The following is a 46,621-nucleotide window of genomic DNA, read 5'->3' as shown; positions in this document are numbered from 1 at the left end:
GCTGGGCCTATGCCGGAATCTCTCCCACAGAAACCACCGAAGAGCCGCAAATAGTTATGCGTGTCCATGGAATGCGAATGGTCGGTGCCGTCGGCGCCCGTGACCTCGATCCAGGAATCCTCGCTCGCTACGACCTCGCGGATCGTGTCGTTTTTCATGGCCTCCTGCATCATCAGCGCTACGTCGTGTGCGGTTGAGTGCATATCGCCAGCCCACTCATCAAAGTCCAGACCATGCGGGTTTTCAAAAAGCGTACCGGTGCAGCCGAGCTTCTTAGCGCGCTCGTTCATGGCCTTCACAAAGGTTGCCTCGGCGTCTTTGGTCTTAGGGTCGATCTTCTTGCCCACATATTCGGCGAGCACGATGGCGGCGTCGTTGCCCGAGGGAATCATCAGGCCGCGCAGTGCCTGCTTCACGGTGAGCTCGTCGCCTTCGAGTAGGCCGGCTGTTGAATTGCCCACGGTGGCTGCGGCGTTGCTCACCGTGGCCTTCTCGTCCATCTTGCAATTCTCGACGGTTAGGATTGCGGTCATGACCTTGGTGATCGAGGCAATCTTGACCTGCTCATCGGCGCCGCGGGCATAGTAGACGGTGCCGTCTTTGCCCATGACGAGGGCATTGGTCGCATCGATATCGGGCAGGTTTTCGGCCGTGATGCCGCGCGCATCGGCGGTTTTGCCGCAAACATTGTCGGTCGTGAGTACTTGGGCGCCGGCGACGGTGGGCACGCCAGCGGCAAGGGCGATAGCGCAGACAAAGCCGGCGGCAAGCTGGGCTGAGCGCTTTGCAAAAGAGGTGAGGGACTTCACGGATTTCGCTTTCGACGGGATGGTCTCTTCTGGAACTAGAGTATATCGTTTGCCGGCGTCGGCGATCATCGCGTGCGTGCGTGGCCCACATCCGCGCCCGAACGGGCACAAGGGTGCTTAAGGCCGACTTAATCACCCACGCTTGTTGTGTGTGGCATGCGCCCCCTCGGGCATAATGGAGCGCGAGAGGAGCACGCATGAACGAGCGCATTTTGGTAGTTGATGACGAAAAGGCCATCGCCGACTTGGTTGGTATCTACCTTACAAAAGAAGGCTTTGACGTACAGGTCGCCTATAGCGGGGCCGATGCTGCCAAGGCAATCTTGGAGCAGGAGTTCGATCTGGCGCTGCTGGATGTCATGCTGCCCGATATCGATGGGCTTGAGTTGCTGCGCACGATCCGTTCCAGCCATACCTATCCCGTGATCATGCTGACGGCGCGCGATGCCCAGCAAGACAAGATCGAGGGCCTTTCGCTTGGCGCGGACGATTACGTGGTTAAGCCGTTCCGCCCGCTGGAGCTCATCGCGCGCGTGCACGCTCAGCTTCGTCGCTACACCAGCTACGGTAGCCGTGCGCAGGCGGCCGAGTCGCCGACCATCCAGTTCGACGGCCTAGAGATCAACCGCGATGCCCGTTCCGTAACGGTGGACGGTGCGCCGGTTCGCCTCACGCCCATCGAGTATTCCATCTTGCTGTATCTGGTCGAGCATCGCGGCAGCGTGGTAGCCGTGGAGGATCTGTTCCGCGCGGTGTGGAACGAGGATTTTATGCCCGGCTCCAACAATACGGTGATGGTGCACATTCGCCACCTGCGCGAAAAGATCGGTGACGACGCTCAAAAGCCGCGCTTTATCAAAAACGTCTGGGGCGTCGGCTACATAATCGAATAACGCCTTTGATGGTGGGGAAGTGGATATGACAAAAGACGATAGGCAGGCATTCGAGGTGCCCGATCGACTCTTTGAATACGTGAGGTCGGTCGTCGACAACCGCGCGCTTGCAACGGTGCTGCTCTTTTTGCTGAGCCTGCTGCTGATTGGCATCGATAACATCGCTGGAATCTTGGCGGTGCTGCTTGTCGGCTTTTTGCTGATCGATCGATTTGAAATCGTACGCCGCTGCGTGGTGATTGGCGGTGCCGCGTGGGCCATGACGTTGGCGATTGGCGCCATGGCACTCGGCGGCATCGAAGGGCCGGTGCTGTTCGATGCCGGCTTTGTATTCAACATGCTTGGCTTTGTGCTGGCGCTTGCCGTGTGCGTGCTGTTCTTTTGCGGCCGCGCCCTGTACTGCCAGGGCTACGAGCAGGGCGAGCAGCATGCCGATTGTGTGCTGGCCGCTCGTATTCAAGATTGCCTGATCGATCACCCCGACACCTGGGACAACATCGACGGCGACTTCCTGGAGGTCGAGGGCGCACTCAACCGTGTGCGCGATCGCGAGCGCAAGGTGCAGCAGGCCTTGCGTGACGAGTCTCATCGCAAGGACGATCTGGTCACGTACTTGGCACATGACCTACGCACCCCGCTTGCCAGTGTGGTGGGCTATCTTTCGCTGCTGCAAGAGGCTCCCGAGCTGCCGGTTGAGCAACGTGCACACTTTACGGGCGTGGCGCTCGACAAGGCGCACCGGCTCGATGCGCTCATCGAAGAGTTCTTCGATATCACGCGCTTTGACTTCCACGATATCGTGCTCACGCGCGGCTATGTTGATCTGGGGTTGCTGCTGGCTCAGGTGGCTGACGAGTTCTATCCCATCCTCAACGAGCAGCATAAGGAAGCCCAGGTTGATATTCGCGAGGACCTGACGGTGCTCGTGGATGGCGACAAGATGGCCCGCGTGTTCAACAACATCATGAAAAATGCCGTCGCCTATAGCTATGAGGGCTCGACTATCATGATTGAGGCCAGGCGCCAAGACGATGGCGGCGTGCGCGTGCGCTTTATCAATCAGGGCGATCCTATCCCTGCGGCTAAGCTCAAGGTGATCTTTGAGAAGTTCTATCGCCTGGATGCGGCGCGTGCGACCAATCGCGGTGGTGCCGGTTTGGGCCTTGCTATTGCCAAGGAGATCATCGCGGCACACGGCGGTACCGTTGCATGTGAATCGACGCCCGAACACACGATATTCACCATCGAGCTGCCCGCCGCATAGCTAGCGTGCCCTTACAAACACTTGACAATGTGCTCACGTGCGTATGAGCCGCGATTCCTACTATCGATACTGCTGAATTGATATCGATATGGAGGTGTGCGGTATGACGGCTGCTGCGGCTGTGGAGCCCACGGAGCTTGAAGAACTCATGGAAGCGCAGGCCGAGGCCGCGCATGAGCGCGAGGTTGGGGATGCGACTCGCCCCACGGCAGAGGATCTTGCCGCCTCGCCGACGCGCATCGACGTCGAGGGCCTCGACCTGTTCTATGGCGACCACCATGCGCTCGAGGACGTGAATATCAAGATCCGCGATAAGCAGATCACCTCGTTCATCGGGCCTTCGGGCTGCGGAAAGTCTACGTTGCTGCGCTGCTTTAACCGCATGAACGACGGCATCAAGGATTGCCGCATCGAGGGCAAGATTGCGCTCGATGGTCAAGATATCCTGGGCGATTACGACATCTGCCGTTTGCGCCAGCGCGTGGGCATGGTGTTCCAGCGCCCCAACCCGTTTCCCATGAGCATTTATGACAACGTCGCGTACGGCCCCCGTGGCATGGGCGTGCGCAATCGTGCCGTGCTGGATGAGCTGGTCGAGGACTCCCTGCGTCGCGCTGCCCTGTGGGACGAGGTCAAGGACAAGCTCAAAGAGTCGGGCCTGGGTCTTTCGGGTGGACAGCAGCAGCGCCTGTGCATCGCCCGCGCACTTGCCGTGCAGCCCGACATTCTGCTGATGGACGAGCCGACTTCGGCACTCGACCCTGTGTCGACGTTGGTGGTGGAGCAGCTGGCCTGCGAGCTCAAGGAGATCTGCACGTTGGTGGTCGTTACGCACAATATGCAGCAGGCGGCGCGCATCTCCGACTCGGTCGCGTTTTTCTTGCTGGGCGAGCTGGTGGAGCACGCGCCCACCGCTCAGCTCTTCAAAAAACCGACCGATTCGCGCACAGCGGATTATTTGACGGGACGTTTTGGCTGATACCATCTCGTAAAGGTACCTTTAGGGTTAAGATGCGGTCATGCCGGCCGCAAAGGGGGTTCAACATGATCTACTACGTCGAGGACGATGACAACATCAGGGATTTGACGGTCTATGCGCTGCGCAAGCAGGGAATCGAGGCCGAGGGCTTTTCGTGCGACGGCGAGTTTAAGGCCGCCGTGGCGCGACGGGTACCCGATGCCGTCCTGCTCGACATCATGCTGCCCGATACCGATGGTTTGGCGATTATGCGTCGCCTGCGCGCCGACCGCCTGACGGCGACGGTGCCCATCATGATGCTTACCGCCAAGGACACCGAACTCGACAAGGTGATGGCGCTCGATGGCGGTGCCGACGATTACCTGACTAAGCCGTTTTCGCTCATGGAGCTTGCGAGCCGCTGCCGCGCACTGCTGCGTCGCGGCGGCATGGTCAAGCAGGCGAGCGATGTGCTCAGCGTGGGCGACATCGTGCTTTCGCCTAGCCATCGCGAGGTGACCGTTGCCGGCGAGCCGCTTAAGCTCACCCTGCGCGAGTTCGACCTGCTCGAGTACCTCATGCGCAAGCCCGGCGTGGTCTTTACCCGCGAGTCGTTGCTGCAGAGCGTGTGGGGCTGGGACTTCGACGGCGGTTCGCGCACCGTTGACGTGCACGTGCAGACGCTTCGCCAAAAACTGGGCGAGCATGCCAGCGCCATCGAGACCGTGCGCGGCGTGGGTTATCGCCTGGCCGAGCCTTCTGCCGGTGATGGTGCCGAAGGCGACGACACCGCGGCCACCGCATCGGAGGAGTAACCCGTGGTCTTCGCCCCCCAGGGAAAACATACGCTGTCGCACCGCGTTTTTGTGACGATCTTTGTCTGCGCCATGGCGGTTATCGTGGCGTTTACGGTGCTGGGTGCGTTCTTTGTGCAAAACACTTTGGCGGATGCCACGAGTGCCAATCTGGCGCAGGAAACTGAGCTCATTGCTGCCGCCCTCGACGAGCAGCAGGAGCCCATTCCGTTCTTGCGAAGCCTCGATCGCGAGGATCTTCGTATCACGCTGATCAATAAGGACGGATCTGTTGCCTACGACAACGAGGCGTCGCCTTCCACACTGCCCAACCATGGCGATCGCCCCGAGGTCATCGAGGCCTTTGAGAGCGGTTCGGGTTCCGCGGAGCGCGCAAGCTCTACACTCGACGAGATTATGCTGTATCGCGCCGTCACCCTTGATAACGGCCAGGTCGTCCGCTTGGCGCAGGCCCAGCCTGGTGTTGCGGCGATTTTGCTGTCGATGCTGGCGCCGATGCTGCTTATCGCAGCAGCGGGTGCAGTACTCTCGTTTTTTATGGCGCGCCGTGAGTCCCGTGCCATCATCGCGCCGTTGCAAGAGGTGGATTTGGATCACCCACGCCGTAGCTATGAGCACGCCTATGCCGAGATGGTCCCCATGCTTGAGCGTATCGAGTCGCAGCGCCAGGAACTCAAGCGCCAAATGGCGGTGCTAGCGGACAACGACCGTATGCGCCGCGAGTTCACGGCGAATATCACCCATGAGCTCAAGACGCCGCTTACGGCGATTTCGGGCTATGCCGAGCTCATCGCAAATGGCATGGTCGAGGGCGAGGACGACCTGCGCAACTTTGGCGGTCGCATCTATCGTGAGGCGGGCCGCTTGGCAGCGCTTGTCAACGACATCCTTACGCTGTCTAACTTGGACGAGGCCGAACGTGCAACTGAAGGCGAGGCAGTGCCCATTGGGTCCACGGAGCCTATTGAGCTCTCGCGTGCCATCTACACGGTTGAGCAGCGTCTTGAACAGGTCGCCCGTCAAGCGAATGTGACGATAAGTCATGAGACCAAGCCTGTGGTCATCGAAGGCGTGTCGCGCTTGATTGACGAGCTCATCTACAATCTGGCAAGCAACGCCATCCGCTACAATCGACCCGGCGGTACGGTTACGCTGCAGTGCGGCACCAACGACGAAGGCCATCCGTTCCTCGCGGTCGCCGACACGGGAATCGGTATCGCGCCTGAAGAACAGGGTAAGGTATTTGAGCGGTTCTATCGCGTGGACAAGAGTAGATCCAAGGCACGCGGCGGAACCGGCCTGGGGCTTGCCATTGTCAAGCATGCGGCCCTGTATCATCACGCCACGCTCGATCTGTCGAGCGAGTTGGGCGTGGGAACCACCATTACGGTGACGTTTCCCATACAGCAGGACGAGCCATTCGCATAGCGATACAACATAGATATTGATGTAGACGCCGCATTTGACTTTCGGGTGCGGCGTTGTTGTGCAATTTTACGATTGCTTCCGACATTTTTACAGGAGAGCCTGTTTCTTATGTATAGAGTTTGGTCTCGGTAAAAAGATGCGATAACATACGGACAGTTTTGTCAATCCGAACTGGGGAAATGAAAGGCAAGCTGCATGACCCTTCTCGAACTGTTCCAGCTGCTGAAGAAGCACCTCAAGCTGGTCATCACCCTTCCGGTGGTCTGCGCGATCGCCATGGGCATCGTGTCCTTCGTTGCGATGGACAACACCTATACCGCGACGACGAGCATGTACATTCTCGCCAAGACCGACGATAGCGGTCAGATGAGCTACAACGATCTCTCGGCGAGCCAGATGCTTTCCAACGATATCGCCACGCTGCTTGATAGCGATAGCGTTAAGAGCGGCGCCGCCAAAGAACTGGGCCTCACCGATCTGGATGACTACAAGGTGTCTGTTTCCTCCGAGACCACCACGCGTGTCATTACGCTTTCGGTTACCGGCACCGATGCCAAGGAGACGGCTAAGGTCGCAAAGGCCATAGCTAGCTCGGTGAGTACGGTCGCTCAGAACGTCGGCGCTGCCCAGAGCATCAACGTTATCGACGAGGCTAAGACCCCCGAAGCCCCCAGCGGTCCCAAGCGTATGCTGTACGTTGCTGTCGCGTTCCTCGCGGGCATCTTTATCGCAGTTGCCTATGTCGTTTTGGCAGACATGCTCAATACCCGCATCCGCGGTGCCGAAGAGGCAGAAGAGCTCCTGGGTATTCCCGTTGTTGGCCGAATTCCGGCTATGAAAGGTGGTAAATAGGCATGGCTAAGGCAAAGAACACCGATAAGCTCGTTGTACAGAATGCCGCCAAGACCCTTCTGGCCAATATCCGCTTTGCGAGCGTGGACGACCCCATTCGCACCATCACCGTTACCTCCTCGATTCCCAACGAGGGCAAGTCTACGGTTTCCATTAACCTTGCTCAGGCAATCGCCACGAGCGGCAAGTCCGTGCTCCTGGTCGAGGCCGATATGCGCCGCAGGTCCCTTTCCGATATGCTCGGCGTTCGTTCGCGCGGCGGACTCTATGCGGTCCTTTCCGAGCAGATCTCCATTGACCAGGCAATTGTCGAGACGGGTCAGAAGAACTTCTACTTCCTCGATGCCGAGCCGCATATTCCCAATCCTGCCGACATCATCGTCTCTCACCGCTTTTCCAAGTTGGTCAAGGCACTGTCTGCTAAGTTCCAGTACGTCATCTTCGATGCTCCCCCGGTTGGCACCTTCATCGATGCTGCCGAGATTGCCAGCCTGACCGACGGCGCGCTGTTCGTGGTGCGCGAGAACTTTACCAAGCGCGAAGAGGCGCTCAACGCCATCGGTCAGCTTAAGAAGTCCGAGAAGGTCAAGCTCATCGGTACCGTCATGAATTACTGCGAGACCGAGACCAGCGAGTACTACTATTCTTACTACACCAAGGACGGTAAGAAGGTTAAGAAGGGCTCCGACGGTCAGGGCACTTCCAAAAAGGGCATCTTCACCAACCGAGCAAACGTTTAGTTGATTAGGGCCGACCTATGCGTGACATTCATTGCCATATCTTGCCGGGTGTAGACGACGGCGCCGCCGATCTCGATGAGAGCTTGGCGATGCTCGAGGCTGCCAAGCGGGCCGGTGTAACCAGAATCGTTTGCACTCCTCACTGCCGTGATCCCTATTTTGATTACGACAAGATGTGGGATGCCTTTGAGCTGCTGCGCGATAACGCTGACGGTTTTCCGCTCCAGATGGGCTTCGAGGTCAACCATCGAAAGCTCGTTGAGCTTGGTATCGATGCCGCGGATCACTTGCATTTCGATGGGACCAACGAGTTTCTGCTCGAGCTTTCGACGCATGCCGATGCGTATGCGTTTAGAGAGTACGAGAACACGATTTACGATTTGCAGTGCCGTGGCTACCAGGTGATCATCGCTCATCCTGAGCGCTATCGTGCGGTTCAAAAGGATGTAAGCGTGGCGGAGCGCCTGGTCGATATGGGCTGCAAGCTGCAGGCTTCGGCGGACTTTATTGCCGGCGGTCGCTTTGGTCGCGAGAAAAAGCCGGCACAGCGCCTGTTCGATCAGAACCTGTACAGCTTCATCGCGAGCGATGCCCATAACGTGGGTCATTACGACTGCCTGGCGAAGGCTCGCGCGAAGTTTAGCGTGCGCGGAGCTCATTTTCGCTAAAATCTGTCCCTAACGTTCGCATTGAATGAAAGGGCAGCCATGGATATCCAACTTAAGACGGGATGCTTTGATGACGCGGCGTTGGTGCGCCGCGTCGTTTTTATGGACGAGCAGGGCTACGAGAATGAGTTTGACGCTATCGACGAGGATCCGAACTGCATTCATGTGACGCTCTATGTAGACGGTGAGCTTGCCGGTTGCTCGCGCGTGTTTCCCGAAGAACTCGAGCGCGCAGCTGACGCAGAGGCTCCGGTGTCGCCGGCGTGCGACTTGGACGAAGGCGTCGCGGCGGGGGAGACCTACATTATGGGGCGCGTGGCCGTGCTGCCGAGCATGCGCCGTCGCGGTTTGGCGAGCAAGATTGTCGAGGCCAGTGATACGTGCGCGCGTGATGCCGGCGCCAAGCTCATTAAGCTGCATGCGCAGGAATACGTGCTGCCGCTCTATGCCAAGGCGGGTTACACGCAGATTGCCCCGGTGGACTACGAAGACGAGGGCCAGCCCCATGCTTGGATGGCCAAGCGCGTAGATGGCAGATAGGGACGTTCCTTTCCTGCCGGCAGTCGGGGACACTCCTTGGCAATTGGCGCATCAGAGCGTTTGGACATACAGTTTTTCGATTCCGTATGTATATATGCGCGCTAATAGGTTATAAAATCTAAGTCTGAACATAGTAGGTCTGCGACACGGCTCGGGCAACCGGGCCGTTTTTGCGGGCAGGGGTAGCGCGAAAGGACTGCACATGCGTCAATTTAAGACCGAGAGCAAAAAACTGCTCGACCTCATGATCAACTCCATTTACACCAATAAGGAAATCTTCCTGCGCGAGCTTATCTCCAACGCGAGCGATGCCGTCGACAAGCTCAACTTTAAGAGCCTTCAGGATCCGAGTGTCAAGCTCGACCAGGGCGACCTGGCCATTCGTGTCTCCTTTGATAAGGATGCCCGTACCATCACAATTTCGGATAACGGTATCGGCATGACCGCCGAGGAGCTCGAGCGCAACCTGGGCACCATCGCCCATTCCGGCTCCGAGGAGTTTAAGACCGAGAACGCCGAGCAGCAGGGCTCCGATGTCGACATCATCGGCCAGTTTGGCGTGGGCTTCTACTCGGCCTTTATGGTCGCCAGCCACGTGAAGGTCGTCAGCCGCGCTTATGGCGAGGATACCGCCCACGTTTGGGAGTCCGACGGTCTTGAGGGCTACACCATCGAGGATGGCGAGCGTGCTGAGCACGGTACCGATGTCATTCTGACACTGCGTGAGAACGAGAAACTCGACGCCGACGGCGAGGCCGAGACCTACGATCGCTTCCTGACCGAGTGGGGCCTCAAGAGCCTGATTCAGCAGTACAGCAACTATGTGCGCTACCCGATTCAGATGATGGTGAGCAAGAGCCGCCAGAAGCCCAAGCCCGAGGACGCCGGCGACGACTACAAGCCCGAGTACGAGGACTACCAGGAGCTCGAGACCATCAACTCCATGACGCCGATCTGGAAAAAGCGCAGCTCCGACGTTGAGCAGAAGGATTACAACGAGTTCTACAAGTCCACGTTCCACGACTTTGACGATCCCGCGCGCACTATCAGTTTCCATGCCGAGGGTACGCTTGAGTACGATGCACTGCTGTTTGTGCCGGGTCGCGCCCCGTTCGATCTGTACAGCAAGGACTACGAGAAGGGCCTGGCGCTCTACAGCTCTAACGTGCTGATTATGGAGAAGTGCGACGACCTGCTGCCCGACTACTACAACTTTGTGCGCGGTGTCGTGGACTCTGCCGACGTGACGCTCAATATTTCGCGTGAGACGCTGCAGCAGAATCGTCAGCTCAAGGCCATTGCCAAGCGTGTCGAGAAGAAGATCACCGCCGATCTCGAGGACATGCGCGACAACGACCGCGAGGCATACGAGAAGTTCTTTGAAAACTTTGGTCGCGGTCTTAAGTACGGCATCTACTCGAGCTACGGCATGAAGGCCGACGAGCTCGCCGACCTGCTGCTGTTCTGGTCTGCCAAGGAGCAGAAGATGATCACCCTTGCCGAGTATGCCAAGGGCATGCCCGAGGGCCAGAAGGCAATCTACTATGCCGCCGGCGATTCGCGCGAGCGTCTGGCCAAGATGCCCGTCGTGAAGGGCGTGCTCGACCGCGGTTACGATGTACTGCTGCTGACGCAGGACGTGGATGAGTTCACCTTCCAGGCCATGCGTGAGTACGTGGCTGCCGATATGCCCAAGGTCTACGAGGATGACGCTGCTCGCGAGGCTGCTGAGAAGGCAGTTGCCGATGGCGCTGAGCCTGAGGTCGAGGATCGTCACCTGGAGCTTAAGAACGTCGCGACCGGCGATCTTGACTTGGCGACCGATGACGAGAAGAAGGAGGCCGAGGACGCCACCAAGGAGAACGAGGACCTCTTTAACGCCATGAAGGAGGCGCTCGGCGACAAGGTCGAGAAGGTTGCCGTCTCTGCGCGTCTGACTGACGCCCCCGCCTGCATCACCACCGAGGGCCCGCTTTCGCTCGAGATGGAGAAAGTGCTTCAGAAGGGCCCCGAGGGCGCGCCCGACGGCATGCCTAAGAGCCAGCGCGTGCTCGAGCTCAACGCCAAGCACCCGGTCTTCGCCAAGCTCGTCGCTGCCCAGAAGGCGGGCGACGCCGACAAGATCAAGCAGTACTCCGGCTTGCTCTACGACCAGGCCCTGCTCGTCGAGGGCATCCTCCCCGAGGACCCCGTAGCCTTCGCCGCGGCCATTTGTAATCTTATGTAACTTGGTTCCGCCGTTCTAACGAACGCCGTAGCTAGTTAGTAGAACGAGAGAGGAAAATCTCCCACATTGAGCCTGTATTTGGGCAAAAAGTGGGAGATTTTCCTCTCTCGATGTGTAGGTACGCATTTGGCACTTGGTTGCTTGCTAGTTTGTGCGGGTTGTGGTTTTGGGAGCTGCGGGAATTTAAGATACTGTACAACTGTACGTTAACTCATCTTCGTAGTATATTGCTACCCGCAAAACTCAGCACCATTGCGCCGTGACACGCTAAAGTGCCCCCGTACAATGGTTGTTAATAGCATGATTCGGCTAAACGACAGGATGGATGGTCCAAGCGTGAGTCTCGGCAGCAAACTATCCGATGCAAAGGTTTCCTTTGCAATCTTTAAACGCGACATCAAGCGATTGATCGTGAACCCCGTCGCCCTGGTGGTTACCCTGGGCGTGTGCGTCATTCCCTCGCTGTATGCCTGGTACAACATCGTTGCCAACTGGGATCCGTACGGAAATACCCAAGGCATTAAAATCGCCATCGCAAACAACGATCAGGGCACCCAGAACGACCTAGTGGGCGAGCTCAACGCAGGCGATAAGGTGGTCGACCAGCTCAAGAAGAACGACCAGCTTGGCTGGACCTTCGTCGACTCGGCGGCAGATGCCAAAGAGGGCGTCGAAAGCGGCGAATACTATGCTGCCATCGTGATTCCCAAGAACTTCTCTGACAATCTCGTCTCGATGCTCGACGGCAATTACCATCAGCCGAAGCTCACCTATTACGTCAACGAGAAAAAGAGCGCCATTGCGCCCAAGGTTACCGATACCGGTGCCAACACCATCGAGGAGCAGATAAACTCGGAATTTGTCTCTACGGTGGGCGAGACCGTTGCCGGCATTGCCAAGGATGCCGGAGTCGATCTAAAGGACAAGGCAACCCAGACGCAGGATTCGCTGGCAAGCTCGGTGTCCGAGGCATCCGATACCTTGGGCGAGGTACGTGATTCCATCGGCGACATGAACACCGCCATCGACAAGACGAGCAGCTCGATTGCTTCGGCCGATGCTGCGCTGGCGGGCCTGCAGGGGCAGGCGCCTTCGCTAACGCAGGCAATCGCTCAGGGTAATGATCTGCTGGGCGAAGCTCGCACCACGGCTGGCAAGTCCATCACCTCGCTCTCCAAGGCACTTTCGGAGGGCAGCCTTGCGCTAACCAAGACGTCGGCTTCCGCGAATGCTGCCATCGGCAAGTTGACGGGCACGGTCACATCTACGACCACCCGCATCGACAACTCGCTCGAGTCTCTCCAGGCAACGATCGATCACAACACCGCAGTTATCGGCCACCTGCAGATTCTTGCCGGCGATACCTCGACGGGATCGGATCAGATCGACGCACTGATCGCCTCGACGATCGATACGCTCAAGAAGCAGAACGACCAGCTGCAGAGTATCAAGAACAGTCTGTCCGCGCAGTCGAGCGCCATGGCAAATGATGCCGCGGCTGTCTCGGGTGCCAGCGACGCTATCAATAACGCAATTCAGACCGGGGCGACCAACCTTGGCCAGGCCCAGGCAGATCTGGGTCAAAACGCGCTGCCGAAGGCTTCGAGCGCGCTTGACTCCTTTGCCGCCGTTTCGGGCGATTTGACCGGCATTGTGTCGGGTATGACCCCCACGATAGCGAGCGCGCGCGGCACGCTGGCGCAGCTCGACGCCACGCTCAAGCAGGCAAAGACCACGCTGTCCCAAACCGACGCCTCCCTTGCCAAGGTTCAGGACAAGCTCGCGACCGCCGCCAATGACATCGCGGCGCTGCAGACCTCTGAGTCTATGGGCGAGTTAGCCGACCTCATGGACGTCGACGTCAATGACGTGGCAGATTTCATGGCATCTCCGGTTGAGCTGACATCCAAGTCAATCTATCCGGTCAAGAGCTTTGGCTCGGGCATCGCGCCCTTCTACACCAATCTGGCGCTGTGGGTAGGCGGCTATGTGCTCATCGCTATCTACAAACTCGAGGTCGACCGCGAGGGCATCGGTAGCTTTACGGCGCGTCAGGGCTACTTCGGCCGCTGGCTGCTGCTGGTGATCCTGGGCGCGTTCCAGGCCATTATCGTTACGGTAGGCGACCTGGTCATTGGCGTTCAGTGCGTCAATCCGCTGCTCTTTGTGCTGGGCGGCATCGCTATCTCGTTCACCTACGTCAACATCATCTATGCGCTGTCCACCACCTTTAAGCATATCGGTAAAGCCATTGGCGTCATCCTCGTCATTGTGCAGATCCCCGGCTCGTCGGGCATGTATCCCATCGAGATGATGCCAGGTTTCTTCCAATGGCTGCATCCGCTGCTGCCCTTCACCTATGGCATCAACCTGCTGCGCGAGACCGTCGGTGGCATGTATTCGTTCAACTACCTGTTCAACCTGTGCATCCTGGGCGTGTTCCTTATCATCGCGCTCTTTATCGGTCTGCAGCTGCGCCCGTTGCTGCTCAACCTCAACCTGCTCTTTGATAAGCAGCTTTCCACGACGGGCCTTATGATCTGCGAGTCCAACGACCTGCCGCGCCAGCGCTATTCGCTGCGCACGGCCATGCGCGTCATGCTCGATTCGGATTCGTACCGTCGCGAGCTGCTCGATCATGCCGTGGCGTTTGAGCATCGCTACCCGTACTACATCAAGGGCGGTTTTGCCGCCGTGGTAGGCGTCCAGGTCCTGCTCTTTGTGCTTTCGACGGTGCTCGATATCGACAATAACGGAAAGATCATCCTACTCGTTATCTGGATCATTTCGGTTATCGCCATCTGCGGCTGGCTCATCAACATCGAGTACATCCGTGCGAGCCTTAATACCCAGATGCGTATCTCGGCGCTTTCGGACGAGGATCTTCGCCGCGAGATGCGCGAGCACACGGCTGCCATCCCTGCTGCCCGTCGCATGTTTGGTCTCAACGCCAGCGAGCGGGGCACCAAGGACAGCGAACAGCCCACGAGCCGTCTGCCGCATATCGGTGCGCATCGTAAGGCTCAAGATGCCGACGGCGTTGACAACGTAAACGGAAACGACGGGGATACCACCCCGCTCGGCAAGCACTCCAAAGGAGGTGAGGCATAAATGAAGAACATCCTGCACCTGTTTAAGCGTGATGTCCAAAACGTGTCTCGCTCCGTGATCGGCATGGTCGTCGTGATGGGCCTGATCATCGTTCCGTGTCTCTATGCATGGTTTAACATCGCCGGCAGCTGGGATCCCTACGGCAATACCGGCAACCTTAAGATTGCAGTGGTCAACACCGACGAGGGTTACGAGAGCGATCTGATTCCCGTCGAGGTCAACGTGGGCGAAAACGTAACCGCCACTCTGCGCGGCAACGAGAACTTTGACTGGGTCGTTCTCAACGACCGCGATAAGGCGATTGAGGGCGTTAAGTCGGGCGCGTACTACGCTGCCGTCGTTATCCCTAAGACGTTTAGCGCCGACATGATGACGCTCTTTTCGACCGACGTGAAGCACGCCGATATCGAGTTCTACGAGAACCAGAAGGCCAACGCCATCGCGCAGATCGTGACCGAGAAAGGCTCGAGCGCCGTCCAGAGTCAGGTCAACGAGACCTTTACCGAAACCATTACGAGCATCGGTCTTAAAACCGTGTCCAGCCTGCTCGACTATATGAGCACCGACCAGGTGAGCAACTTTATCGCCAATCTGTCCTCTACGCTGGGCGATTCGGTCCAGGACCTGCAGGACATTCAGACCAGCGCAACGTCGCTGGCGGGCGTTTTGAGCTCCACGTCCGATTCGCTGACGTCGGCGGGCGGTATGCTCAAGCAGACGGGCACTGTTGATGAGTCGACGAAGCAGCTGATGGAGCACGCAAAGAACGGTGTGAGCGATTCCGAGGAAGCGCTCAAGGCAGCCAACGACGCCATCAACACCGCGATCGACGGAAGCGCGGGCTCATTCGACAACGTGTCTACCGAGCTTGCGAAGGCGTTTGACGCCGCGAACCAGCATGTCGACGTTACGGTGACCCAGCTCAACAAAGCCGCGTCGGCACTCGAATCGCGTGCCAACGATATCGATGACGTGGCTAACCAGCTTCGCAGTTTTGCCGAGCAGGTGAGTGACGAAAAGCTCCAGGACAGTCTTAAGTCTGTGGCGACATCGCTGGGCAGGATCGCGACGGAGTATCGCAACAACGCCAAGGACCTGAAGGCAACCGCAAAGTCCCTCTCGGACAGCATGGCAGAGGTTAACAAGTCGCGTGCCGAGGTCGATCAGGCAATCGCGGATGCCAAGGCTGGTATCTCGGGCGCCAAGACTGACTACGACTCTACGTTTTCGGTCAAGGCCAAAGAACTCAAGAAGACTATTTCGGGCGTTTTGGATTCGCTCAACGGTATCTCGGGCGATCTGGATAGTGCCGTAGACGGTCTGACCGACGCATCCGGTTCGCTGGCAAAGGGCCTCTCCAAGGCTGCAAAGCTGGTCAACAAAGCTTCCGATCAGCTGGGTGAGGCGTCGGACAAGATTAGCGCTTTCAAGGACGAGCTCGACGGTGCCCTTATGTCGGACGATCTGGCCACGATCAAGACGATGATCGGTAATGATCCCGAGGGTTTGGCCGTGTCGCTTTCCGGCCCCGTCGCGCTCGACCGCAAGCCGGTCTATCCGATCCGCAACTACGGTTCGGCCATGGCGCCGTTCTACACGATTCTGTCGCTGTGGGTCGGCTCGATCGTACTGGCGGCCATGATGAAGGTCTCGGTTGACGATGAGCTCATCAACGAGCTCATCCCCGTGCGCCTGCACGAGATCTACCTGGGTCGCTACCTGTTCTTTGGCGGTTTGGCCCTGCTGCAGGCGACGCTCGTGTGCGCGGGCGACATCCTGTTCTTTGGCATTCAGTGCGACAACCCACTGCAGTTTGTGCTGGCGGGCTGGGTTGCGAGTCTCGTGTTCTCCAATATCGTCTACACGCTTACGGTGTCGTTTGGCGATATCGGCAAGGCGCTCGCTGTCGTGCTGTTGGTCATGCAGGTCGGCGGTTCGGGCGGCACGTTCCCCATCGAGATGACCGGCCCTGTGTTCCAGGCGATCTATCCGTTCCTGCCGTTCACCCACGGCATCAACGCCATGCACGCTGCCATGGCCGGTGCCTACCATATGGAGTACTGGATTGAGCTGGGTATCTTGGCGAGCTATCTGATTCCGTCGCTGGCCCTGGGCGTCGTCTTCCGCCGCCCGGTCATCAAAGCCAACGACTGGATCATCGAAAAGCTGGAGTCGACCAAATTGATTTAATACAGCTACGTAAACGCCGCCGGAACATCGAGGTCTTCCAACCCGATGCTTTAGCGTAGTGAATTGCATGGGCTGCTTGATTGTTGCTACAGTAGCGGGGCGTGCCGGGGGTCCGGCGCGTCCCGTTTTTATTTGACCATGAGGCGGCACGCAGCCATACGCGTGCGGACACCACGCCCAGATTGAGTGTGAGGATGTTCCATGGCCCAATACGCTGCCAACGAAATCGAAAACTTGCCCGATAGCCCAGTAGCCCGTGAGGATTTGGGCGCGGGCGGTATTCCCCGGGGCGCCGGCGCACGCTCTCCGCTGTTCTGGAAGGTTCTGCTCCTTTCGGTGGCGGTCATCTGGGGCTACTCCTTTACCACTATGAAGGACGCACTCGGCACCATTCCGGTGTTCGCGCTGCTCTATGTACGTTTTCTGCCCGCAGCGTTGGTCATGTTTGCCGTCTTCCACAAGCGCATCATCGCGCACCTCAACGCTCGCAACCTGATCGTTGGCCTGAGTATGGGCGTGCTCATGTGGGCGGCCTATGCGTTGCAGACGGTCGGTCTGGCACATACTACGGCGGGCAAGAATGCTTTTTTGACGGGCACGTATTGCATCCTTGTGCCGTTCGCGAGCTATTTCCTGAGCGGCGAAAAGCTCACGCGCTACAACTTGGGTGCCGCGCTGCTGTGCCTAGCGGGCATTGGCCTCGTCGCACTCGATAGCGTTGAATTCAACATTGGTGACGTCATTACGCTGGCGGGTGCGGCCTTTTTCGCCATCCAGATGGCGGTGACTGCCAAGTACGGTCGCAAAATGGACATCAACGTCATCACGTTTTGGATGTTTGTGGGCAACGGCGTGCTGAGCCTGGCAACGTCGCTGCTATTCGAGACCCAAGCGCCTCTGTCCGTGTGGACGCCGAGCTTTATCAGTTCGATGGCGTTTCTCTCGGTGGGCTGCACATGCGCGGCTCTGCTCATCCAAAACGTCGGCCTGGCGCATGTCCCGGCCTCGACGGGCTCGCTGCTCCTTTCGATGGAGTCGCCTTCGGGTGTGCTGTTCTCGGTGCTGCTGATGGGGGAGGCGCTCACCTCGCGCCTGCTCGCCGGCTTCGCGCTCATCTTCCTGTCGATTATCTTGAGCGAGACTCACTTCGATTTTTTGCGTCGAAAGCCGCGCCCGCAATTGTAAACAACTTGTTGCGCCGCCCTCCCGGGGCGGCATTTTTTATGCCTCGCCCTTAAAGTAGTACCTTGCACTTTACGATATCAAAGTGCTTGCTGCAAAAACGATACTGGAGGGCATCTATGGCACCAGCTTTGTCCGATCTTCAACCGCAATCAGCGCCCAAGGCCACCGCAGCGGCGCAGGCCGCTATCGGTGACGGTCTTGTTGCAGAAGCTCAGGCTTTTGCAGACGAGCTCGCTGCGTGGCGACACGATCTCCACCAGATGCCCGAGCTGGGTAATAGCCTCCCACAGACCTCTGCGTATATCCAAGCGCGCCTGACCGAGATGGACATCCCATTTGCCACGCTCGTTGATGGTTCCTGCGTTGTGGGCCTTGTCGGCGCCGGTGCCGCCGCGGCCCAAGACAATGGCGTCTGCACGAATGAGCAGGCCGGTACGGTCATCATGCTTCGTGGCGACATGGACGCCCTGCCCGTTGCCGAGGAATCCGGCGAGCCCTTTGCATCCACCAACGGCTGCATGCACGCTTGCGGTCACGATATGCACGCGACGGCGCTGCTTGGTGCGGCTCGTTTGCTCAAAGCGCGCGAGACTGAGCTTGTTGATGCCAACGCCACGGTTAAGCTGCTGTTTCAGCCGGGCGAGGAAACCTTTGAGGGTGCCCGCGCCGCCATCGCCGACGGTCTGCTGCAGAACCCGCGCCCTCAGGTCGCCTTTGCCATGCATGTCAATAGCCAGTCGCCGCTTGGCCTGGTGCTTTACGGCAGTCCGGCGCTCTCGGGCGTGTACGGTTTCCGCATCACGCTGCAGGGCAAGGGCGGTCATGGCTCGAGCCCCGAGATCTGCATCGACCCCATTACGGCGGGTGTGCACGTGCATCTGGCACTTCAGGAGCTTATCGCTCGCGAAGTGCCGGCGGCCAAGGAGGTCGCGCTTACCGTTGGCAAGTTCGCCGGCGGTCAGGCCGCAAATGTCATCCCTGATACTTGTGTGCTCGAGGGAACGCTGCGTGGCTTCGATGTCGAGCTCATGGAGCACCTCAAGGCCCGCATCGTGGAGGTCGTCAAAGGCGTTGCCACGACCTATCGTACGCCGGCGACTATCGAGACGCTCTCGGATGTTCCCCCGCTCGTACTCGATGACGATATGACGCAGGCGTCGCTTGGCTACGTGGGCGCGGTGCTGCCCAAGTCCGCCTTCCTGCCGCTGTTCCACGCCATGGCGAGCGAGGACTTCGCGTTGATCTCGAGCGAGATCCCGAGTGCGTACTTTACCGTGGGCGCTGCCGTGACTGATACGGACGAGCATTTTGCTCAGCATCATCCCAAGGCACGTTTTAGCGATGCCGAGCTTCCCCTTGGCGCCGCGGTTTATGCCGCCGTCGCTTTGGGCTATATCGCTGACCACAAGGAGTAATCCATAGCCCAGCAGCATAAATTCTTCTCCGGTTGGCTCGTCGTGGCCTCCGGCTTTGTCATCATGGCCACGGTCGTTATCGCCAAGATTTCGCTCGGCGCGATCTATGACCGTTTTGGCCTGCGCTTTGGCAATATCCTTGGCTCCGTTGCGTGCATTATCGCCTGCGTGGCGTTGTGCTTCCCGACGACGGACCTCGGTACCATCGTGGCCGCGGTGAGCTTTGGTATCGGAACGTGCATGGGCACCATCACGCCTACCATCGCCGCGTCCAAGCAGTTTGGCATGGCCGACCTCGGCAAGGTCACGGCACTATTACCTCGCTCGAGATGGTCGGCGGCACCGTGGGCGCCATTGTCTCGGGCGTGCTGTTCGATGTCACGGGCTCCTTTGCGAGCACCTGGATTGTGTGCCTGGCGTGCTCCGTGGTCATGCTTGTGTTCCTGCTAGCATCCGAGCCTATCGCCGCCAAGTTGCGCGCGAGCGTGGCGGGGGAGTAGATAGGCCAAAGCGCATTGCCGCTTGTCCGCTTCGTCCGTGGCTACCGCGGCGGCGCATCTGGCCGAACGAGCCCCCATACCCTCGTTCGGTCAGATGCGCCGCCGCTGTATGTGTTTGTGCCGTATAATGACCGTTACCTATGACGCGATACAAAAGAAAGGTGTTTGCCCATGCAGGCACAGAAGGCGGAGGGAACCCGCGACCTTATCGGCGCCGAGATGCGCGCCTGGCAAAAGATGCAGCAGATTGCGGCCGGCGTGTTCGAGCCGTTTGGTTTTAAGCCCATCGAGACGCCCGCCATCGAGCAGGTGGACGTGTTTGTCCACGGTATCGGCCAGTCGACCGACGTCGTGCGCAAGGAGATGTTCCGCGTGTTTAGCGGCGCCAACCTGGAGCGCGTCTTTACCGAAGGCACCGACACCAAGCTTAAGCCCAAGCAGCGCCTGGCCCTTCGTCCCGAGGGCACGGCCGGTGTGGTGCGCGCCGTCGTGGAGAACAACCTGGTGCCCCAGGGCTCCACGCCGTTTAAGGCTTATTACGCCGAGGCCATGTTCCGTGGCGAGCGTCCCCAGAAGGGTCGCCTGCGCCAGTTCCACCAGGTGGGCATCGAGTGGCTCGGCGCTCCCGATCCGGCGGCAGACGCCGAGTGCATCATCATGCTCATGGAGTTCTACAAGCGCCTGGGCTTCGACCTTTCCAAGCTCCGTCTGCTTATTAACTCGATGGGCGATGCGCAGTGCCGTCCGGCATACCGCGAGCAGGTCAAGCAGTTTATCCTCGATCACGCCGACGAGATGTGCGACGAGTGCCGCGAGCGCGCCGAGCTCAATCCGCTGCGCGCCTTCGACTGCAAGAACGACCATTGCCGCGAGATCATGGCCGACGCCCCGCTGATGGGCGACAACCTGTGTGACGAGTGCCGCGAGCACTACGAGCAGGTCAAGCGCTATCTGGATGCCGCCGGTATCGAGTATGTCGAGGATCCCACCCTGGTGCGCGGCCTGGACTACTACACCCGTACTGTCTTTGAGGTCGAGGCTCCCGGTGCCGGTGTCGGCTCCATCGGTGGCGGCGGTCGCTATGACGGCTTGGTCGAGCTCGAGGGTGGCAAGCCCACGGCCGGCGTCGGCTTCGCCGTCGGTTTTGAGCGCGCCCTGCTGGCCCTTCAGGCATTTGGTAACGACTTGGGTGCCGAGGAGGCCCCGTGCGTCTACGTCGCCAATGCCGGCAAGGAGCTGCGTCAGAACGTCTTTGCCATCACGCAGGAGCTTCGCGCCGCAGGCATCGTGACCGAGGCCGACTACCAGGGTCGTTCGCTCAAGGCCCAGTTTAAGCAGGCCGACAAGGTGGGCGCCAAGCTCATTTTGGTCTTGGGCGGCGACGAGCTTGCCGCCGGCAAGGTCAAGGTGCGCGACATGGAGAGCCATGACGAGGTTCTCGTCGATTTGACCAACGTGGTCGAGGCGGTTCGCGAGCGCCTGTAGCGCATCTTTTTGAGCTGCGGGCCTGCTAACGTGCCCTGCTCATGGAGAGCGATTGTTACGGGGGTGTTTCGCATTTATGCGGAATGCCCCCGTTTGCATATGCCGTCCACCGAGAAATACGACCATTTGGGGCAAAAAGCCTTGCAATGCAGAAAATACTTTTGTGTGGTAAAGCGCAATCAGCGTCGAAAGTTTTTGCCGAGTGCCTATAATAAATACCGCATGTTACGTGCATAGAAGGAGGAATGGGAGGAAACGTGGCTGAGAACCTAAGCAACCAGTCTGTACCCGAAGCCGCGGCGCGCGTCGCTGCCGTGGTCAACCGCCTCGTTAACCGAATCGGCTCGAATGCCGAATCCAAGGAGCGTCTCGCCGAGATCGAGATCCCCGAGGAGCTGCGCGACAATCTGGCGCTGTTCTTGCGCCTGGAGCGCCGTGTGCTTAGCGAGTATGATCCCGAGATCGCGGACCTGTTCGACAAGATTTTGACAGCCGAGATTGTGGCCAATGCCGGCAACCCCGGTAGCCGTGCTGCCGACGAGTCCGTCGACGAGCAGGGCGTGCCCACTGCCGACGAGCCCACCGCCGTGGCGTTTCGCGAGGTTGTCGATATGATCGACAGCCTGCCGCTCGATAAACAGCAGGTTATCGTCCGCGCCTTTACGAGCTTCTTCCATCTGGCAAACCTGTCGGAGGAGAATTACCGTGTGGCGCAGCTGCGCGAGCGCGAGGCCGGCGCATCGACCGATACCGAGGTCGATCCTGCCAACGAACTCACCGTCGCCTATCACCAGTTGGTAAACGAGATGGGTGTCGAGGGCGCCAACGAGCTGCTCGGCAAGCTCGAGTTCCACCCTGTCTTTACCGCACATCCCACCGAGGCCCGTCGTAAGGCCGTCGAGGGCAAGATTCGCCGTATCTCCAACCTGCTGGAGGAGCGTCCGCGTCTGGGCGGTTCCGACCTGGTGGAGAACGAGCGCCATATGCTGCAGGAGATCGACGCCCTGGTGCGTACGAGCCCCATCGCGCTCAAGAAACCCACGCCGGTCGAGGAAGCCGATACCATCATCGACATCTTCGATAACACGCTGTTCGACGTTATTCCCGTCATCTATCGTCGTTTTGATGACTGGGTGCTGGGCGATAAGGCCGGCACCGTGCCGCCGCTGTGCCCGGCGTTCTTCCACCCCGGCAGCTGGATCGGTTCCGACCGCGACGGTAACCCCAACGTCACCGCCAAGGTGAGCCGCGAGGTCGCTGCCAAGTATTTCACCCATATGGTGCTCAAGCTCGAGGACAAGTGCCGCCGCATCGGCCGCAACCTCACGCTCGAGGCCACCTACAGCAAGCCGTCTGCCGAGCTCATCAACCTGTGGAACCATCAGGTCGAGATGAGCACTCAGTACACCGCACGTGCTGAACTAATCTCCGAGCACGAGCCGCATCGCGCCGTCATGCTCGTCATGGCCGACCGACTCAACGCCACCGTGCGTCGCATCACCGACACCATGTACCACAGCGCCGATGAGTTCCTGGAGGACCTGCGCGTCGTCCAGCGCTCGCTGGCCGCCTGCGGTGCCGTCCGTGCTGCCTACGGCCCGGTCCAGACCATCATCTGGCAGGTCGAGTCCTTCGGCTTCCACATGGTCGAGATGGAGTTCCGTCAGCACTCCGTGGTGCACGCCCGCGCCCTCAAGGATATCCACGAGAACGGTATCCATGGTGATCTGCAGCCCATGACGCGCGAGGTCATCGATACCTTCCGCGCTATCGGCTCCATCCAAAAGCGTTACGGCAAGAAGATGGCGCACCGCTACATCATCTCGTTCACCAAGAGCGCCCAGCATGTGGCCGACGTCTTTGAGCTTGCCCACCTGTCCTTTGCGCATGAGGAGGATGTCCCCGAGCTCGACGTGATCCCGCTGTTCGAGCAGCTCGAGGACCTCGAGGGCTGCGTCGACGTGCTCGACCAGATGCTTACGCTGCCCGTGGTGCAAAAGCGCCTTGCCCAGACCAACCGTCGCATGGAGGTCATGCTGGGCTATTCCGACTCCTCCAAGGATGCCGGTCCTACCACGGCTATGCTCGCGCTGCACTCCGCACAGGAGCGTATTGCCAAGTGGGCCGAGAAGAACGATATCGATCTGGTGCTCATGCACGGTCGCGGCGGTGCCGTGGGCCGTGGTGGCGGCCCGGCCAACAAGGCCGTGCTGGCGCAGCCCAAGGGTTCGGTCAACTGCTTCTTTAAGCTCACCGAGCAGGGCGAGGTCATCTTTGCCCGTTACGGTAACCGCACGCTGGCTCAGCGCCATGTTGAGTCCGTTGCCGCTGCAACGCTTTTGCAGTCGGCCCCGAGCGTCGAGAAGACCAACACCGAGACCACGCAGAAGTTCTGGGATATGGCCGAGAAGCTCAACGCTGCAAGCCACGAGTGCTATCTGGATCTGCTGAACACCGAGGACTTTACACCGTGGTTCTCGACCGTGACGCCGCTGACCGAGGTCGGTCTGCTGCCGATCGGCTCGCGCCCGGCCAAGCGCGGTCTGGGTGCCAAGTCGCTCGACGACCTGCGTACCATTCCGTGGATTTTCAGCTGGAGCCAGGCTCGCATTAACCTGGCCGCTTGGTACGGTCTGGGTACCGCCTGCGAGCAGCTGGGCGATCTTGACCAGCTCAAGGCTGCCTACCAGGAGTGGCCGTTCTTCCGCACGTTCATCGACAACATCGAGATGTCGATCGCTAAGACCGACCAGCGCATCGCCAAGATGTATCTGCACCTAGGCGATCGCCAGGATCTGTCCAAGAAGGTCTTCACCGAGATGCAGCTCACGCGTAAGTGGGTCCTTGCCATCGTCGGTGACGAGTGGCCGCTACAGCGCCGTCGCGTGCTTGGCTGCGCCGTTCGCGTGCGTAACCCCTATGTCGACGCCCTGTCCATCGCTCAGGTCCGCGCCCTTCGCGAGGTGCGTATGAACCAGGACGAGATGGCCGAGGAGAAGAAGGCCGAGTACATGAGCCTGATTCTTTCGACTGTGACCGGCGTCTCGGCAGGATTGCAGAACACGGGGTAATCGATAACCCTGTAGTCGTCCGGGTCCGCCATCAGTTTACTTTTAGGCACGTCCTCGGACATGCAAGAAGCCCTCGCTGCGCACTTCGTGCGGCGAGGGCTTCTTGCGTCCTGCGGAGTGTGCCTAAAAGTAAACTGATGGGGCCCTACGATGTCCGGTCTTCGGCGGATTACTGCTGGGGAAAAGATAGCGCGCTTCGCGCGTTTTGGATGGGGTCTGTCTCGGCGGCGCGTTTGGCGCTTCTCGCCTTGCGACTGTAGCGCCCGCGGTCCTCATTGGGACCACGGCCGTTTTGTTATGGGTCAAATATGAACGTTGTGTTAATGAGTCGGTGGACGGTGGTGTTTTTCGGTGAGCGGCGTATCCTTCCAACGGTTTGACTAGTGTGTCAGTTGAAAGGAAGAGGGCGCTCGTCAATGTTTGAATGTGAACTACCGTTTGACCACAAGACGTTGCATCTGGAGCTCGAGGACAAGAACTTCGCGGGTGTGATGGAAGGTCATCAAAACGAGTTTAAGACTACAAAATCGCAGGAAGAGCTGGTAGAGGAGTCGCTTGCCAACCCTTATGGCTCGCCTTCGCTCGAGGAGCTTTGTGCTGGCAAAAAGGATATCGTAATTATCAGCTCTGACCATACGCGTCCCGTTCCTTCGCGTGTGACGATGCCTATTCTGCTGCATCACATTCATGCCGCTGCGCCCGAGGCCCGTGTGCGTATTTTGGTTGCTACGGGTATGCACCGTCCGTCGACGCACGAGGAGCTCGTCAATAAGTATGGCGAGGACATCGTTGCCAACGAGGAAATCGTTATGCATGTCGCGACCGACGACAGCATGATGAAAAAGATCGGCACCCTGCCTTCTGGTGGCGAGTGCATCATCAACAAGATTGCGGCCGATTGCGATCTGCTGCTTGCCGAGGGCTTTATTGAGCCGCACTTCTTTGCCGGTTTCTCTGGTAGCCGCAAGTCCGTCCTGCCTGGCATCGCCAGCTACAAGACCATCATGTACAACCACAACGGTCAGTTTGTGAACGATTCCCACTCGCGTGCCGGCAACCTGTGCCACAACCACGTGAGCGAGGACATGTTTGCCGCCGCCGAGATGGCTCACCTTGCCTTTGTGCTCAACGTGGTGCTCAACGGCAAGCACGAGGTCATTGGCTCCTTTGCCGGCGACATCCACAAGGCGCACGAGGCTGGCTGCGAGTTCGTGAAGAGCCTTGCCGGCGTTGAGCCCGTCGAGTGCGAGATCGCCATTACCACTAACGGCGGCTACCCCCTCGATCAGAACATCTATCAGGCTGTGAAGGGCATGTGCGCTGCCGAGGCCACGCTTCCCGAGGGCGGCGTGATCATCGACGTCGCCGGTTGTGCCGACGGTCACGGCGGCGAGGGCTTCTATCACAACATCGCCGACAACGATCCGGCAGAGTTTGAGCGCGCCTGTATCGATCGTCCTAAGGACGAGACCCTGCCCGATCAGTGGACGAGCCAGATCTTTGCCCGCATCCTGGCGCATCACCCCGTGATCATGGTCACCGACCTGTGCGATCACCAGATGCTCAAGGATATGCACATGACGCCGGTCAACACCCTCGAGGAGGCGCTCAAGCTCGCCTTTGAGATGAAGGGTGCCGACGCCAAGGTCGCCGTCATCCCCGATGGCCTGGGTGTTGTCGTCGCGCAGCACTAGTGCGCGGCTTAAACGAATCGTTTATAACCGACAAGAAAGATAAGGTTTTATGCTTACCAAACTCCTCTGCGAATTCGGCGCGACGGCCCTCATGATCGTCTTTGGCGTGGGCGTGCACTGCGATACCGTGCTCAAAGGCACCAAGTATCAGGGCTCCGGCCATATGTTTGCCATCACCACCTGGTCTTTTGGCATCTCGGTCTGCCTGTTTGTCTTTGGCGGCGCCGTGTGCATGAACCCCGCTATGGTGCTTGCCCAGTGCATCGTCGGTCTGGTGCCGTGGGGCAACTGCATCCCCTTCATGCTTGCCGATATGCTCGGCGGCTTTGTGGGTGCCGTGATCGCTTGGTTTATGTATGCCGATGAGTTCAAGGCTTCCGAGGGTGTCGTCGATCCCATTGCCCAGCGCAACATCTTCTCGACCAACCCCACCACCGAGGGTACGAACTATGCCCGCAACTTCTTCTGCGAGGCAATCTGCACCTTTGTGTTCATTAGCGCCATCCTTGCTGCTGCTAGCCGTGCTGGTGAGGACGTTTTGATGCTCGCCATCTGCGTCGGCCTGATTGTCTGGGCCGTTGGCATGGGCATGGGCGGCATCACCGGCTTCGCTATGAACCAGGCACGTGACCTTGGTCCCCGCCTTGCTTATCAGGTGCTGCCGATTAAGAACAAGGCTGACAACAACTGGAAGTATGGTCTGCTTGTTCCTGGCATCGCGCCGTTTGTCGGTGCTATTGTCGCCGCGCTGTTTGTGCACGGTTTCTTGGGCATGTTCTAGTCGAAGGACGGCTCTATAAGGTTCGGGCTCGGCAAGGGTTTACTTTCCAACGCGTCCTCGGACATGCAAAAAGGCTCGCTGCGCACTTTGTGCGGCGAGCCTTTTTGCGTCCTGCGGAATGCGTTGGAAAGTAAACCCTTGCCGAGCCCTGGGCATTCTTGGCTGTGTTCGAACAAGCAACCCAACATATATATCTGAATTTGGATGTGAGGGGCGCTTTGTTTTTGGGTGCCCTTACAAGAAAGCGTGACTTGGGGATGGGATGGGCACTTTGCTTTTTAGTGCCCTGAGATGGGGGCGAGACTTTGGAATGAGAGGCTAACTTAGGTGAAGAGGGGCTGTATGGCTGATAGGTAGTCTTTGGCTACGTCGGCTTTGTCTGCTTGGAAGTTGTGCCAGGCCCACCATTGGACCATTCCTACGAAGCTTGAGGCTATGTGGTGTAGTAGGAAACTGCGGTCCATGGTGCCGGCGGGGCCTGCGGGGTCGACGGGGACGGTTTCGGCTGCGCGCGACATGATGGTCTTGCGGAGACAGTCGGCGAAGACGCGTGAGCCGGCGCCGGCTACGAGGGCTCGAACGCCCTGGCGGCGTTCCCAGAGATTGTTGAGGATATGCTCGACCTGCACGAGTGGGTCGTCGAGCGGTGTGCCATCGTCGTCAAGAGCGTGGGTGCAGATGTCGCTCACGAGTTCGGACAGTAGGTCGTCTTTGCTCTTAAAGAGACCGTAGAATGTCGCGCGGCCTACGTGAGCGCGAGCGATGATGTCGCCGACGGTGATCTTGCCGTAATCTTCCTCGCGCAGGAGCTCGGAGAACGCCGCAACGATGGCGGCGCGGCTTTTTGCCTTGCGGGCATCCATGGCTATGCGTCCGCGTGAACGAGCAGGCAGCGGAGCGTGCCGGAGCAACCCTCGTAGGGGCGTTTGCCGGCGCCGTAGCCGACAGCTTCGATGCGGTAGCGTGAGGGCAGTTGGTCGGACGTACGCAGGGCGGTGACGATGGCGGCGCCTGTGGGCGTTACGAGCTCGCCAGCGACCGGTGCAGGCGTGAGAGCGATATTGCCCGCCTGGCACAGGTTGACGACAGCGGGGACGGGAATGGGCATGAGGCCGTGTGCACAGCGGATGGTTCCGTGGCCCTCGGAGAGCGACTCGACCACGATGTCCTCAATGCCCAGGTCATCGAGGCAGATGGCGACAGAGCAGACGTCGACGATGGAGTCGATGGCGCCCACCTCGTGGAACATGACGGTCTCGGGCGTTTTGCCGTGAGCCTTGGCCTCGGCAGCGGCGAGTGCGGTAAAGATGGCGAGGGCGCGACGCTTGGCGCCATCGCTTAGCTGCGAGCCATCGATAATGGCGGTGACGTCCGCCAAAGACCGGTGGTGATGGTGGTGGGCGTGATGATGCCCCTCGTGGCCATGGCCGTGGATCTCATGGTCATGGTCGTGTGTGTGCTCGTGCTCATGCTCGTCATGGTCATGATGATGGTGGTGCTCATGCTCATGCATATGCTCGACAGCTGCTTCGTTGCCGTAGAGCCAGGCCATATCGTGGTCGTGGTTCTCGAGCTCCTCTGCCAGCTGAACGTCAAAGTCGCAGGCGTCGATGCCGTGCTTGTTTACGCGCGTGACGGCGATCGAAAAGCCATCGACCGGCAGCGTGGCGAGCTGTTCGCGCAGCTGCTCCTCACTGGCATCCAGGTCGAGCAGGGCCGCAACGGTCATATCGCCGCTGATGCCCGAGGTGCCGTCGATGATAAGCGTGTGCTGATGGTTGGACATGGGATGCTCCTTAGCGGGCGCAGGGCGTGCCGGCGCTCAGATGATTGATAAGACTTGCCTGGTAGGCGGCACCAAAGCCGTTGTCGATATTGACGACCGAGACGCCGCTGGCGCAGGAGTTGAGCATGGCGAGCAGCGCGGCCACGCCACCAAAGTTCGCGCCGTAGCCCACGCTGGTGGGAACGGCGATGACCGGGCAACTCACCAGGCCGCCGATGACGCTCGCCAGGGCGCCTTCCATGCCGGCGATGGCGATGACCACCTGCGCCTGGGCAAGTTCCTCGGCATGCGCAAGCAGGCGGTGCAGCCCGGCGACGCCCACGTCGTAAAGGCGATCGACTTCGTTGCCATAGAACTCGGCCGTCAACGCGGCTTCCTCGGCGACGGGCAGGTCGCTCGTGCCGGCGCAGGCGACAACGATGCGTCCGTTGCCGGTAGGGGAGGGCTTGCCGCCCACGAGGGCGAGCTGCGCGTCCGGGACATATCCCAGGTCGATGCCGTTGCCGAGAAGCTCCGAGGTGCGGGCGGCCTTTTTGGCGTCCAGGCGCGTGACCAGGATGCGCTCCTGGCCGGCATCGCGCAGCGCTTTGATAATGGCGGCAATCTGATCGGCGGTTTTACCGGCACCGTAGACAACCTCGCCGGCTCCCTGGCGCACCCCGCGCGAAAGATCGAGCTGCGCAAAGCCCAAATCGGCGGTCGGAGCCGTCTGGATGCGCGTGAGGGCGACGGCCGGGGTGACTGCCCCGCCGGCAACATCGCTCAGTAACTGCTCAAGATCTCGCTTATCCATATATGTTCCCTTCGACGGCGCAAAGTCTAGCACTCAAAGGGTATGTTTCCGAACATTAAGACAAAATTGTTCGGAAACTATAGGACAGACTGATTCAATTGTTAGACGGATCGACTAGTCACGCAGGATGATGTCCATGGCGAGCATCAGATTGCGCTCGTCGATGGCAAACGGGGCGGCCTCGCGCGTCTTGGGCTTGGCACAAAACGCGATGCCCGTGCCCGCGGCCTGAATCATGGGGATGTCGTTGGCACCGTCGCCGATCGCGACGGTGTGGGCCATGTCGACGCCGCACTCAACTGCCCAGTCCAGCAGCTGGATGAGCTTGGACTCCTTGGTCACAATGTCGGCAGCCAACTTACCGGTGAGCTTGCCGCCTACGACCTCCAGACGGTTGGCCAGGCAAAAGTCGATTCCCGCGGCGGCCACGATCTTGTCGGCAACCTCGTGGAAGCCGCCACTTACGACGCCGACCTTCCAGCCCTTGCTGTGCGCCGAGCGCACAAGCTCCAGCGCGCCGGGGGTAAACGTCACGCGCTCAAAGGTGCGCTCGAACACGCTCTCGTCCAAGCCGGCAAGCAGCCCCACGCGCTCCTCGAGCGCTTGCTTAAAGTCAAGCTCGCCGCGCATGGCGCGCTCGGTGATCTGCGCCACTTGCTTGCCCACGCCGGCTTCCTCGCCCAACAGGTCGATGACCTCCTGGTTGATGAGCGTGGAGTCGATATCCATAACGATGAGGCGTGCAGTCATGGCGGGCCTTTCCAAGTGCAGTTGTATTGGGGCACATTGTCGCACGTGACGAGCGCGGGCGGGTGTCACGGCGCGTCAATTGTTTCGTCTCCGTCAAGTCTTTGGGCAGGAGCCACTTTTTCGCGGCACATCGACGCGAGTGCGATAAGATAGAACGCCATGTCTGGCTGCGCGGTTTACGCAGGCTGGGCAAATCTGTACGACGCCGCCCGGAACGACACGGGGCGGCACAGATCCATAAAGGAGGATCACTGGTATGAGCCAGACCCGTCCCATCGATGAGCATTCCATGCACACCCGTACCTGCGGCGAGCTTCGCTTCGAGAACGTGGGCGAAGAGGTCACCCTCACCGGTTGGGTGAGCCGTCGCCGCGACCACGGCGGCCTTATCTTCTGCGACCTTCGCGACCGTGAGGGCATCACGCAGCTCACCTTCGACCCCGAGCACTCCGACGGCGACGCCTTTAAGATCGCCGAGACCATGCGTCCCGAGTGGCCCATCAAGATTCACGGCGTCGTGCGCGCCCGTGGCGAGGAGACCACCAACACCAAGCTCGCGACTGGCGAGATCGAGGTCCTGACCGACCACGCCGAGGTGCTCAACACGTCCGTCACCCCGCCGTTCCAGATCGAGGACGGCATCGAGACCAGCGAGGACACCCGCCTGCGCTATCGCTATCTGGACCTTCGTCGTCCCGAGATGATGGCCAACCTCAAGCTGCGCTCCGACTTTACCTTTGCCATTCGCGAGGCGCTGCACAACCGTGAGTTCATGGAGGTCGAGACGCCCTCCCTGTTCAAGTCCACGCCCGAGGGCGCCCGCGACTTCATCGTCCCCAGCCGCATCCAGCCGGGCAACTTCTACGCCCTGCCGCAGTCCCCGCAGCTCCTGAAGCAGCTGCTTATGGTCGGTGGCGTCGAGCGCTACTATCAGGTTGCCAAGTGCTTCCGCGACGAGGACTTGCGTGCCGACCGTCAGCCCGAGTTCACCCAGGTCGATATCGAGATGTCCTTCGTGGACCAGAACGACGTTATGAGCGCGCTCGAAGAGGTTCTTGCCGATGCCTTCGGCCGCATGGGTGTCGAGATGCCCACGCCGCTGCGTCGCATGAACTACTGGGAGGCCATGGACACCTATGGCTCCGACAAGCCCGATACCCGCTATGGCATGCACTTGGTCGACCTGACCGACATCTTCGCCAACTCCAAGTTCAAGGTCTTTGCGACTGCCGCGAACGAGGAGGGCTCTGTCGTCAAGGCCATCAACGCCAAGGGCGCCGGTGCCTGGGCTCGCGCCAAGATCGATAAGCTTGCCGGCGTGGCTTCCACGTTTGGCGCCAAGGGCCTTGCCTGGATCGCCTTCCGCGAGGACGGCTCCATCAACAGCCCCATCGTCAAGTTCTTCTCGGACGAGGAGATGGCTGCCCTGCGCGAGCGCATGGACGTCGAGCCCGGCGACCTTGTGATGTTCGCCGCCGGCCCGCGCCTGCTCTCCGACGAGATCCTGGGCGGCATGCGTTCCCACATGGCTAACGCGCTCGAGATCAAGCGCGAGGGCCACGACTTCTTGTGGGTCGTCAACTTCCCGCTGTTCCACTGGGACGAGGACCGCAAGGCTTACGCTGCCGAGCACCAGCCCTTCACCCTGCCGACCGAGACCGACATCGCCAAGATCGAGGCCGACCCGCTGGCAGCCGGTTCCTGCACCTACGACTTTGTCATGGACGGCTTTGAGGCCGGCGGCGGCGGTATGCGTATCCACAACGCCGAAATGCAGATGTCCATGCTCAAGCTCCTGGGCTTTACCGAGGAGCGCGCCGAGTCGCAGTTCGGCTTCCTCATGGAGGCTCTCAAGTTTGGTGCGCCCCCGATGGGCGGCTTCGCCCTGGGCCTGGACCGCGTGTGCATGCTGCTCACCGGCTCCGACTCCATCCGCGACGTCATGGCGTTCCCCAAGACGGCCAGCGGCTCCGACCTCATGTCGGGCGCCCCGAGTGCCGTTTCCGGCGCCCAGCTCAAGGACGTCAGCCTGCGCCTGATGTAGGCAAGCGGCTACATATTGCCCGTAACGAGGGAAGGACACGTGCCTTCCCTCGTTTTTTATACGTCGAGATTGTGAGGGCATGGGATGACCGGGCGTTGCGGAAAGTGCGTCCCGGAATCTGCGTCCAGAACGGGTCGCGCTTTCCCAAAGGGGGTCCTCTGGGAAAGCGCGACCCAGAATTCGGCAAAATAATGGGGCACAGTTTCCGCTTGAGCGGTCTAACGGAAACTGTGCCCCAGAATGAGCGCTCAAAACGGGGCAGGCTTTCCGCAACAACTGTCTGGCGAAAAGCCCGGCCCAGTTTCCTACAGCGAGTCTCTCTGAACGAGCTGCATGTGCATCACGGAGGTGGTGGGCTCGGCGCCCTTGATCATGTCGAGCGCAATGTTGGCGGCCATGTGGCCTTCTTCGCGCAGGGGCTGGCGGACGGTCGTGAGTGCGGGGACGCAGCGCGCCGCAATCTCGTGATCGTCGAAGCCGACGACAGAAACGTCCGCCGGAACGGATAGGCCTGCCTCGTTGAGTGCGGTGATGACGCCAGCCGCGATACGGTCCGATCCGCAGAGCACGCCATCGAAAGCAATCTCGCGCGCGAGGATCTGGTGCATGGCCTGATAGCCGTCTCCGCTGTTCCAGCCGGTATAGATAACGTTTGCGTCTGGGAGGTCTTCGCCCAAGACGGCGCGGTAGCCGCGCAGGCGGTCGACAACAGCGGGGTTGTCTTGCGGTCCCAACACGGCGACGATATCTTTGCGCCCGCGCTCCTTCATGGCGAGTGCCGCAAAGCGTCCGCCCTCTTCGTCGTCAGAGTAGACCGTCGAGAACACATCGCGATAGGGGTGACCCTCGAGCTGGCCGCACAACACGGTGGGCACGCCCAGCTCGCGCAGTACCTCGAGCAGTTCGCTGCCCTTGTAGGGGGAGACGTTGATTACGGCGTCGAACGAGCGGCGCTCAAAGTGCTCGCGTGCGCGGTTGCGCTCATGCGTAGAAGACGCCTGCAAGATAACGGGCAGATAGGATGACTCCGACAGTTCTTCGGTAATGCCGCTCAAAAACTCGCTATAGGTGGGGTCGCTGAAGAGTTCACTCAGGGGCTCGGTCACGAGCACGGCGATGATTTCCGTGCGTCCGACAGCGAGCGCTCGGCCACGAGCGTTGGGGACAAAATTGACTTCCTTGGCCGCTGCGCGGACGCGCTTTTTGGTTTCCTCGCTAATGCGGGGCGAATCGTTGAGGGCGCGCGATGCCGTGGAGCGCGACACGCCGGCAGCTGCGGCAACCTCGGCAAGCGTAGGTGCGGTGCGAACTGGTTGGGTCATGGCGTCTCCTGGAAAATGCGGTCGATGTTGTCATTGATACGGGCTGGTGCGGATACAGCTTACTATAGTGCGCCTGAACAGCGTTCATGATATCCGGCCACTGGTGGCATTTCACGTTCAAGCTGCTGTTGAACATGGCTTGCACGGGTGGGGCATAGATGGGCGCGGCCGTTGTCAGCCGCCTGGGAATGCTGTTTTGCGCTGAGTTTCGATACTCAGGGTGACATAAGTGTCGTGGTTGTACAACCGGTTGCACCGTTAATCCGACAAAATCGACCGTTCGGCGGACAACCGGTTGCACAGATTTTTGTACCGCCCGTAAGATAAGGACAACCGGTTGCACAAAGAAGCACTACGATGACGAAGGAGCATCACCATGGACGCCATTAACGATTGGGAAAACCAAGCGCTCACCCACAGGAACCGCCTGGCACCCCATGCGTACTTTATGGGTTATGAGGCCGCCGATCTCGCCGCTACGTACAGCCGCGAGCTGTCGCGCGGATTTGTCCAGCTGTCCGGCTCGTGGCAGTTCCGCCTTTTTGAGGGCCCCGCGGCCGTCTCCAACGAAGCACTTTGCACGTACAAGCCCGAGTGGGATCACGTGGAGGTTCCGCACCTGTGGCAGGTAGACGGCTATGGCAACCTTGCCTACACCGACGAGGGTTTTCCGTTCCCGGTGGATCAGCCGTTCGTTCCCTCCGACGACCCTACGGGCGTCTACCAGCGCATCGTCAAACTTCCCGCCGTGCCTGCCGGCGCTCGCGAGATTATTCGCTTCGACGGTATCGAGAGCTACGGCGAGCTGTATGTCAACGGCAAGTTTATCGGCATGACCAAGGGTTCGCGCCTGTCCGCCGAGTTTGACGTGACCGACGCGCTCGTCGAGGGCGACAACCTGTTTGCGGTCAAGGTTCTGCAGTACAGCGATGGTAGCTACATCGAGGACCAGGACATGTGGTGGGCATCGGGCATCTTCCGCGATGTGTACCTCATGCAGCGTCCCGCCGCGCATCTGGTCGACTTTAGGTTCCGCACGCACCGCGAGGGCGATGCCGCTCTGATCACGCTCGATACGGTTGCCGAGGGCGCAAGTCGCGTCGTGTATACGCTCAGCGATGGCCAGAATGTGGTCGCTACGGGCGAGTGCGTCGACGGCCATGCCGAGTGCAGCGTTGCCGATGCCCACTTCTGGAACCCCGAGGACCCCTTCCTCTATGACCTTACGCTTGAGGTCTACGACGGCGACGAGGTCAGCGAGTACGTTCCGCATCGCCAAGGCCTTGCCGAGGTGACGGTCGAGGGCAATCATATCTACCTCAACGGCACCTACTTTAAGATGCATGGCGTCAACCGCCACGACCACGACGATCACAAGGGCCGCGCCGTGGGTCTCGAGCGCATGCGCCGCGACCTGGAGCTCATGAAGCAGCACAACATCAACGCGGTGCGCACGTCCCACTACGCCAACGATCCGCGCTTCTACGAGCTGTGCGACGAGTACGGCATCATGCTGGTCGCCGAGACCGATATGGAGAGCCACGGCTTCGAGAATATCGGCAATATCGCCCTGGTCACCGACGACCCTGCCTGGGAGCCGGCTTACGTTGACCGTGTTGAGCGCCTGGTGATGCAGGAACGCAACCACGCGTGCATCATCATGTGGTCGATGGGCAACGAGAGCGGCTATGGCTGCAACATCCGCGCGATGTACGCCAAAGCTCACGAGCTCGACGGTCGTCCGGTCCACTACGAGGAGGATCGCAACGCCGATACCGTCGACGTCATTTCCACCATGTACTCCCGCGTGTCGCAGATGAACGACTTTGGCGAGCATCCGTTCCCCAAGCCGCGCATCAACTGCGAGTACGGCCACTCCATGGGTAATGGTCCCGGAGGCCTGTCCGAGTACCAGGAGGTCTTCGATCGCTGGGATTGCATCCAAGGCCAGTTTATTTGGGAATGGTGCGACCACGGTTTGGCTGCTGTGACCGAGGACGGCGTTGCCTACGACATGTATGGCGGCGACAACGGCGATTACCCCAACAACAGCAACTTCTGCATCGACGGCATGGTGTTCCCCTGGCAGCAGCCGAGCCCGGGCCTTACCGAGTACGGCCAGGTCATCTGCCCGGTTCGCATGGCCTACGATGCCGAGGCGGGCGAGCTGACCGTCACCAACAAGCGTTGGTTTACCACCCTCGAGGATGTCTGCCTGTCGGCGGAGACCCTGGTGGACGGCGACGTGGTCTGCCGCAAGACGCTCATGCCCGGTGCGGTTGCCCCCGGCGAGTCCGTCCAGCTTCCGCTGGTGATTCGCGAGGCCGCAGTGGGCGAGACCCTGCTGACCGTGCACGCCTACACCATGGCGGCTCACGCCTGGTGCGAGCCGATGTTCCAACTGGGTGCAAGCCAGTTTGCCATCGCAAACCATCCGGCGCCGGCAATTGCCGCCCCCACTCGTCCTGAGCTTACGGTCGAGGAGACCGAGCAGGAGATTCGTATTCGCTCCCTCAACGGCGAGCTGACCTTCAGCAAGGTCAACGGTACCGTGAGCGAGTGGAAGGCATCCGGTCGCGACGTCATGACCTCCGGTCCCCAGGTTGGTTTTTGGCATCCGCTCGTCGATAACCACGCCCAGGAGTACGACTCCCTGTGGAAGGATAACTTCATCGATGTGATGCAGACGTCTACCCGCAATGTTTCTTGGAAGCAGGACGACAATGCGGTTGTCGTTACCGTGAGCCAGCGTATCGCTCCTCCCGTCCGCGCGTTCGGCATGCGCGTCGAGCTCGTCTATACCGTGCTTCCGAGTGGCCGCGTCGACCTCAAGGTTTCCGGCGAGCCCTACGGCGACTATTCGGACATTATCCCGCGCATCGGCATCTCCTTCGAGGTCCCCGGTTGTGATCGTGCCGTCGAGTGGTATGGCCACGGCCCGGGCGAGAACTATCCGGACTCGCTGCGCGCCAACCCGGTCGGTCATTACCGCACTACGGTCGACGACATGTTCACGCCCTACGTTATGCCCCAGGACTGCGCCAACCGCGAGGGTACCCGCTGGGTCGCCCTGCGCTCCAGCCACGGTGACGGTCTGGTCGTGACGCGTCCGAGCGACGCCGCTTCCAATCCGTTCTCGTTCTCCGCATGGCCCTATAGCTGCGAGGCTATCGATAATGCCAAGCATGTCTACGATCTTGTCCCGGGCGACACGGTTACGGTCAACATCAACGACCAGCTGCTCGGCCTTGGCTCGAACTCTTGGGGTTCCGAGGTGCTCGATTCCTATCGCACCCGTTTTGAGAGCTTCAGCTTTGAGGTGTCCCTGCGACCGCTGACGTCTGCCGATCTGGCTCAGGCGCTGGCACCCATTAAGGAGGCATAAGTCATGCATATCTTTAACTCGCGTGCCGATTTCGACGCCCAGATGAAGTCCGTCAAGAAGTGGATGCGTACCGGTCAGGCACTCGACGGCGTTTCTGAACTGCAGCACGATGTGGCGTACTCTATCGGCGACTCGCTGGTGTATTGGTGGGTGAACGCCCACGAGGCGGCTACTGCCGATCTGGTCGGTCACCGTCGCTACCATGCCGTGCTCGCCCCGCTCGACGGCAATCTGACCGTTGAGGTGGCTTCCAAGGCCGATCTTACCTGTACGCGCGCCTACAGCGATATCGATGATCGCGAGCGCTTTGAGGGTACGGGGGAGACCGTGACGATTCCCACCGGCGGCGTTGCCGTCGTCGAAATTGACGAGGCCTACCGTGTCGTGGCCGATGCCGCGGATCCCCGCGTCGTGGTGCTGCACGTGACAGTCGAAGGTTATTCCTTCCCCAACAAGTAGTATTCGTCCGCCTGGACGTTTGCTTCGCGCCGTTAAGGGGGATGGCTTTGTTGACTCCCTTTTCCCCATTCCCCTTAGCAGGTGCGCCGTCCGTGTTTGCACTTGCAGCTCGGACGGTTTTAGATGACATTTAACAGATGATTGGGAGGGCTTATGAGCTCTGAAAAACGAGGAACGATTGGTTCGTTCGCTCTGCTGGGCATGACGGTCGCCGCCGTGTTCGGTATCAAGAACATCATCAACAACAACGCGGCCATCGGCTTGGCAGCTGCGCCGTCGTTCTTCTTCGCCACGCTTTTGTACTTTGTCCCCTATACCCTGGTTACCGCCGAGTTCGTCGGCCTCAACAAGGACTCCGAGTCTGGCGTGTACGCATGGGTTAAGACCTCGATGGGTGGTCGCTGGGCGTTCCTGACGGCATTTAGCTACTGGTTCGTTAACCTGTTCTTCTTTGCGTCCGTCCTGCCCAACGTCATCATCTACGCGAGCTACGTGTTCTTTGGTGCCAACGCCGAGCTTTCGCAGCTGTGGATCACCATTATCGAGATCGTCGTCTTTGCTATCGCCACGTGGGTTTCGACCAAGGGCGCTAAGTGGATCGGCTCCATTTCCTCCTTCGGTTCGACCGCGGCTCTCGGCCTGACCGCCGTGTTCATCCTGCTGTCCCTGGCTGCTGCCTTTGGCGGCGTTGAGTTCGCTACGGCTCCTACTCCCGCTAACATGGCTCCCGACATGAGCAACTTCGCAACTGCGTGGGGCTTCTTCGGTACGCTTGCCTGGATCATCCAGGGCGTTGGCGGCGCTGAGTCTGTCGGCGTGTTCCTTAACGACCTTAAGGGTGGCGTCAAGGCCTTCGTGCGCACCGTCGTTATCGCCGGCCTGACCATCGGCCTTCTGTATGCAGGCGCTTCGCTGCTGGTTAACCTGTTCATCCCCGAGGGCGGCGTTGCCATCTCCACCGGTATCTTCGACGTATTCGGCGCTGTCTTTGCCCACTTTGGCATTCCCATGGAAGTGTCTACGCGCGCCATCGGCTTGATCCTTCTCGCCGCCACGCTGGGCTCCCTCATGATGTGGACCTCTGCTCCCATCAAGGTTTTCTTCACCGAGATCCCCAAGGGCGTCTTTGGTAGCAAGATCGTCGAGCTCAACGAGCATGGCATTCCTGCCCGCGCTGCTTGGCTGCAGTTCGCCATCGTCGTCCCCATCCTGATCATTCCGGCCCTGGGCTCCGGTAACCTCGACGACCTGCTCATGATCGTTACCAACATGACTGCTGCCACCGCTCTGCTCCCACCGCTGCTGATTTTGCTTGCCTACTTTATGCTGCGCAAGAACTTTGACGCCGCTCCCCGTGGCTTCCGCATGGGTTCGCGCCGCTTTGGCCTGGTCGTTGCCGCATTCCTGCTTGTGGTCTTCTGCTTCGTGCTTATCTGCGGCACCATTCCGCTCGATCAGCCGCTGTGGCTGACGCTGGTCTACAACGTTGGCGGCGTGGTTGTCTTCTTGGGCCTTGCCGTGATGTGGTACAACCGCTACATCAACCGCCTGCGCGAGACCGATCCCGAGGCCGCCGAGAACGAGCTTCGCCCTTCCGTCCTCGATATGATGGAGTAGCGGCTAGGATTAATCTACGGCTGTGGAATAAATCGATTCCCTTTCCTAAGGAGGGGCCTTACGAGGCCCCTCCTTTTGTGTTTTGGGGCATGGTTTTGGCCCCCGTGGTCAAAAAATGCCAAATATGAGTACTGTTGCAAAAGAAGTGCCATATTTTTCGGCCTGCTCTGAGCGAAAATGGGCTCAAAATCGATTTATCTAACTCCCTTTAAAGGGCGTTTGACGGCTTTCAACCTCTTCGAATCGCTCAAGCTAGGCAATTTGCTCTCGATTTTGCTGCTACTAAATTTGTGACAGTACTCATATTTGCCACTTTTTGACCACGGGGTATCCGGAGGGGCCCTCGATAAGCATCTAACGCTACAATAACTACCACGTGGCTGGGTTTGCCGGCCGAATGTGTGATGTCGTGGGAGGGGACATGGTCGAGTTTACAAAGACGATTAAAGATCCGTTGGGACTACACGCCCGCCCGGTTGCGCTGCTCTATGACATCATTGCCAAGCACCGTAGCGACGTGTCGGTCAGCATCGGCGACCGCCATACCGACGGTCGCGATGTCATGGGCCTCATGGCTCTCTACGGCGAGTGCGGCGAGGACATCATCTTTCGCGTTTCGGGCGTAGACGAGGCTTCCTGCGTTACGTCGATCAGAAACCTCTCGCTCTAAGCATGACAGGGCGCGGCAAAGGACAGCTCTTTGCCGCGCCTTTTTGTTTCATATAGGAAACTTTTTCGAAATCTGAATAGGGACCCTTTCCAAAAAGTTAACCACGTGCTAGTTTACTAAAGCGAACATAGACGTGGTTAACTTTTATCGCGTCGATGTTGAGGACGAACTGACGTTAGGAGCCACTCATGTCTTGCGGACCGCAGATGCCGGCCATGCCGCTTTCGATGGTAAAAGCGGGCGAAACCGTGCGCGTGTCTCGTGTAAAGGGCAATGAGGACATGAAGCACCACCTCAAGGACCTCGGCTTTGTCGAGGGCAACGAAATCCACGTGGTGAGCTCGAGTGGCGCCAATATCATCGTCACGGTGCTGGGCGCACGCTTTGGCATCGATTCCAAGGTTGCCATGCACATCATGACCGTCGGTTAGTCCGCAGCATTTCATAAAAACTGAAAGGGGGACAAGAGGATGAAGACGTTGGGTGACGTTAAGGTGGGCGAGAGCTCTACCATCGTCAAGCTTCACGGTGAGGGTGCGCTTCGCCGTCACCTTATGGACCTGGGGCTCATCAAGGGCACTTCGTTCAAGGTCGTGAAGGTTGCACCGCTCGGTGATCCGGTCGAGATCAACGTGCGCGGCTACGAGCTTTCCATCCGCAAGGAGGAGGCTGCCGTCGTCGAGGTCCAGTAAGGGCTCGCGGCGCATATATCTGCAGATAAAGTTAGGTTTTTCTAACTTAATGCAGCATCTTTGAAGCACATTATCCAGCCTGCGCGGAGAAAGCAGCGCAGGCACACAAGGAAGAAGGATTGAATGGCGGATTCTCAGATCCATGTCGCGCTGGCGGGTAACCCCAACTGCGGCAAGACCACGCTTTTCAACCTGATCACCGGCGCCAACGGCTACGTTGGCAACTGGCCCGGCGTCACGGTTGAGAAAAAGGAGGCCAAGCTCCTAAGCGACAAGAACGTTACCATCACGGACCTCCCTGGCATCTACTCGCTTTCCCCCTACAGCCCTGAGGAGCAGTGCTCGCGCGATTACCTCATGAGCGGCGAGCCCGATGTCGTCGTCCAGGTGGTCGACGCCACCAACCTCGAGCGTAACCTGTACCTGGCGCTTCAGGTTATCGAGACCGGCCTGCCCGTGGTCGTTGCCCTCAACATGGCCGACCTGGTCGAGAAGAACGGCGATAAGATCGACACGGACAAGCTCTCCAAGAAGCTCGGTTGTCCGGTCATGATGATCTCGGCCCTTAAGAACAAGGGCATCAAGGAGCTGTTCGAGCAGGTCAAGAAGTCCGCTGCTTCCAAGGGCCAGGTGCCGGAGCACAAGTTCGATTCCTCCATCGAGGACGTTCTGGACCACATCGAGAACAATCTGCCGGCGAGCGTTCCCGCCAACAAGCGCCGCTACTACGCTGTCAAGCTGTTCGAGCGCGATGCGGACGCCTGCAAGCTCATCAACCTCACCAAGGAGAAGGCCGCTCGCGTCGAAGGTCTGGTCGCTCAGTGCGAGCAGGACTGCGACGATGACGCCGAGTCCATCATCACCGGCGAGCGTTACGGCGTGATTGCCCACATCATTGACGAGTGCCTCACCAAGGCTCCGGCAAAGATGAGCACCTCCGAGAAGATCGACCGCGTGGTTACCAACCGTATCCTGGGCCTGCCGATCTTTGTGGTCATCATGTTCTGCGTGTACTACATCGCCGTTTCTACCTTGGGCGGCACGGTGACCGACTTCACCAACGACCAGCTCTTCGGTACCGACGGTTGGTACGTGCTCGGTCAGGGCCGCGACGCCTACGACGCGGCCGTCGAGGCTGCGGGCGACAATGCCGACTCGGTCGACCCGGCACAGTACGGCCCCTATGTTCCTGGTATTACCACCATGGTCCACGACGCCCTTGTGGCGGGCGGCACCGAGGACGGTGGCCTGGTCGATTCGCTGGTCTGCGACGGCATCGTCGGCGGCCTGGGCGCCATCTTCGGCTTTGTCCCGCAGATGTTCCTGCTGTTCGTCATGCTGTCCTTCCTGGAGGACTGCGGCTATATGGCCCGCGTCGCCTTCATCATGGACCGCGTGTTCCGTCGCTTTGGCCTGTCCGGTAAGTCGTTCATCCCCATGCTCGTATCCTCGGGCTGCGGCGTCCCCGGCGTCATGGCCACCAAGACCATCGAGAACGAGAAGGACCGCCGCATGACGGTCATGACCACCACGTTTATTCCCTGTGGCGCTAAGCTGCCGATCATCGCCCTGCTCATGGGTTCCATCATCGGCGATTCTTCCACCACCGCCGCGTGGATCAGCCCGCTCTTCTACTTCCTGGGCGTCTTTGCCGTCATCGCTTCGGGCCTCATGCTCAAGAAGACCAAGCTCTTCGCCGGCCGCCCGACGCCGTTCGTTATGGAGCTTCCCGCCTACCACTTCCCGGCGATCCGCTCTTGGGCGCTGCACGTGTGGGAGCGCTGCTGGGCCTTTATCAAGAAGGCCGGCACGGTCATCTTCGCGTCCACCGTCGTTGTTTGGTTCCTGTCCAACTTTGGTAGCTACAACGGCACGTTTGGCTTCCTGCCTGCTATGGAGGGCATCCCCGAGGAGTTCATGGACTACTCCGTGCTTGCCATGCTGGGCAACCTGGTCGCCTGGATCTTCGCCCCGCTCGGCTTTAGCACCTGGCAGGCAACTGCGCTGACCGTCTCGGGCCTTGTCGCTAAGGAGAACGTCGTCGCCACCGCCGGTTCGCTGCTGTCCGTCGCCGACGCCGGCGAGACCGACCCGAGCCTGTGGACCGCGTTCGCCGGCATGTTCCCGACTATGGGCGCTTGCGTTGCCTTTGGTGCGTTCAACCTGCTGTGCGCTCCGTGCTTTGCCGCCATGGGCACTATCCGCAACCAGATGGATTCCGGCAAGTGGACCGCCATCGCGATCGGTTACGAGTGCGCCTTTGCTTGGGTCATTGGTCTGTTCATCAACCAGTTCTACAACCTGTTCGTTCTTGGACAGTTTGGTATCTGGACGGTTGTGGCCATCGTGCTGCTGGTTGCGATGCTCTTCCAGATCTTCCGTCCCATGCCTAAACATGCTTGGACCGACGAGGACGAGACCAACACTGCTTCCGCCGCAGTTTCCGCTTAAGTCCGAATAAGGATTAGCCCCTTTCCATGAGCCCGGGTGTCCCAGCGACACTCGGGCTTTTTGGTGCAATGGGGGACAGATTGCTTTGCTCCAGAAGTAAGATGTGGCGTTTCCGCAGATAAAACCGACCAAAACAAACCTGTCCCTTTTTGGCAGGTGGAAGATGGGGTAAAGTAAGTGGTGGTTAACTAGAGGAGGCTTACTATGGCACCTATCGATATTGTTGTGTTGGCTGTTATCGGCATTGCGTTTGTCGCCGTGTGCGTGCGTATCTACCGAAAGGGCACCTGCGCCGACTGCGCCCAGGGTGGCGTTTGTACGGGGCATTGCTCCAACAAAAAGACCTGCGCCGCACTTAAGGGCGTAGACAAAATCGCCGAAGACTTGGGCCGCGGTATCAAATAAAGGTCCAGGCACCCAAGCGCCTCGCGAGCATCCGTTCGCGGGGCGCTTTGCACATTTGGGGGAGAGTGTGGCGAGTTGAAGAGTATTTTTGGGTATCGCTAACTATGTGGTCAACGGCCCGCTCACCGTGGTCCATGCCGTAGCGAGCGCCAATCTCGCCGTCGAAGGCATGACCAACTACCTGGGCCTCTAACTCCATCCCGCCCATCAGTTGCGGTGAAATACAGACTGTTTTGGCCGTCAAAGGCCTTATCTACTCCGTATTCCACCGCAACTTTTTTGTGGGGTGGGCTAGAGACGCTGCATGCGGTACCCGACACCCATGTGCGTCTGAATCATCTTGGGGTGAGAGGGGTCTGCCTCGATCTTCTTGCGCAGGGTGCGCATGAACACGCGCAGGCTCGCCAGATCGCTGTCCCAGCTCGTGCCCCATATCTCGCGGGTGATGAAGGTGTGGGTGAGCACCTTGTCGACGTTTTTCGCCAGAAGGACGAGCAATTTGTACTCGGTTGGGGTGAGCGAGAGCTCGCGTCCGTCTTTCGTCGCGTATCCCGCGGCGTAGTCGATATGCAGCGGACCGTTGTCGAACGTGCTCGCTTCTGTCGATTCGCTTGACGCCATCGAGGAGCGCCTCAAATTCGCACGGACGCGCGCGAGCAACTCATCCACAGAAAAGGGCTTGGTGAGGTAGTCGTCTGCCCCTGCGTCAAGTGCTGCAATCTTGTCGGAATCTTCGGTGCGCGCCGAAATGACGATAATGGGGACTGCCGACCAGCTTCGGATCTTCGTGATGACCTCGATACCGTCAATGTCGGGAAGGCCGAGGTCGAGCATGATGAGGCTGGGGCCGTGCGACACCGCATCCATGATGGCGGCCTGGCCGTTGCAAACCTTGCTCACGACATAGCCGTGGAGGTCAAGCGCGGTCGAAACGAGGTTTTGAACGGTCAGGTCATCTTCGACCAGGAGGATGCGTGGCTTAGCGGCATTATTCATGAATCTCGATCTCCTCGGCGGGCAGGGTAAAACGGAAGACGGCCCCATGGGGGTGGTTGTCGCGAGCTTCGATGACGCCGCCATGCGCCTCCACGATGGAGCGGCAGAGCGACAGCCCAAGGCCGATGCTTCGACGCGAATCCACGGGCCGCGTATTGCGTGAGGTGAAGAAGCGCTCAAAGATATGAGGCTTGTCGCAGTCTGCCACACCCGGCCCATCGTCTGCGACGTCCACCACGACGAACGCACCCTCGCGACGTGCGCTGATGGTGACAGTCGAGTCCTCGGGCGTGTATTTGAAGGCGTTCATGATGAGATTCGTAAGCACCTGCATGATGAGATGGACGTCGATGCGTACCAGCAGGATGTCGTCAGTGTGCTCGATGGTGACGGTACGTCCATGCGATGCTTGGGCGACATGGCTGAGGGCGGCCTCGATGACCTCGTCGATGAGCTCGGATGTGAAGTTGAGGCAAATGGTGCCATCCTCGACGCGTGTGATGGCGAGGAGGTTCTCCACGGTATCGATAAGCCAGAGGGAGTCGTCGTAGATGGCATCGGCAAGATCGCAGCGTTGTTCGAGGCTGAGCTTCTCGTCGCTCTTCCGAAGGATTGCCGCAGATCCGGATATAGCCGTGAGTGGTGTCCTCAAATCGTGGCCGATGGAGCGCAAAAGGTTGGCGCGCAGCTGCTCGTTTTTCGCCAAGACCGCAGCCTCTTCGCGCTCTTGCGCCGCCCGGTCGCTTTCGAGCGCCAAGGCGCATTCGCCTACGATAGATAGGACGATCGAATGCTCGAAGGCTTCGATCTCGCGCCCCTCCAGGTCGATGCCGATGACACCGAATACCTTGTCGCCGGTGCGAACCGCGAGGTAGAGGCAGCGCGCCTCGGGCAGGGTCCGCGTGCTTGCGCCCGCGCGTTTGTTGTTGGTGTAGGTCCAGGTTGCAACAGCGCGCTCGTAGTCGGTGAGCAGCGACGCGGATCGGTTTTCGGTGCCAGCGGACTCATAGAGCGTCTTGCCGAGCGTGCCGTGTTCGGCGGTGTAGAAGACCACGTCGAGTTTTAGCAGTTTGATGAGTTGGTTCATGGCGACGCGGGCACACTCCTCCGCGCTATGGGCTTGCTGCAAGAGCTGGTTCGTTTCGAGGAGTACGCGCGTTTTGAATGCGTTCTCGGCGGAGGTACGGGCGTTGTCGGCGATGCGCGCAGTTAACTCGCCGGCGACCATAGCGGTAGCGAACATGATGCCGAACGTGACCAGATAGCTTCGGTCGTAGCTGGCGAGCGAAAACAGAGGCGTTACGAAGCAGAAGTTGTAAAGCACTACAGAGAGCACGCTCGATACGATCGTGCAGATACGCCCCGTCGTGGTGACGGCGGTCAGCAGGGCCGTGAGGATATAGAGGGATATGATGCTGGAATCGGCAAATCCCAGATGGCGGAAAGCCGTGCCGATCGCTGTGGCGACAAGAGAGAGGGCCAGCGTGCGAAGCACGTTTCGGCTGCTGGGCGGCTGCAGGGCGAGCGCATGGCGGCGTCCTTTGGGTCGGGAGGGCGGAGTCGACTGGTCTGGAATGATGTAAATGTCGAGGTTCGGGGCGAATGTTATGAGCTGTTCTACGAGAGATTTGCGGCCAAAGAGGGCCTGACGGACGCTGCTGTGCTCGCCCGTGCGCCCCATGACGATCTTCGAAATACCCGACAGGCGTGCGAACTCGGAGATCTGAAACGCGACGTCGTCGCCATAGACGGTTTCCATATGTGCTCCGAGCTGCTCGGCTAGGGCGATATTGTCTGCAAGCTTGGCGCGCTCATCATCGCTCATGGCTTGCGTGCGCGGGCTCTCTACGAACAGGGCGACGAGCTCGCTGCGAAACGCTTTCGCCATGCGTGCGGCGGCACGGACGATGCGGGGATTGGTCGGCGCCGGGGAGACACAGACTAAGATACGCTCCCTGGTGTAGTAGTCACGGTTTCCCAGCACGCGTGCGGCGTCTGTGAGGTGGCCGGTGCGATCGGCGCAGCGGCGCAGCGCGATTTCTCGGAGTGCGGTGAGGTTCTCGACGGTAAAAAAATGCTGTTGCGCTCGCTCGGCTTGTGCGGGACGGTAGACGAGGCCGGCGCGAAGGCGCTCAAGTAGGTCTTCGGGCTCTATGTCAACGAGCTCGACCTGGTCGGCATCATCGAAGATGCGGTCGGGGATTCGTTCGCTCACGACAACGCCGGTGATGGATGCAACCATGTCGTTTAGGCTCTCGATATGCTGAACGTTCACAGTCGTATAGACGTCGATGCCTGCATGTAGAAGTTCCTCGACGTCTTGATAACGTTTGTCGTGGCGAGACCCCGGCGCATTCGTATGGGCGAGCTCGTCGACAAGGATGAGCTGAGGGGCGCGTTCGATAGCCGCATCTAGATCGAACTCGCTGAGCGCAATGCCGTTGTGCTCAGCGAGTTTACAGGGCACGTTCTCAAGCCCTTGTGCAAGATGGGCAGTTGCCGGACGTTCGTGCGGCTCGATGTATCCCGCGACGACGTCGACACCTCGCCGCTTGGCGGCGTGGGCGGCTTGAAGCATCGCATAGGTTTTGCCTGCACCAGCAGCGTAGCCAAAGAAAATCTTGA

The 46,621-nt window shown here is 59.5% G+C and carries 36 protein-coding genes (1 of these 36 running past the window's edge); 28 read left to right on the top strand and 8 right to left on the bottom strand.

Features of this window, described 5'->3' with window-relative positions; genetic code table 11:
- A partial coding sequence (locus tag DW037_RS05450) for a D-alanyl-D-alanine carboxypeptidase family protein (protein WP_199578329.1) occupies positions 1-809 on the bottom strand: 809 nt, incomplete at its 3' end.
- 197 nt (positions 810-1,006) lie between these two features.
- On the opposite strand from DW037_RS05450, the gene DW037_RS05445 reads away from it, so the two are divergent.
- From DW037_RS05445 to larD, 19 genes are all read left to right on the top strand, one after another.
- Entirely contained in the window at positions 1,007-1,702 is a 696-nt protein-coding gene (locus tag DW037_RS05445) for a response regulator transcription factor (protein WP_117716623.1), read from the top strand.
- A 25-nt stretch (positions 1,703-1,727) separates the two neighbouring features.
- On the top strand, positions 1,728-2,966 hold the full coding sequence (locus DW037_RS05440; protein ID WP_117716624.1) for a sensor histidine kinase KdpD: 1,239 nt from the start codon (positions 1,728-1,730) through the stop codon (positions 2,964-2,966).
- 103 nt (positions 2,967-3,069) lie between these two features.
- A complete protein-coding gene (gene pstB / locus DW037_RS05435; protein WP_199578327.1) occupies positions 3,070-3,945 on the top strand; it encodes a phosphate ABC transporter ATP-binding protein PstB in 876 nt (291 codons plus the stop codon).
- Positions 3,946-4,010: 65 nt separating this feature from the next.
- Complete coding sequence (locus tag DW037_RS05430) at positions 4,011-4,739, top strand: response regulator transcription factor (RefSeq protein ID WP_089572665.1); 729 nt, start codon at positions 4,011-4,013, stop codon at positions 4,737-4,739.
- 3 nt (positions 4,740-4,742) lie between these two features.
- A complete protein-coding gene (locus DW037_RS05425; RefSeq protein WP_118372948.1) occupies positions 4,743-6,167 on the top strand; it encodes a cell wall metabolism sensor histidine kinase WalK in 1,425 nt (474 codons plus the stop codon).
- Between the two features lie 195 nt (positions 6,168-6,362).
- Positions 6,363-7,019, top strand: coding sequence for a YveK family protein (locus DW037_RS05420; RefSeq protein ID WP_118372947.1), 657 nt, complete (start codon positions 6,363-6,365; stop codon positions 7,017-7,019).
- 2 nt (positions 7,020-7,021) lie between these two features.
- A complete protein-coding gene (locus DW037_RS05415; protein ID WP_118372946.1) occupies positions 7,022-7,759 on the top strand; it encodes a CpsD/CapB family tyrosine-protein kinase in 738 nt (245 codons plus the stop codon).
- A gap of 17 nt (positions 7,760-7,776) precedes the next feature.
- Positions 7,777-8,427 carry a tyrosine-protein phosphatase gene (locus DW037_RS05410; protein WP_117806003.1) on the top strand — a complete coding sequence of 217 codons (651 nt, stop codon included), beginning with the start codon at positions 7,777-7,779 and terminating at the stop codon, positions 8,425-8,427.
- A gap of 39 nt (positions 8,428-8,466) precedes the next feature.
- Positions 8,467-8,967: a GNAT family N-acetyltransferase gene (locus DW037_RS05405; protein ID WP_117637372.1), complete on the top strand. Its 501-nt coding sequence runs from the start codon at positions 8,467-8,469 to the stop codon at positions 8,965-8,967.
- A 202-nt stretch (positions 8,968-9,169) separates the two neighbouring features.
- Positions 9,170-11,194, top strand: a complete 2,025-nt coding sequence (gene htpG / locus DW037_RS05400; protein WP_117628972.1) for a molecular chaperone HtpG — start codon at positions 9,170-9,172, stop codon at positions 11,192-11,194.
- Positions 11,195-11,530: 336 nt separating this feature from the next.
- A complete protein-coding gene (locus DW037_RS05395; protein WP_233505635.1) occupies positions 11,531-14,305 on the top strand; it encodes a YhgE/Pip domain-containing protein in 2,775 nt (924 codons plus the stop codon).
- Positions 14,306-16,495, top strand: a complete 2,190-nt coding sequence (locus tag DW037_RS05390) for a YhgE/Pip domain-containing protein (RefSeq protein WP_118372945.1) — start codon at positions 14,306-14,308, stop codon at positions 16,493-16,495. It abuts the gene before it with no gap.
- Positions 16,496-16,696: 201 nt separating this feature from the next.
- Complete coding sequence (locus DW037_RS05385; RefSeq protein WP_117628969.1) at positions 16,697-17,680, top strand: DMT family transporter; 984 nt, start codon at positions 16,697-16,699, stop codon at positions 17,678-17,680.
- A gap of 116 nt (positions 17,681-17,796) precedes the next feature.
- On the top strand, positions 17,797-19,095 hold the full coding sequence (locus tag DW037_RS05380) for a M20 family metallopeptidase (protein WP_117628968.1): 1,299 nt from the start codon (positions 17,797-17,799) through the stop codon (positions 19,093-19,095).
- 236 nt (positions 19,096-19,331) lie between these two features.
- Complete coding sequence (locus tag DW037_RS10500; RefSeq protein ID WP_147327458.1) at positions 19,332-19,595, top strand: major facilitator superfamily domain-containing protein 7; 264 nt, start codon at positions 19,332-19,334, stop codon at positions 19,593-19,595.
- A gap of 171 nt (positions 19,596-19,766) precedes the next feature.
- Positions 19,767-21,080 (top strand): histidine--tRNA ligase, encoded by a 1,314-nt coding sequence (gene hisS, locus DW037_RS05375; RefSeq protein WP_118372944.1) that lies wholly within the window; start codon positions 19,767-19,769, stop codon positions 21,078-21,080.
- Between the two features lie 257 nt (positions 21,081-21,337).
- Positions 21,338-24,151, top strand: a complete 2,814-nt coding sequence (locus tag DW037_RS05370) for a phosphoenolpyruvate carboxylase (protein ID WP_370448159.1) — start codon at positions 21,338-21,340, stop codon at positions 24,149-24,151.
- Positions 24,152-24,567: 416 nt separating this feature from the next.
- On the top strand, positions 24,568-25,845 hold the full coding sequence (gene larA / locus DW037_RS05365) for a nickel-dependent lactate racemase (RefSeq protein ID WP_117583385.1): 1,278 nt from the start codon (positions 24,568-24,570) through the stop codon (positions 25,843-25,845).
- Positions 25,846-25,894: 49 nt separating this feature from the next.
- Positions 25,895-26,626: a D/L-lactic acid transporter LarD gene (gene larD / locus DW037_RS05360; protein WP_117583384.1), complete on the top strand. Its 732-nt coding sequence runs from the start codon at positions 25,895-25,897 to the stop codon at positions 26,624-26,626.
- Positions 26,627-26,949: 323 nt separating this feature from the next.
- Here the strand turns inward: larD and DW037_RS05355 are convergent, their stop codons facing one another.
- From DW037_RS05355 to serB, 4 genes are all read right to left on the bottom strand, one after another.
- Positions 26,950-27,489 carry a TetR/AcrR family transcriptional regulator gene (locus tag DW037_RS05355; protein ID WP_117628965.1) on the bottom strand — a complete coding sequence of 180 codons (540 nt, stop codon included), beginning with the start codon at positions 27,487-27,489 and terminating at the stop codon, positions 26,950-26,952.
- A gap of 2 nt (positions 27,490-27,491) precedes the next feature.
- Positions 27,492-28,412, bottom strand: a complete 921-nt coding sequence (locus DW037_RS05350) for a LarC family nickel insertion protein (RefSeq protein ID WP_117583382.1) — start codon at positions 28,410-28,412, stop codon at positions 27,492-27,494.
- A 10-nt stretch (positions 28,413-28,422) separates the two neighbouring features.
- Positions 28,423-29,205 (bottom strand): nickel pincer cofactor biosynthesis protein LarB, encoded by a 783-nt coding sequence (larB, locus tag DW037_RS05345; protein WP_117583381.1) that lies wholly within the window; start codon positions 29,203-29,205, stop codon positions 28,423-28,425.
- Positions 29,206-29,319: 114 nt separating this feature from the next.
- Entirely contained in the window at positions 29,320-29,955 is a 636-nt protein-coding gene (gene serB / locus DW037_RS05340) for a phosphoserine phosphatase SerB (protein ID WP_117583380.1), read from the bottom strand.
- Positions 29,956-30,211: 256 nt separating this feature from the next.
- Between serB and aspS the strand changes: the two genes are divergently transcribed.
- On the top strand, positions 30,212-31,999 hold the full coding sequence (gene aspS, locus DW037_RS05335) for an aspartate--tRNA ligase (protein WP_117583379.1): 1,788 nt from the start codon (positions 30,212-30,214) through the stop codon (positions 31,997-31,999).
- Positions 32,000-32,304: 305 nt separating this feature from the next.
- Here aspS and DW037_RS05330 read toward each other — a convergent pair whose 3' ends face one another.
- On the bottom strand, positions 32,305-33,321 hold the full coding sequence (locus DW037_RS05330) for a LacI family DNA-binding transcriptional regulator (RefSeq protein ID WP_117583378.1): 1,017 nt from the start codon (positions 33,319-33,321) through the stop codon (positions 32,305-32,307).
- Between the two features lie 376 nt (positions 33,322-33,697).
- Between DW037_RS05330 and DW037_RS05325 the strand changes: the two genes are divergently transcribed.
- From DW037_RS05325 to DW037_RS05290, 8 genes are all read left to right on the top strand, one after another.
- The gene (locus DW037_RS05325) at positions 33,698-36,706 is read left to right on the top strand and encodes a glycoside hydrolase family 2 TIM barrel-domain containing protein (protein ID WP_117583377.1); all 3,009 of its coding nucleotides are present in this window, start codon (positions 33,698-33,700) and stop codon (positions 36,704-36,706) included.
- A gap of 3 nt (positions 36,707-36,709) precedes the next feature.
- Positions 36,710-37,165, top strand: a complete 456-nt coding sequence (locus DW037_RS05320) for a hypothetical protein (RefSeq protein ID WP_117563669.1) — start codon at positions 36,710-36,712, stop codon at positions 37,163-37,165.
- Between the two features lie 153 nt (positions 37,166-37,318).
- Positions 37,319-38,782 (top strand): amino acid permease, encoded by a 1,464-nt coding sequence (locus tag DW037_RS05315; protein WP_117583376.1) that lies wholly within the window; start codon positions 37,319-37,321, stop codon positions 38,780-38,782.
- A gap of 421 nt (positions 38,783-39,203) precedes the next feature.
- A complete protein-coding gene (locus tag DW037_RS05310) occupies positions 39,204-39,452 on the top strand; it encodes an HPr family phosphocarrier protein (protein ID WP_022094361.1) in 249 nt (82 codons plus the stop codon).
- A 188-nt stretch (positions 39,453-39,640) separates the two neighbouring features.
- On the top strand, positions 39,641-39,883 hold the full coding sequence (locus DW037_RS05305) for a FeoA family protein (protein WP_022094360.1): 243 nt from the start codon (positions 39,641-39,643) through the stop codon (positions 39,881-39,883).
- 39 nt (positions 39,884-39,922) lie between these two features.
- Positions 39,923-40,144 (top strand): FeoA family protein, encoded by a 222-nt coding sequence (locus DW037_RS05300; protein ID WP_006234774.1) that lies wholly within the window; start codon positions 39,923-39,925, stop codon positions 40,142-40,144.
- A 123-nt stretch (positions 40,145-40,267) separates the two neighbouring features.
- Complete coding sequence (locus DW037_RS05295; protein ID WP_117628963.1) at positions 40,268-42,595, top strand: ferrous iron transporter B; 2,328 nt, start codon at positions 40,268-40,270, stop codon at positions 42,593-42,595.
- Positions 42,596-42,799: 204 nt separating this feature from the next.
- The gene (locus DW037_RS05290; RefSeq protein WP_035136858.1) at positions 42,800-43,000 is read left to right on the top strand and encodes a hypothetical protein; all 201 of its coding nucleotides are present in this window, start codon (positions 42,800-42,802) and stop codon (positions 42,998-43,000) included.
- Between the two features lie 291 nt (positions 43,001-43,291).
- Here the strand turns inward: DW037_RS05290 and DW037_RS05285 are convergent, their stop codons facing one another.
- A complete protein-coding gene (locus tag DW037_RS05285) occupies positions 43,292-43,996 on the bottom strand; it encodes a response regulator (protein WP_117583373.1) in 705 nt (234 codons plus the stop codon).
- A protein-coding gene (locus tag DW037_RS05280; protein ID WP_117583372.1) for a sensor histidine kinase KdpD crosses the window boundary here: on the bottom strand, positions 43,989-46,621 show its 3' portion. It continues 103 nt past the right edge of the window; only the last 2,633 of its 2,736 coding nucleotides appear in the window; the start codon falls outside the window, past its right edge; it ends in the stop codon at positions 43,989-43,991. The genes DW037_RS05285 and DW037_RS05280 overlap by 8 nt, the downstream gene beginning before the upstream one ends.

The organism is Collinsella sp. AF39-11AT (assembly GCF_003474585.1).
GTDB lineage: Bacteria > Actinomycetota > Coriobacteriia > Coriobacteriales > Coriobacteriaceae > Collinsella.
Note: the sequence above shows the minus strand (reverse complement) of the source record. Positions and strands in the feature narration are given on the sequence as shown.

Excerpts from the sequence above, each read along its gene's own strand:
- DW037_RS05295 (WP_117628963.1), top strand. The coding sequence starts at position 40,268 with ATGGCGGATTCTCAGATCCATGTCGCGCTGGCGGGTAACCCCAACTGC.
- DW037_RS05405 (WP_117637372.1), top strand. The coding sequence starts at position 8,467 with ATGGATATCCAACTTAAGACGGGATGCTTTGATGACGCGGCGTTGGTG.
- DW037_RS05390 (WP_118372945.1), top strand. The coding sequence starts at position 14,306 with ATGAAGAACATCCTGCACCTGTTTAAGCGTGATGTCCAAAACGTGTCT.
- DW037_RS05355 (WP_117628965.1), bottom strand. The coding sequence starts at position 27,489 with ATGGATGCCCGCAAGGCAAAAAGCCGCGCCGCCATCGTTGCGGCGTTC.
- serB (WP_117583380.1), bottom strand. The coding sequence starts at position 29,955 with ATGACTGCACGCCTCATCGTTATGGATATCGACTCCACGCTCATCAAC.
- DW037_RS05320 (WP_117563669.1), top strand. The coding sequence starts at position 36,710 with ATGCATATCTTTAACTCGCGTGCCGATTTCGACGCCCAGATGAAGTCC.
- larA (WP_117583385.1), top strand. The coding sequence starts at position 24,568 with ATGTTTGAATGTGAACTACCGTTTGACCACAAGACGTTGCATCTGGAG.
- DW037_RS05290 (WP_035136858.1), top strand. The coding sequence starts at position 42,800 with ATGGCACCTATCGATATTGTTGTGTTGGCTGTTATCGGCATTGCGTTT.
- DW037_RS05430 (WP_089572665.1), top strand. The coding sequence starts at position 4,011 with ATGATCTACTACGTCGAGGACGATGACAACATCAGGGATTTGACGGTC.
- DW037_RS05380 (WP_117628968.1), top strand. The coding sequence starts at position 17,797 with ATGGCACCAGCTTTGTCCGATCTTCAACCGCAATCAGCGCCCAAGGCC.
- DW037_RS05440 (WP_117716624.1), top strand. The coding sequence starts at position 1,728 with ATGACAAAAGACGATAGGCAGGCATTCGAGGTGCCCGATCGACTCTTT.
- DW037_RS05310 (WP_022094361.1), top strand. The coding sequence starts at position 39,204 with ATGGTCGAGTTTACAAAGACGATTAAAGATCCGTTGGGACTACACGCC.
- DW037_RS05305 (WP_022094360.1), top strand. The coding sequence starts at position 39,641 with ATGTCTTGCGGACCGCAGATGCCGGCCATGCCGCTTTCGATGGTAAAA.
- larD (WP_117583384.1), top strand. The coding sequence starts at position 25,895 with ATGCTTACCAAACTCCTCTGCGAATTCGGCGCGACGGCCCTCATGATC.
- DW037_RS05420 (WP_118372947.1), top strand. The coding sequence starts at position 6,363 with ATGACCCTTCTCGAACTGTTCCAGCTGCTGAAGAAGCACCTCAAGCTG.
- hisS (WP_118372944.1), top strand. The coding sequence starts at position 19,767 with ATGCAGGCACAGAAGGCGGAGGGAACCCGCGACCTTATCGGCGCCGAG.
- DW037_RS05410 (WP_117806003.1), top strand. The coding sequence starts at position 7,777 with ATGCGTGACATTCATTGCCATATCTTGCCGGGTGTAGACGACGGCGCC.
- DW037_RS05330 (WP_117583378.1), bottom strand. The coding sequence starts at position 33,321 with ATGACCCAACCAGTTCGCACCGCACCTACGCTTGCCGAGGTTGCCGCA.
- DW037_RS05415 (WP_118372946.1), top strand. The coding sequence starts at position 7,022 with ATGGCTAAGGCAAAGAACACCGATAAGCTCGTTGTACAGAATGCCGCC.
- DW037_RS05325 (WP_117583377.1), top strand. The coding sequence starts at position 33,698 with ATGGACGCCATTAACGATTGGGAAAACCAAGCGCTCACCCACAGGAAC.
- DW037_RS05385 (WP_117628969.1), top strand. The coding sequence starts at position 16,697 with ATGGCCCAATACGCTGCCAACGAAATCGAAAACTTGCCCGATAGCCCA.
- larB (WP_117583381.1), bottom strand. The coding sequence starts at position 29,205 with ATGGATAAGCGAGATCTTGAGCAGTTACTGAGCGATGTTGCCGGCGGG.
- DW037_RS05445 (WP_117716623.1), top strand. The coding sequence starts at position 1,007 with ATGAACGAGCGCATTTTGGTAGTTGATGACGAAAAGGCCATCGCCGAC.
- aspS (WP_117583379.1), top strand. The coding sequence starts at position 30,212 with ATGAGCCAGACCCGTCCCATCGATGAGCATTCCATGCACACCCGTACC.
- DW037_RS05315 (WP_117583376.1), top strand. The coding sequence starts at position 37,319 with ATGAGCTCTGAAAAACGAGGAACGATTGGTTCGTTCGCTCTGCTGGGC.
- pstB (WP_199578327.1), top strand. The coding sequence starts at position 3,070 with ATGACGGCTGCTGCGGCTGTGGAGCCCACGGAGCTTGAAGAACTCATG.
- DW037_RS05350 (WP_117583382.1), bottom strand. The coding sequence starts at position 28,412 with ATGTCCAACCATCAGCACACGCTTATCATCGACGGCACCTCGGGCATC.
- htpG (WP_117628972.1), top strand. The coding sequence starts at position 9,170 with ATGCGTCAATTTAAGACCGAGAGCAAAAAACTGCTCGACCTCATGATC.
- DW037_RS05285 (WP_117583373.1), bottom strand. The coding sequence starts at position 43,996 with ATGAATAATGCCGCTAAGCCACGCATCCTCCTGGTCGAAGATGACCTG.
- DW037_RS05300 (WP_006234774.1), top strand. The coding sequence starts at position 39,923 with ATGAAGACGTTGGGTGACGTTAAGGTGGGCGAGAGCTCTACCATCGTC.